This window comes from Bradyrhizobium pachyrhizi (assembly GCF_029714545.1).
Lineage (GTDB): Bacteria > Pseudomonadota > Alphaproteobacteria > Rhizobiales > Xanthobacteraceae > Bradyrhizobium > Bradyrhizobium pachyrhizi.
Window position 1 is genome coordinate 3,595,585 of record NZ_CP121667.1, and the last position, 57,421, is coordinate 3,653,005.

The 57,421-nt window shown below is 64.1% G+C and carries 52 protein-coding genes (2 of these 52 running past the window's edge); 33 read left to right on the forward strand and 19 right to left on the reverse strand.

Annotation, left to right across the window (positions count from 1 at the left end; all coding sequences use genetic code 11):
• Positions 1–870, forward strand: the 3' portion of a protein-coding gene (locus QA639_RS16435; RefSeq protein WP_283090589.1) for a glucan biosynthesis protein G. It extends 597 nt beyond the left edge of the window; only the last 870 of its 1,467 coding nucleotides appear in the window; its start codon lies off the left edge, out of view; its stop codon occupies positions 868–870.
• Positions 858–2,978, forward strand: a complete 2,121-nt coding sequence (gene mdoH / locus QA639_RS16440; protein ID WP_283090233.1) for a glucans biosynthesis glucosyltransferase MdoH — start codon at positions 858–860, stop codon at positions 2,976–2,978. Before QA639_RS16435 ends, mdoH begins: the two co-directional genes overlap by 13 nt.
• A 10-nt stretch (positions 2,979–2,988) precedes the next feature.
• Here the strand turns inward: mdoH and QA639_RS16445 are convergent, their stop codons facing one another.
• Together QA639_RS16445 and QA639_RS16450 are read right to left on the reverse strand one after the other, a co-directional pair.
• Positions 2,989–5,310, reverse strand: a complete 2,322-nt coding sequence (locus QA639_RS16445; RefSeq protein ID WP_283090234.1) for a sensor histidine kinase — start codon at positions 5,308–5,310, stop codon at positions 2,989–2,991.
• A 193-nt stretch (positions 5,311–5,503) separates the two neighbouring features.
• Positions 5,504–6,892, reverse strand: coding sequence for a cation-efflux pump (locus tag QA639_RS16450; protein WP_157347309.1), 1,389 nt, complete (start codon positions 6,890–6,892; stop codon positions 5,504–5,506).
• A 430-nt stretch (positions 6,893–7,322) separates the two neighbouring features.
• Here QA639_RS16450 and QA639_RS16455 point away from each other — a divergent pair, with 430 nt between their 5' ends.
• The 5 genes from QA639_RS16455 to QA639_RS16475 all read left to right on the forward strand — a co-directional run bounded on the left by QA639_RS16455 (position 7,323) and on the right by QA639_RS16475 (position 13,889).
• Complete coding sequence (locus tag QA639_RS16455; protein WP_283090235.1) at positions 7,323–8,741, forward strand: DUF1254 domain-containing protein; 1,419 nt, start codon at positions 7,323–7,325, stop codon at positions 8,739–8,741.
• A 287-nt stretch (positions 8,742–9,028) separates the two neighbouring features.
• On the forward strand, positions 9,029–9,625 hold the full coding sequence (locus QA639_RS16460; RefSeq protein WP_157345967.1) for a TetR/AcrR family transcriptional regulator: 597 nt from the start codon (positions 9,029–9,031) through the stop codon (positions 9,623–9,625).
• Positions 9,626–9,717: 92 nt separating this feature from the next.
• Positions 9,718–10,569 (forward strand): DMT family transporter, encoded by an 852-nt coding sequence (locus QA639_RS16465; protein WP_283090236.1) that lies wholly within the window; start codon positions 9,718–9,720, stop codon positions 10,567–10,569.
• Between the two features lie 439 nt (positions 10,570–11,008).
• Positions 11,009–13,030, forward strand: coding sequence for an alkyl/aryl-sulfatase (locus QA639_RS16470; RefSeq protein WP_428841178.1), 2,022 nt, complete (start codon positions 11,009–11,011; stop codon positions 13,028–13,030).
• 364 nt (positions 13,031–13,394) lie between these two features.
• Positions 13,395–13,889, forward strand: coding sequence for an RlpA-like double-psi beta-barrel domain-containing protein (locus QA639_RS16475; RefSeq protein ID WP_193395273.1), 495 nt, complete (start codon positions 13,395–13,397; stop codon positions 13,887–13,889).
• Between the two features lie 120 nt (positions 13,890–14,009).
• On the opposite strand, the gene QA639_RS16480 is transcribed toward QA639_RS16475, so the two are convergent.
• From QA639_RS16480 to QA639_RS16515, 8 genes are all read right to left on the reverse strand, one after another.
• Positions 14,010–14,978: a zinc-binding dehydrogenase gene (locus QA639_RS16480; RefSeq protein ID WP_028331536.1), complete on the reverse strand. Its 969-nt coding sequence runs from the start codon at positions 14,976–14,978 to the stop codon at positions 14,010–14,012.
• Between the two features lie 148 nt (positions 14,979–15,126).
• The gene (locus QA639_RS16485; RefSeq protein ID WP_028331535.1) at positions 15,127–16,122 is read right to left on the reverse strand and encodes an NAD(P)H-dependent flavin oxidoreductase; all 996 of its coding nucleotides are present in this window, start codon (positions 16,120–16,122) and stop codon (positions 15,127–15,129) included.
• 246 nt (positions 16,123–16,368) lie between these two features.
• Positions 16,369–16,803, reverse strand: coding sequence for a CBS domain-containing protein (locus tag QA639_RS16490; protein WP_028331534.1), 435 nt, complete (start codon positions 16,801–16,803; stop codon positions 16,369–16,371).
• A gap of 273 nt (positions 16,804–17,076) precedes the next feature.
• Entirely contained in the window at positions 17,077–18,393 is a 1,317-nt protein-coding gene (oxlT, locus tag QA639_RS16495) for an oxalate/formate MFS antiporter (RefSeq protein ID WP_028331533.1), read from the reverse strand.
• 237 nt (positions 18,394–18,630) lie between these two features.
• Positions 18,631–19,923 (reverse strand): oxalate/formate MFS antiporter, encoded by a 1,293-nt coding sequence (gene oxlT / locus QA639_RS16500; protein WP_028331532.1) that lies wholly within the window; start codon positions 19,921–19,923, stop codon positions 18,631–18,633.
• A gap of 258 nt (positions 19,924–20,181) precedes the next feature.
• Positions 20,182–20,319 (reverse strand): hypothetical protein, encoded by a 138-nt coding sequence (locus QA639_RS16505; RefSeq protein WP_167350443.1) that lies wholly within the window; start codon positions 20,317–20,319, stop codon positions 20,182–20,184.
• 188 nt (positions 20,320–20,507) lie between these two features.
• Positions 20,508–20,666, reverse strand: a complete 159-nt coding sequence (locus QA639_RS16510; RefSeq protein ID WP_283090238.1) for a hypothetical protein — start codon at positions 20,664–20,666, stop codon at positions 20,508–20,510.
• A gap of 52 nt (positions 20,667–20,718) precedes the next feature.
• The gene (locus tag QA639_RS16515) at positions 20,719–20,835 is read right to left on the reverse strand and encodes a hypothetical protein (RefSeq protein ID WP_283090239.1); all 117 of its coding nucleotides are present in this window, start codon (positions 20,833–20,835) and stop codon (positions 20,719–20,721) included.
• 477 nt (positions 20,836–21,312) lie between these two features.
• On the opposite strand from QA639_RS16515, the gene napE reads away from it, so the two are divergent.
• From napE to QA639_RS16545, 6 genes are all read left to right on the forward strand, one after another.
• Entirely contained in the window at positions 21,313–21,498 is a 186-nt protein-coding gene (gene napE / locus QA639_RS16520) for a periplasmic nitrate reductase, NapE protein (RefSeq protein WP_157345976.1), read from the forward strand.
• 44 nt (positions 21,499–21,542) lie between these two features.
• Positions 21,543–21,830, forward strand: a complete 288-nt coding sequence (locus QA639_RS16525) for a chaperone NapD (protein ID WP_152977868.1) — start codon at positions 21,543–21,545, stop codon at positions 21,828–21,830.
• An 18-nt stretch (positions 21,831–21,848) separates the two neighbouring features.
• Positions 21,849–24,362 carry a nitrate reductase catalytic subunit NapA gene (gene napA / locus QA639_RS16530; RefSeq protein WP_157345977.1) on the forward strand — a complete coding sequence of 838 codons (2,514 nt, stop codon included), beginning with the start codon at positions 21,849–21,851 and terminating at the stop codon, positions 24,360–24,362.
• On the forward strand, positions 24,359–24,829 hold the full coding sequence (locus QA639_RS16535) for a nitrate reductase cytochrome c-type subunit (RefSeq protein ID WP_050387020.1): 471 nt from the start codon (positions 24,359–24,361) through the stop codon (positions 24,827–24,829). Before napA ends, QA639_RS16535 begins: the two co-directional genes overlap by 4 nt.
• Positions 24,826–25,464: a NapC/NirT family cytochrome c gene (locus tag QA639_RS16540; protein WP_157345978.1), complete on the forward strand. Its 639-nt coding sequence runs from the start codon at positions 24,826–24,828 to the stop codon at positions 25,462–25,464. The genes QA639_RS16535 and QA639_RS16540 overlap by 4 nt, the downstream gene beginning before the upstream one ends.
• Positions 25,465–26,415: 951 nt before the next feature.
• Entirely contained in the window at positions 26,416–28,062 is a 1,647-nt protein-coding gene (locus QA639_RS16545) for an arylsulfatase (RefSeq protein ID WP_028331524.1), read from the forward strand.
• Positions 28,063–28,211: 149 nt separating this feature from the next.
• On the opposite strand, the gene frc is transcribed toward QA639_RS16545, so the two are convergent.
• The 3 genes from frc to QA639_RS16560 all read right to left on the reverse strand — a co-directional run bounded on the left by frc (position 28,212) and on the right by QA639_RS16560 (position 32,051).
• On the reverse strand, positions 28,212–29,489 hold the full coding sequence (frc, locus tag QA639_RS16550) for a formyl-CoA transferase (RefSeq protein WP_076833358.1): 1,278 nt from the start codon (positions 29,487–29,489) through the stop codon (positions 28,212–28,214).
• Between the two features lie 62 nt (positions 29,490–29,551).
• Positions 29,552–31,285, reverse strand: a complete 1,734-nt coding sequence (oxc, locus tag QA639_RS16555) for an oxalyl-CoA decarboxylase (RefSeq protein WP_283090240.1) — start codon at positions 31,283–31,285, stop codon at positions 29,552–29,554.
• 70 nt (positions 31,286–31,355) lie between these two features.
• Positions 31,356–32,051: a GntR family transcriptional regulator gene (locus tag QA639_RS16560; RefSeq protein ID WP_050387017.1), complete on the reverse strand. Its 696-nt coding sequence runs from the start codon at positions 32,049–32,051 to the stop codon at positions 31,356–31,358.
• A 217-nt stretch (positions 32,052–32,268) separates the two neighbouring features.
• Between QA639_RS16560 and QA639_RS16565 the strand changes: the two genes are divergently transcribed.
• From QA639_RS16565 to QA639_RS16590, 6 genes are all read left to right on the forward strand, one after another.
• Complete coding sequence (locus QA639_RS16565) at positions 32,269–34,398, forward strand: acetate--CoA ligase family protein (RefSeq protein WP_283090241.1); 2,130 nt, start codon at positions 32,269–32,271, stop codon at positions 34,396–34,398.
• Positions 34,399–34,618: 220 nt separating this feature from the next.
• Positions 34,619–35,416, forward strand: coding sequence for a sterol desaturase family protein (locus QA639_RS16570; protein WP_283090590.1), 798 nt, complete (start codon positions 34,619–34,621; stop codon positions 35,414–35,416).
• The gene (locus QA639_RS16575) at positions 35,403–35,780 is read left to right on the forward strand and encodes a hypothetical protein (RefSeq protein WP_283090242.1); all 378 of its coding nucleotides are present in this window, start codon (positions 35,403–35,405) and stop codon (positions 35,778–35,780) included. Before QA639_RS16570 ends, QA639_RS16575 begins: the two co-directional genes overlap by 14 nt.
• Positions 35,781–35,792: 12 nt before the next feature.
• Positions 35,793–35,990 (forward strand): hypothetical protein, encoded by a 198-nt coding sequence (locus tag QA639_RS16580; protein ID WP_024579640.1) that lies wholly within the window; start codon positions 35,793–35,795, stop codon positions 35,988–35,990.
• 40 nt (positions 35,991–36,030) lie between these two features.
• Positions 36,031–36,339, forward strand: a complete 309-nt coding sequence (locus tag QA639_RS16585) for a DUF6166 domain-containing protein (RefSeq protein ID WP_028331517.1) — start codon at positions 36,031–36,033, stop codon at positions 36,337–36,339.
• Between the two features lie 35 nt (positions 36,340–36,374).
• On the forward strand, positions 36,375–37,484 hold the full coding sequence (locus QA639_RS16590; protein WP_283090243.1) for a Zn-dependent alcohol dehydrogenase: 1,110 nt from the start codon (positions 36,375–36,377) through the stop codon (positions 37,482–37,484).
• A gap of 6 nt (positions 37,485–37,490) precedes the next feature.
• Here the strand turns inward: QA639_RS16590 and QA639_RS16595 are convergent, their stop codons facing one another.
• Both QA639_RS16595 and QA639_RS16600 read right to left on the reverse strand, forming a co-directional pair.
• On the reverse strand, positions 37,491–38,249 hold the full coding sequence (locus QA639_RS16595; RefSeq protein ID WP_157345981.1) for a GntR family transcriptional regulator: 759 nt from the start codon (positions 38,247–38,249) through the stop codon (positions 37,491–37,493).
• A 106-nt stretch (positions 38,250–38,355) separates the two neighbouring features.
• The gene (locus tag QA639_RS16600; RefSeq protein ID WP_050387012.1) at positions 38,356–39,765 is read right to left on the reverse strand and encodes an MFS transporter; all 1,410 of its coding nucleotides are present in this window, start codon (positions 39,763–39,765) and stop codon (positions 38,356–38,358) included.
• 364 nt (positions 39,766–40,129) lie between these two features.
• Here QA639_RS16600 and QA639_RS16605 point away from each other — a divergent pair, with 364 nt between their 5' ends.
• From QA639_RS16605 to QA639_RS16620, 4 genes are all read left to right on the forward strand, one after another.
• Positions 40,130–40,537, forward strand: a complete 408-nt coding sequence (locus QA639_RS16605) for a hypothetical protein (protein ID WP_028331513.1) — start codon at positions 40,130–40,132, stop codon at positions 40,535–40,537.
• A 148-nt stretch (positions 40,538–40,685) separates the two neighbouring features.
• Entirely contained in the window at positions 40,686–41,465 is a 780-nt protein-coding gene (locus QA639_RS16610; RefSeq protein WP_283090244.1) for an NYN domain-containing protein, read from the forward strand.
• 214 nt (positions 41,466–41,679) lie between these two features.
• Positions 41,680–42,069, forward strand: coding sequence for a DUF1236 domain-containing protein (locus QA639_RS16615; protein WP_283090245.1), 390 nt, complete (start codon positions 41,680–41,682; stop codon positions 42,067–42,069).
• A gap of 202 nt (positions 42,070–42,271) precedes the next feature.
• Positions 42,272–43,333, forward strand: a complete 1,062-nt coding sequence (locus QA639_RS16620; protein WP_283090246.1) for a ketopantoate reductase family protein — start codon at positions 42,272–42,274, stop codon at positions 43,331–43,333.
• Positions 43,334–43,490: 157 nt separating this feature from the next.
• On the opposite strand, the gene QA639_RS16625 is transcribed toward QA639_RS16620, so the two are convergent.
• Both QA639_RS16625 and QA639_RS16630 read right to left on the reverse strand, forming a co-directional pair.
• On the reverse strand, positions 43,491–44,093 hold the full coding sequence (locus tag QA639_RS16625; protein WP_028331510.1) for a thiamine pyrophosphate-dependent enzyme: 603 nt from the start codon (positions 44,091–44,093) through the stop codon (positions 43,491–43,493).
• A gap of 8 nt (positions 44,094–44,101) precedes the next feature.
• Positions 44,102–44,662, reverse strand: a complete 561-nt coding sequence (locus QA639_RS16630; RefSeq protein ID WP_028331509.1) for a thiamine pyrophosphate-binding protein — start codon at positions 44,660–44,662, stop codon at positions 44,102–44,104.
• A 181-nt stretch (positions 44,663–44,843) separates the two neighbouring features.
• Here QA639_RS16630 and QA639_RS16635 point away from each other — a divergent pair, with 181 nt between their 5' ends.
• The 4 genes from QA639_RS16635 to QA639_RS16650 all read left to right on the forward strand — a co-directional run bounded on the left by QA639_RS16635 (position 44,844) and on the right by QA639_RS16650 (position 48,644).
• Entirely contained in the window at positions 44,844–45,809 is a 966-nt protein-coding gene (locus QA639_RS16635) for a Bug family tripartite tricarboxylate transporter substrate binding protein (RefSeq protein ID WP_157345983.1), read from the forward strand.
• 3 nt (positions 45,810–45,812) lie between these two features.
• A complete protein-coding gene (locus QA639_RS16640; RefSeq protein WP_283090247.1) occupies positions 45,813–46,709 on the forward strand; it encodes an amidohydrolase family protein in 897 nt (298 codons plus the stop codon).
• Between the two features lie 15 nt (positions 46,710–46,724).
• A complete protein-coding gene (locus QA639_RS16645; RefSeq protein WP_157345985.1) occupies positions 46,725–47,774 on the forward strand; it encodes a hydroxyacid dehydrogenase in 1,050 nt (349 codons plus the stop codon).
• Between the two features lie 654 nt (positions 47,775–48,428).
• Positions 48,429–48,644 carry a hypothetical protein gene (locus QA639_RS16650; protein ID WP_028331505.1) on the forward strand — a complete coding sequence of 72 codons (216 nt, stop codon included), beginning with the start codon at positions 48,429–48,431 and terminating at the stop codon, positions 48,642–48,644.
• Between the two features lie 104 nt (positions 48,645–48,748).
• Here QA639_RS16650 and ilvD read toward each other — a convergent pair whose 3' ends face one another.
• The gene (gene ilvD / locus QA639_RS16655; RefSeq protein WP_157345986.1) at positions 48,749–50,593 is read right to left on the reverse strand and encodes a dihydroxy-acid dehydratase; all 1,845 of its coding nucleotides are present in this window, start codon (positions 50,591–50,593) and stop codon (positions 48,749–48,751) included.
• A gap of 219 nt (positions 50,594–50,812) precedes the next feature.
• Between ilvD and QA639_RS16660 the strand changes: the two genes are divergently transcribed.
• The 3 genes from QA639_RS16660 to QA639_RS16670 are packed head-to-tail and all read left to right on the forward strand — an operon-like array spanning position 50,813 to position 52,782.
• Positions 50,813–51,370, forward strand: a complete 558-nt coding sequence (locus QA639_RS16660) for a carboxymuconolactone decarboxylase family protein (RefSeq protein ID WP_050387003.1) — start codon at positions 50,813–50,815, stop codon at positions 51,368–51,370.
• Between the two features lie 4 nt (positions 51,371–51,374).
• On the forward strand, positions 51,375–52,238 hold the full coding sequence (locus tag QA639_RS16665; RefSeq protein ID WP_157345987.1) for an SDR family NAD(P)-dependent oxidoreductase: 864 nt from the start codon (positions 51,375–51,377) through the stop codon (positions 52,236–52,238).
• 16 nt (positions 52,239–52,254) lie between these two features.
• Positions 52,255–52,782, forward strand: coding sequence for a VOC family protein (locus QA639_RS16670; RefSeq protein ID WP_157345988.1), 528 nt, complete (start codon positions 52,255–52,257; stop codon positions 52,780–52,782).
• Between the two features lie 5 nt (positions 52,783–52,787).
• On the opposite strand, the gene QA639_RS16675 is transcribed toward QA639_RS16670, so the two are convergent.
• On the reverse strand, positions 52,788–53,780 hold the full coding sequence (locus QA639_RS16675; RefSeq protein ID WP_157345989.1) for a LysR family transcriptional regulator: 993 nt from the start codon (positions 53,778–53,780) through the stop codon (positions 52,788–52,790).
• Positions 53,781–53,871: 91 nt separating this feature from the next.
• Between QA639_RS16675 and QA639_RS16680 the strand changes: the two genes are divergently transcribed.
• From QA639_RS16680 to QA639_RS16690, 3 genes are all read left to right on the forward strand, one after another.
• Positions 53,872–54,897 carry an ABC transporter permease gene (locus QA639_RS16680; RefSeq protein WP_225163682.1) on the forward strand — a complete coding sequence of 342 codons (1,026 nt, stop codon included), beginning with the start codon at positions 53,872–53,874 and terminating at the stop codon, positions 54,895–54,897.
• Positions 54,898–54,967: 70 nt separating this feature from the next.
• Positions 54,968–55,993, forward strand: coding sequence for a sugar ABC transporter substrate-binding protein (locus tag QA639_RS16685; RefSeq protein WP_028331499.1), 1,026 nt, complete (start codon positions 54,968–54,970; stop codon positions 55,991–55,993).
• A 295-nt stretch (positions 55,994–56,288) separates the two neighbouring features.
• Positions 56,289–57,421 carry the 5' portion of an ABC transporter permease gene (locus tag QA639_RS16690; RefSeq protein ID WP_346283732.1) on the forward strand. Its footprint extends 1,000 nt past the window's final position, so only the first 1,133 of its 2,133 coding nucleotides appear in the window; the start codon lies at positions 56,289–56,291; its stop codon lies beyond the right edge, outside the window.

Genomic DNA, 57,421 nt, shown 5'->3' on the forward strand with positions numbered 1-57,421 from the left:
ATTCACGCCTTGCTCGACAGCAAGAGCTGCGCGGCAAGCTATCGCTTCACGATCAGACCCGGAGCGACCACGGTGTTCGATGTCGAGGCATCGCTCTATCCGCGCGCCGATCTCGAGCATGCCGGCCTTGCGCCGATGACGAGCATGTTCTTCTTCGGGCCCAACGATCGCAACGAGGTCGACGACTTCCGGCCGTCGGTGCACGATTCGGACGGGCTTGCGATCTACAACGGCAAGGGCGAGAGCCTGTGGCGCCCGCTGAGCAATCCGCGCGACCTCCAGATCAGCACGTTCCAGGACGTCAATCCGCATGGCTTCGGGCTGATGCAGCGTGAGAAGAATTTCTTCGCCTATCAGGACATCGAATCGCGCTTCGAGAAGCGTCCGAGCCTGTGGGTCGAGCCGATCGGCGACTGGGGCGAGGGCGCGGTCATTCTGATCGAGATCCCGACCAAGGAAGAGATCCACGACAACATCGCCGCATTCTGGCGGCCGAAGGCGCCGCCCAAGGCCAAGAGCGAGACCAATTTCACCTATCGCCTGCATTGGGGGCCGGATGCGCCGAAGCCGCACTCGCTCGCGCGCTTCACGCGCAGCGGCATCGGCGCGCATGGCGAGAACAGCAAGCTGTTCGTGCTCGACCTGTTCGGGGACAATCTGAAGGGGATCGATCCCGGCAGCGTCAAGGGCGTCGTGACGGCCGAGAAGTCCGAGATCACGAATGTCGTCACGCAGCCAAATCCGAATACCGGCGGATGGCGGCTCAGCTTCCAATGCGCCGTCAAGAAGGACCCGATCGAGCTGCGTGCGCATCTGGCGCAGGATGACAAGCCGCTCTCCGAGATCTGGGTCTATCGATGGGCGCCATAGTCACGTCGCCTCAGTCCGACGTCGCCGCGGCGGCCGAAGGCTTCCTGCCACAAGAGAGCCCGCTTGCGATGTCGGCGGCCGATCTCGGCCGGCCGCCGCATGCGGTGAGCACGCCGGTGTCGGTCGGTGCGGGCATGTTGATGCGCCGCGCGTTCGTCCTGATGTTGACCGTAGCGCTGACCGGTGCCGGCGCCTACGAGATGTACATGGTGGTCCAGGTCGGCGGCGTGACGATCATGGAGGGCATGGTGCTGGTGCTGTTCGTCGCGCTGCTCGCCTGGATCGCGTTTTCGTTCGCTTCGGCGCTCGCCGGCTTCTTCGTTCTGCTTCGGCGCAACGGCAATGCCTTGCCGATCCGCGACGATGGTCCCTTGCCGCAGCTCGCGAGCCGGACCGCGGTCCTGCTCCCGACCTACAACGAGAATCCGCATCAATTGATGGCGCGCCTGCGCGCCATCTACGAGTCCGTCGAGGCGACCGGGCAGGGCGACAGCTTCGACTGGTTCGTGCTCAGCGACACCCGCGATCCGGATATCTGGATCGCCGAGGAACGGGCGTTCCTCGAACTGTGCGAGGCCTGCGGCGCGCAACGGCTGTTCTACCGGCATCGCGCCGACAATACGGCGCGAAAGTCCGGAAATGTCGGCGAGTGGATCACGCGGTTCGGCGGCGCCTATCGGTTCATGATCGTGCTCGACGCCGACAGCCTGATGTCGGGCGACACCATGGTGCGGATGGCGCACGCCATGGAGACCAATCCGCAGGCGGCGCTGCTGCAGACGCTGCCGGTCATCGTCAACGCGCGCAGCCTGTTCAGCCGCCTGCAGCAGTTTGCCGGCCGGCTCTACGGACCGATGGTCGCCGCCGGCGTTGCGTGGTGGCACGGCTCCGAGGGCAATTATTGGGGGCACAACGCCATCATCAGGATCGAGGCATTTGCGCAGCAGGCGGGGCTGCCCGAACTCTCCGGACGCAAGCCGTTCGGCGGACATATCCTGAGCCACGACTTCGTCGAGGCGGCGCTGATGCGGCGCGCCGGCTGGGGCATCTACATGGCCCCGATGCTCGGCGGCAGTTTCGAGGAGGTCCCGCCGTCGCTCTTGGATTTTGCCGCGCGCGACCGCCGCTGGTGCCAGGGCAATCTGCAGCATCTCGCCGTGCTGAGGACGCGCCGGCTGCACTGGATCTCGCGGCTGCATTTCATGACCGGGATCGGCTCCTACATCACCGCGCCGCTCTGGCTGTCGTTCCTGCTGCTCGGAATCCTGATCTCGTTGCAGGCGCGCTTCATTCGGCCCGAATATTTTCCGAAGGGCTTTTCGCTGTTCCCGAACTGGCCGGCGCAGGACCCGGTGCTCGCCGCCTGGGTGTTTGGCCTCACCATGGCGCTGCTGATCGTGCCGAAGCTGCTCGGCTTCCTCCTGTTGCTGACACGGTCGGACGTGCGCCGGCAATTCGGCGGCGGTTTCCGGGCGCTGACGGGCGTGATCGCCGAGGTGCTGATCTCGGCGATGATCGCACCGGTCATGATGGTGTTCCAGTCGATTGCCGTCGTCGAGATCCTGCTCGGCCGGGATGCCGGCTGGCAGACGCAGCGGCGCGATGACGGCGCGGTCGAGCGGCGGGAGCTCTATCGGAAGTACGGCGTTCCCACCGCCTGCGGTGTTGCGATGGCGATAAGCGCCTGGGCGGTGTCGCTGCCGCTGCTGCTGTGGATGTCGCCGGTGATCGTCGGCCTGCTGTTTGCGATCCCGATCGGGGCCTGGACCGCCAGGCCGGCGATGCGCGCGCTGTTCGTGACGCCGGAGGAAGCGAAGCCGCCACGCGTGCTGGTCCGCGCCAATGAGCTGGCATCGTCGCCGGCACTCGCATCGGCCCCCGCGCTCGCGACGTTGCGGCAGGATTCCGGGCTGCTGCATCGCCATCTCTCGTCGCTGCCGCCGGCGCGGCGCGGCGGTCCGGGCGAGATCGATCTTCACCTCGCGGTGGCGCGTGCACGGATCGAGGCAAGCGACAGCTTCGACCAGGCAGTCCGGCATCTCACGCCTCGCGAGACGCTGGCCGTGCTCGGTGATTCCGCGCTGCTGGAAGGGGTGCTTGCGAAGTAGTGTGGGAGGCTCAGGCCGCTTCCGGCAGCTTCGTCTGCAGGGACCGCGGATCGCGCGGGAGCGTGACGCGCACGACGGTGCCGACGCCGAGCTTGGAGCGCAGCCGCATCGAGCCGCTGTGCAGGTTGGTGAGCGAGCGCGCGATCGCAAGTCCGAGGCCTGAGCCCTGGTAGCTCTTGGTGAGCTGGCTCTCGACCTGCTCGAACGGCTTGCCGAGCCGCCGCAGCGATTCCGGCGCGATGCCGATGCCGCTGTCGGCGATCAACAGCACGATCGAGTCATCCAGCATCTGACCGCGCACCAGCACACGACCGTGGTCGGGCGTGAACTTCACCGCATTGGAGAGCAGGTTGACGATGATCTGCTTGACCGCGCGGCGGTCGGCGACGACCGAGATCGTGCTTTCGATATCCGACTCCAGCGACAATCCCTTGTGCTCGGCGCGGCCGGAGACCACGCGCAGCGACTCCGCGAGGATGCCGGAGAGATCGAGCGGCTCCATGTCGAACTTCATGCGGCCGGCCTCGATCTTCGACATGTCGAGAATGTCGTTGATGACCTCGAGCAGGTATTTCCCCGACGTCAGGATGTCGTGGCAGTATTCCGCATATTTGTCCGAGCCGAGCGTGCCGAACAGGCCGCTGCCCATGATCTCGGAGAAGCCGATGATGGCATTGAGCGGGGTGCGCAGCTCATGGCTCATGTTGGCGAGGAACTTCGACTTGGCGGCGTTGGCGTCCTCGGCGCGGGTCTTCTCCTGCGAATATTTTTCGGCGAGGTCGGCAAGCTCGACGGCCTGCCGCTCCAGTTCGGATTGCGAGCGCTGCAGGTCGATCACGGTGGCGCGCAGGCGCAGGTCGTTGTCGACCAGCTTCTGCTCGTGCGCCTTGATGCGGGTGATGTCGGTGCCGACCGAGACGTAGCCGCCGTCCTTGGTGCGGCGCTCGCTGATGTGCAACCAGCTGCCGTCGTCGAGCTGGGCCTCGAAGGTGCGGGCGCCGGGCGCCGGCACGCCGCTCTCGTGCAGGCGGGTGCGCACTTCCGGCATGCTGCCGACCTCGATCACGGTCTCGTAGGAGGTACCGGGGCTGACGGCGGAATCGGGCAGCTTGTGCAGCCGCTGGAAGTGCGAGTTGCAGAGCACGAGACGATCGTCGGCATCCCAGAGCACGAAGGCCTCCGGAATGGTCTCGATCGCGTCGCGCAGCCTGAGATCGGCTTCCACCGACTTCTCGGCGAGGCTCTTCTGCTCAGTGATGTCGACCGCGATGCCGATCAGATGCAGGCCGCCGTCGGCCGCGGCGTGGCTGAGCTCGCAGCGCACCCGCAGCCAGATCCAGTGGCCGCCGACATGGCGCATGCGGAAGCTCTGGTCGATGTGATCGATCTTGCCCGCGATCAGCTGGTCGGCGATGTCGAACAGGTTGATGTCGTCCGAATTCACCAGCGCATTGACCTCGCCGAAGGTGAGGAGGTCGTTGCGGGTGTCGAGGCCGAGCAGCGTGAACATCGACTGCGACCAGAAGATCCTGCCGCGCGACAGGTCCCAGTCCCACAATCCGCAGCGGCCGCGGTTGAGCGCGGTGTCGATCCGGCCGCGCACGGCGTCGTTGATCAGGTCGCCCTCGCGGGCGCGGGTCGATTGCCAGTGGAAGGCGAAGCCGAGGATCAGCACCACGAAGCTCGTGGTCGCCGACAGCGTCACCGAGAGCGCCGCGTCCGATCCCCAGATCGGCTCGTTCATCTCCTGGATGACGACGACCTGGCCGGGCAGCGACTTGACGAGCTGCGAGATCGCCAGCGCGCCCGTGCCGCCGGGCAGCGTCATGTCGCTGACCGTGCCCTGCTGGCCGGGCGCGACCAGCAGCTGCGCGGTGGAGACGATGTCGAGGATGCGGTCGTTCTCGCCGGCGCCATCGACCGGCACGCGCGCCAGCACACGGTGATCGGCGCTGGTGATGATGACGTGGCGGCCATAGGCGATGCCCCAGGACGGGATCAGGTCCGGCAGCAGTTCCTGCATCCGCTCGATATTGGCGAGCCGGTCGCGCCGCACCGAGGTCAGGCGATCGAGACGTTCGGCTAGGATGTCGGACAGCGCGGCGAGGTCGCGCTTCATCGCGCCGCGCTTCTGCCGGTTCTGGTCGATCACCTGGACGAAGGCGCCGAGGCAGATCGTGATGAGGAAGGCGATGATGAGGGTAGGGACAGCGCGGCGCAGTGCAGGCTCGGCCGTCAGGAGCCTGTGATAGGCCGGTTTCGCGATCGACTGCGCCAATCCCTTGATCGAATCGGATTGGACGCACGCGTTCGCTGCATGCGCGCGCGCCATGCCTGAGACCCCCGCTCTAAGCTGATTTTTTACCCGGTTCGGATGCTCCCCACGATGCATCCGAATCATGATCATTTGAATCCAGATTTCCGGGACTGTCGAGAGTCAACGATTCGTTAATGCGAAAAAATTCTTGTCCCGGAGAGAATCATGCGGCGCAAAGTGAGTCCGAAACAGGAACGGCTCCGTAGAATTACGCGCGCGTCGGCTCTGCGTGACTGATCACACGCTTCACGGTGGGGAACGCACGACGCAGTTTGCGTTCGATCTCGTCGACGCTTTCGTGCACCTTGATCACACTCATCGAAGGCCGCGCGCGGCAATGGAAGTTGACGACCTCGCCGGCGTCGGTGTTGCGGACCCGCACATTGTGGATGTCATGGATCGCACCGCCATCGGCAAAGCCGGTCAGCGCCGCCTTGATGACTTCGACGCGGTCGGGCGCGGCGTCGGTTCCCCACGGCAGTTCCGGCTCGAGCGGCTCGATATGGGTGTCGACCTCGACGTCCTCGCCGAAATCCTCGCGGATCGCGCGCTCGAGCTCGTGGGCGATGTCGTGCGCCGCGTCGAGCGCCATGTCGCCGTCGACCTCGAGGTCGATGCCGACGATCAGCTTGCCGCCGATGTCGTGCACCGTGACGTGGTGGATGGCGAGGCCGGAATTGCGCGCGATCACCATGATGCGCTCGCGCACGCTCTCATTGTCGCGCGCCACCGGCACCGCGGTGAAGGTGAGGTCGGCGTCGCCGAACGTCTTGGTCACCGCCGCCTGTGCCCTGCGCTTGATGTCCTCGACGCGGTCGATCGGGTAGGTGCGCGGCACCTTGGCGATGGCGTCGATGAAATGCGTCGCGCCGACCATGCGGACGCGCAACCGGTCGACATCGACCACCCCCGGTACGGCCTTGATGACGGCGGTGGCCTTTTCCAGCGCGCCTTCGGGCGCGCGGTCGAGCAGGGTCTCGACCGTCTCCCGCGCCATGCGCAGGCCGAGCAGGGCGATCATCACCGCGACCGCGATCGCCGCCGCGGCATCGCCCCACCAGAAGCCGAAGCCGGCCAGCACCAGGCCGACAATGACGGCGGTCGAGCCCATCACGTCGGAGGCGAAATGCAGGGCGTCGGCGGCCAGCGCCTGGCTCTTGGTGTCGCGCGCGGCGCGGTGCAGCGCGCGGGCCCGCCACAGATTGACGCCGATATCGATGACCAGAACGACAAAGGGAATGGCCGAGATCGACGGCGGCGGCGTCCCTTCGCGCAGATGGCTATAGGCCTGCACCAGGATGCCGCCGGCCAGCACATAGAGCAAAGCGATGATGCCGAGCGCCGAGACGCTCTCGAACTTGCCGTGGCCGTAATGATGCTCGGCGTCGGCCGGCTGGTCCGACACCCGCACCACCGCCCAGGTGATGATGGTGGCGACCAGGTCGATCGACGAGTGCAGCGCCTCGGAGATCAGCGCCAGCGATCCGATCGCGATACCGACGACGAACTTCGCCACCGCCATGCTGCCGCTGGCGAGGATCGAGATCGCTGCGACCGATGTCTTGGTGGAGGGTGCGCTGGTGTTCGAAGAACTCATGAGCGGCGGTTTAGCAGGCCAACGGTGAACATCAAGTGTCGTTCGCCACGTGTAATCGCCACTCAGTTGCAATTGCAGCTTTGTGTTAATCACATCGTCGTCCTGGCGAAAGCCAGGACCCATAACCACAGGGGTTGCGTTGTTGATATGAGCTGTAGCAACTGCATCGCGTCATGACTTGCATTCGGGTAACGGGTCCCCAGAGTTCACAAACGAAGTGCAACACTTCCTTGAGGAGGTGTTGCCATGGGGCGGAGTTGCAATCAGCTCTCTCTGGACGACCGATGCGCGTTGAAGCGCCGGGGATGCCAGCCTTTGGTGACCCAGAATGGAATACATCTGCGGGTTGCGGACTGGCGCAATCTGCATAAGACGCGCTTTGAGTAGTTGGTTATTGTGTTCCGCAAAAGTCCGGTCGAGGGAGCAAAGTATGAAAGCAGCAGCCGCCGTCGTCCAATTCGCTTGTGCGTCTCTCTCCTCCCTGTGCAGCTTGGTGCTGACCACACCGGCAGGCGCACAGGCTGTCTCTAATGATCAAGCCTACGAGATCGCACGCGATGCGTATGTCTACGCGTATCCACTTGTACTCGAGTATGTGACGACGATACAGGCGGCGAACTATGCCGAGCCAACCGGCATTCCGGCGCAAGCTCCATTCAATCAATTTGGTCACGCCAAGGCCTTCCCGGCGGCGGACTTCAAAGCAGTCGTGCGGCCGAACGTCGATACGTTATATTCCGTCGCCAGCCTTGACCTTGGTCGCGAGCCAATCGTCCTTTCGGTCCCTGCGACGGATCGTTATTTCATGTTGCCGATGCTGAGCTTGTGGACCGATGTGTTCGCTGCTCCGGGAACGCGCACGACCGGTCGCAACACAGCGCGCAATTTTCTCGTCGTTGGCCCTCGCTGGCAGGGCAGCGCCCCGCGCGGTCTAGAGATAATCCGCAGCCCGACCCGTTATGTTGCCATTGCGGGACGTACGCAGACCAACGGTCCGTCGGACTACGACAATGTTCATAAGATACAACTGAGTTATAAACTGACGCCACTCTCCGCGTGGGGAAAAGGAAATTACATTCCACCCAAAGGCAAAGTGGATCCAAAGATCGACATGAAAACGCCGTCACCGGAGCAAGTCGAGAAGATGGACGCTGCCACGTTTTTCGGCCGCTTTGCCGAAATCCTAAAGGACAATCCGCCGAACCCTCTGGATTATCCAATGATCCATCGTTTGGAGCGGGTTGGTTTTAAGGTCGGTCAAAATTTCAACCTGAGCGCATCGGCGCCCGCAATCAAACAAGCTTTCGAGCGAGCAACGTCCGACGGTAAGGCGTCCGTCGCCAAGCTTGGCAAACAGGCGGCTGGCATGGGCAGCAAGGGGTGGGCGTACAACATACGCAGCGCAGACTTCGGCGTCGACTACCCATACCGCGCCTCCGTCGCATCCTATGGTCTTGGCATGAACTTGCCGCAAGATGCCGTCTATCCGTCCACCACTACCGACGCCGATGGTCGGCCGCTCGACGGCAATTCGAACTACGTCCTGCATTTCGAAAAGGGCAAGTTCCCTCCGGTCGAAGGCTTCTGGTCACTGACGGCTTATGATGGTGAGGGCTATTTCATTCCTAATTCGCTAAACCGTCAGGCCATTGGCGATCGTAGCAATCTTGTCTCCAACGCGGACGGGTCGCTCGACCTTTACGTCCAATCCACGTCGCCCGGTACAGATAAGGAAGCGAACTGGTTGCCGGTCGCCAAAGCACCCTTCACGTTGATGCTGCGCCTCTATGCGCCAAAGAGCGAAGTCCTGGACCGCACCTGGACGCCGCCTATTGCACGCGCGCCGTAGGAAGCCCACTGAGCAGCTATGACCGTTCGTCAGCCCTCGGTCGCATTCGGGCCGGCATGTTCTTGGTCAGCCAATGCCGTCGAGGCCTTTGAGACTCGTCATCTCTCCGCGCGGCGCTATCAATGGCTATCGCTTCCGTCTTCGCTCTTCGAGCTATCGCGGACAGGTCATTCAGCCGCGTCCCGCGGACTGCCCGCCGACTGCACTCGATCAGAAGTGACCCGAAGCGGTACTTGCCATTTAAAGATCGATTGGTCTATATATCTGCCATGAGACACCAGACCGCCATGCAGTCGCCCCGCGGGCGCCCGCGAAGCTTCGACGTGGACGCCGCCATCGAACGCGCGATGAATGTGTTCTGGTCGCGCGGCTATCACGCCACGGCGCTGCCGGACCTGCTGCGTGCGACGAAGCTGTCGCGCGGCAGTCTTTACGCCGCGTTCGGCGACAAGCACTCGCTGTTCCTGCGCGCGCTCGATCGCTACATCGCCGATGCCGTGACGCGGATGGATGACGAACTCGATCCCCGCAGAGATCCGGTCGACGGCCTGCGAGCCTACCTTGCCGGCTACGTTGAACGCGCGTGCGGTGCCAATGGCCGGCGCGGCTGCCTGTTGGTGGCGACGGCGATGGAGCTGGCTGGCCAGGATGCCGAGGTTGGTCGTCGCTTCGCGAGCTTCTTCAAAACCATGGAGGCAAGGGTGGCGGACGCATTTTCCCGTGCGGAGACCGTGGGCAGATTGGCCGATGGCGTCGAGCCTTCGAGTGCCGCCCGAATTCTGATCTGTTTCCTTTGGGGGCTGCGCGTGGTCGCCAAGACGGCTCCGGCGCGTACCACGTCGCAAGCCACCGCTGACGCGCTCCTCGCTCGCTTCATCAAATAAGCAACTGTTGGAATGACCCTTGATGTCCACTTTACGTCCGCGGGATCAGCGTGCCGATATATGGACCGATCGGTCTTGAAAGGAAAGATGCCATGTCTGCCATCCAGATCATCTGCGCGGTGGCCGTTCCCTTGCTCTGGGGTTATCAGTTCGTGGTCATCAAGGTGGGCGTCACCGAGTTTCCGCCGCTGTTCTTCCTCGGACTGCGCTTCCTGGCCATCGCGCTGCTGCTTGTTCCGTTCGTCAGAAGGCCGACACGCCAACAACTCGGCCCTGTCGCAGCTATTTCGGTTTTCCTCGGCGGACTGAACTTCGGGCTGTTCTATGTCGGCCTCGGGCTCGGCTCGGGAAGCATGTCGGCCGTCGCCTATCAACTCGCCCCGCCGTTCACCGTGCTGCTCGCCTGGCCGCTGCTCGCGGAGCGGCCGTCGCTCATCACATCCGCCGGCGTGGTGCTGGCGTTCGTCGGCGTGGTGGTGCTGGCAGCCGGGCCAGAGCTGTCGGCAAACGTGCTTCCGCTGCTGCTTGTGGTCGGGGCAGCCTTCGCATTCGCGGTGTCCACCGTCCTGACGAAACGCTACGGCCCCTTCGATCCCCTGATGCTGATGGGATGGTCATCGCTGCTCACGGTGCCGCAGGTGATGTTGATGTCGCTGCTGCTGGAATATGGACAGCTGGCGAGCCTCGGCACTGCGGATCAACGTGGCTGGCTGGCGCTCGCCTACACCGTCTTCATCGGCGGCATTGTCGGGTTCGGCCTGTGGTTCTGGCTGATCGGGCGCTGCTCGATGGGCCGTGTCGCCCCCTTCGGTCTGCTGCTTCCGGTGTTCGCCTTGATCTCGAGCGTGCTGTTCCTTGGCGACAGCGTGACCCCGAAACTGGTTGTCGGCGGACTGCTCGCGATCTCCGGCGTTGCCATCACACAGGTCAGACCGGGTGTGTAGGCGGACCAGCCGTAGCGCTCGCAGGGACGGAATTCGGCCGTGGCCGATGGCTCCGCTTCCGCAACAGGGAACCGCCTTCGGGTGGTCTTCCATTCGCGTAAAATGCGAACAGTTCGCCATCGCCAGGACGCGATCACTGTGCGGCAAAACAGCGCTCTTGCGACATGACCGGTGCGCCGCGCCTCACCGTCAAACCCGTCGGTCGTGGCGCGCACGCCTGCTCATGCGCGTGAATTCGCGCCAGAGGTTTTCTGGCGGCTCGGCCTGCCGTGTTGGTATGCAGTTTGTGCCGGAGAGCGCACAGCCATTCGGACAGATGCTGCCGGACAGGTTTCGACGCAGCAACTACGGGAGGAACGATTCCCCCGGGAGATGTTTGGCAACGATGCTCTCGGTGCTCAGGGAGTGGACCAGTATCCAATGTAAAGGGAGAGGCCACATGAGGAGCGTTTTCGCGAAGGCGTCAATCCTCGGGGTTGTCAGCGCGGGGTTGATCGGTACGGCCGCGGCACAGACTCAAGATTTGCGCAAGGGCGCGGCCGATGCGACCAAGCAGGCCAATTCGGTCTTGCTGAAACAGCTGCCGTTTAGCGACACCTCTGATTTCGACGCGGCGAACAAAGGCTTCATGGCCGCGCTGCCTTCCGAGGCAATCAAGGGAAGCGCGGGTAACGCCATCTGGAACCCGCAGCAATACGGCTTCATCAGCGACGCGACCGCCCCCGATACGGTCAACCCAAGCCTGTGGCGACAATCCCGGCTGATCAACATCTCCGGCTTGTTCGAGGTGACCGACGGCATCTATCAGGTTCGCAACCAGGACCTGTCGAACATGACGATCATCGAGGGCAGCGAGGGCATTACAATCGTTGATCCCCTCGTGTCGGCAGAGACGGCAAAGGTGGCGCTCGACCTGTACCGCTCGAAGCGCGGAAACAAACCCGTCAAGGCCGTGATCTACACCCACAGCCACGTCGACCACTATGGTGGTGTGCGGGGCGTCACCAGCGAGGACGACGTCCAGTCCGGCAAGGTCAAGATCTATGCGCCGGATGGATTCCTGGAGGCCGCGGTCGCCGAGAACGTCATGGCCGGCACCGCGATGAGCCGGCGCGCCAGCTACATGTACGGCAACCTGCTCAAGGCGGATCCGAAAGGTCAGGTCGGCGCGGGTCTCGGCACCACGACCTCGGCAGGCACGGTGACGCTCATCGCGCCGACCAACATCATCAAGGAAACCGGACAGAAAGAGAAGATCGACGGCTTGACGTACGAGTTCCTCATGGCGCCCGGTTCGGAAGCGCCTTCGGAGATGATGTGGTTCATCGAGGAAAAGAAGGCGATGGAATCCGCCGAGGACGCGACCCACACGCTGCACAATACGTATTCGCTTCGCGGCGCCAAAATTCGCGAGCCGCTTCCCTGGTCGAAGTACCTCAACCAGGCGCTGGTGATGTGGGGCGACAAGGTCGATGTGGTGTTTGCGCAGCACCACTGGCCGACATGGGGCAATGACAAGGTGGTCTCGCTTCTGGAGAGCCAGCGCGACCTTTACCGCTTCATCAACGACCAGACCTTGCGCATGGTCAACCACGGCATGACGATGCGCGAGATCGCCGACGGATTCAAAATGCCTGACAGCCTCGCCAATGTCTGGGCAAACCGCGGTTACTACGGCTCGATCTATCACGACGTGGCCGCCACCTATGTTCTTTATCTTGGCTGGTTCGACGGCAACCCGGCGACCCTGCACGAACTGCCGCCGGTCGAGGCGAGCAAGAAGTACGTCGAGTTCATGGGCGGCAGCGACGAGGTTCTGAAGAAGGCCAAGGCTTCCTACGACAAGGGTGAATATCGCTGGGTGGCTCAAGCCGTCCACCACGTCGTGTTCGCCGATCCCGACAATCAGGCCGCCAAGAATCTCGAAGCCGACGCGCTCGAGCAACTCGGCTATCAAGCCGAGTCCGGGCCGTGGCGCAACTTTTACCTGACCGGCGCCCAGGAACTGCGCAACGGTGTCGCGAAGCTGCCGACGCCGAACACCGCGAGCCCCGATACGGTGCGCGCGATGTCCGCGGATTTGTTCTTCGACTATCTCGGAGTTCGCCTCAACGCCGAGAAGGCCGGCAACGCGCATGCGAAGCTCAACTTCGAGTTCGGCAAGGACGGCAACTACTTCGTCGAGCTGAAGAACGGAGTGCTGAACCACACGGCGAACATGAAGTCCAACAATGCCGATGCGACGGTCGCGTTGTCGCGCGATACGCTGAACAGCATCATCCTGCAGCAGACCAGGTTTGATGATGCCGTTTCGTCCGGCGCGGTGAAGGTGAGCGGAGACCAGACCAAGCTGCGCGATCTCGTGTCGTATCTCGACACGTTCGACTTCTGGTTCAATATAGTGACGCCGAACCAGACGGCTCAATCCGCCACGACGGGGCGAGGGGGAACGTCGCGATAATCATACGATAATCATACGGCCAAGCGGCGCGGAGCACTTGCTTCGCGCCGCTTCGCTATGCCCACCTTCGCCGAAGATCTCGCGGATCTGCTCGATCGAGCGGGTGCGGAAGATGACGCCGACACTCTTCACGCGCTGTCGAAGACAGCTCCATTCAGTCATTTTGCTGACGCAATCTCTGTTTTAGTCGAGCGAGAAACTGAAAACACGGTATGAGGGCCGCCCAGGTTCTCATAATGGTTCCGCCGCCGGAACTGGCACGAATCCGCAAAGAATTGGCACGAGTTAACGCCATCGCGTTCGCTCGGCGATGTTTTGCGCGGCATCGGGAACCGGACGATCGAAGAAAATCAATCAAGGAGTTATGATGCTGTTCGGCTCGAGCGCCGCAATCTGCGGCGCCCTGGTTGCGCTCGCCATTTCTGGCACCGCTGCGCGAAGTGAAAACGCTGCGGTTCACTCAAGTGCCGTCGTCAACGCCGCGTGTGGGGATGCAATCGTTGGCGCGGCATCCATGTACAATCCGTTCAAGCCCGGCAGGGAGGAGGGCGGTCCAAGCACAGCCTCCGGCGAGCGCTATGATCTCTCGGTCTGGGCGGCTGCCATCAAGACGAGTCTGCGCCGGAAGTTTGGTGGGGTCCAATTTGGCGCGCGGCCGAAATATGCCCTCGTCGAGGCGGTAGGCAAGAAGGTCATCGTCAAGATAAATGACGTGGGGCCACTAAGGCCCGGCCGCATCATCGACCTCAACGAGCGGACGATGCGCTATTTCGATCCAAGCCTGGAGCTCGGAGTCATCAGTGGCGTCAAGGTCAGCCCGCTTGCGGGGGACTATTGGATTCCCGGACCGGTCGGCTGAACACCGTACGCGAAAAGAGCCAGGGCAGAGCACGTGGCAAGCGCGGATGAGAAGGCACACTTGCGCTTCGCTCGTCCGCCGTTCGCTCGCAATGACGATGACGCTTGCCGAAGTCTGCTGCTACAGCGTCACCACGATCTTGCCGAGGTGCTTGTTGGCTTCCATGTGTTCGAACGCCTTGCCGATATCGGCGAATTTGTAGACCTGGTCGATCGGCAGCTGCAGCTTGCGTGCCTCGACCGCGGGCCAGATGTCCTTGCGCACCTCGTCGAAGATCGCGCGGATCTCCTCGATCGAGCGGGTGCGGAAGGTGACGCCGATATACTGGATGCGGCGCGCCGCATGCAGGTCGAAGTTGAAGTCGCCGTGGGTGCCGCCGAGCCGGCCGACATTGACGATGCGGCCCTTGACCTTGGTCGCCTTGAGGTTCTGGTTGGCGACCGGTCCGGAGATTTGGTCGACGATCAGGTCGACGCCTTCGCCTGAGGTCGCCTGCAGCACCTGATCGACCCAGCCGGGATCCTTCGAGTCCACCGCGAGATCGGCGCCGAACTCCTTCAGCCGGCCGCGGCGCATCGCGTCGGTCGATGAGCCCACCACGAGCTTGGCGCCCTTCAGCTTGGCGATCTGCATCGCCATCAGGCCGACGCCGGAGCTTGCGCCCTGGATCAACACGGTCTGGCCCGGCTGCAGCGCGCCATTGGTGACGACGGCGTTGTGCATGGTGGCGAGCGCGACGGGCAGGGTTGCGGCCTCGTCGAAATTCATGTTGGAGGGCGCGCGGAACAGCCGGCCGTGATCGGCCAGCGTGTATTCGGCGAATGCCGCGCCGCCGGAGCCCATGATCTTGTCGCCGATCTTGACGCCCTTGGCATCGGGGCCGAGCTCGGCGACCTCGCCGGCCCATTCCATGCCGAGCACGGTGCCGACGCCGCCGGCCGCGCCGTGGACATGGCCCTTGGTCATGCCGAGATCGGCGCGGTTCAGCCCGCAGGCATGAACCTTGACCAGCACCTGGGTGCCCTTCGGCACGGGCTTGGCGACGTCGGTAATTTCAGGGCCGTTAGGGCCGTAGACATAGGCTTTCATGGGGGCATTCCCTTCGGTCTGAATCCTCATGGTGAGGAGCGCGCCTTCGCGCGTCTCGAACCATGAGGCCCGACTGTGGCCTCATCCTTCGAGACGCTTGCTTCGCAAGCTCCTCAGGATGAGGAGATAGAGCCGCGCGATAAAACGCTTATTCAGCGGCCTGACGCTTGGCACCAGCTGTCATGCGCTCCAGCCGCTCGCGGATGATCGCTTCCGCTTCGTGGACGATGCGCGACACCAGCTCGGCGCAGGACGGAATGTCGTGGATCAGGCCCTGCACCTGGCCGGCCGACCAGATGCCTTCGTCGGCATCGCCTGACGCGTAGACCATCTTGCCGCGCGCGCCGGCGACCAGCTCGCGCACATCCTCGAACTTGGCGCCTTCCTTCTCCATCTGCACGACCTTGGTCGAGATCGCGTTCTTGGCGACGCGCGAGGTGTTGCGCATGGTGCGGAAGATCAGCTCGGTCTCGCGCTCGTCATTGGCGACGATGCGTTCCTTCACGAGCTGATGGATCGGGCTCTCCTTGGTGCACATGAAGCGCGTGCCCATGTTGATGCCTTCGGCGCCCAGCGCCAGCGCTGCGACCAGGCCGCGCGCATCGCCGAAGCCGCCGGAGGCGATCATCGGGATCTTCACCTTGTCGGCGGCGGCGGGGATCAGGATCAGGCCGGGTGTGTCGTCCTCGCCGGGATGGCCGGCGCATTCAAAGCCGTCGATCGAGATCGCGTCGGCGCCCATCCGCTCGGCGGACAGCGCGTGGCGAACGCTGGTGCACTTGTGCAGCACCTTGATGCCGTGCTTCTTGAACTCGTCGACATGCTCCTGCGGCTTGTTGCCGGCGGTCTCGACGATCTTGATGCCGCTCTCGATGATGGCCTGGCGATATTCGGCGTAGGGCGGCGGCTTGATCGCGGGCAGGATGGTCAGGTTGACGCCGAACGGCTTGTCGGTCAGCTCGCGGCAGCGCGCGATTTCCTTGCGCAGATCGTCCGGCGTCGGCTGCGTCAGCGCGGTGATCATGCCGAGCGCGCCGGCATTGGCGACGGCGGCAACCAGCTCGGCGCGCCCGACCCATTGCATGCCGCCCTGCACGATCGGGTGGTCGACGCCGAACATTTCGGTGAAACGTGTCTTGATCATTCTGCCCTCGTTTCCATCAGGATTTTCCGCGGCGCGGACGGCGGCGCACGGTGTTGTTATGGATGTCGGGCGGAAGGATGCAGTCCTGTCCGGCAATTGTCTACCGGCGACCTGCGGCGCGCCCATGCGGAAATGACGGGCCGCGGCGGTCAGGCGAGGGCGGGACAGAAATCTTTCGTCATCTGTTCAGGCGCTCGTGATCGAACACGCAGCGCCCGGCTCAGAGCAAGGCAAAGCAGGCGTTTGTTACGCCGGCACGGCGTCTTTCTTCGACGCGGCGGTCTCCTCGTCGAACGCGGCGGCGATATCGCGCATGCTGACGACGCCGATCAGGCTGTAGTTGTCGATGACGGGCACGTGGCGAATGTGGTGCTTGGTCATGAGATGACGAATGTGCTCGAGCGTGTCGCTCGATGTGCAGGAGACCAGCTGCTGCACTGAGACGAATTGCGACACCTTCATGCTCGCGCCGGCCGCACCGTGCTCGGCGATCGCGCGGACCACGTCGCGCTCGGTGAACATGCCGACGGCGGTGTTGCCCTCGGTACGAACGACATCCTTGACCACGAGCGCGCTGATATTGCTGGCGCGCATCAGTTGCGCGGCAATCGCGACGGTCTCGTTCATGCGCACCGTGGCGACGCGGGGGGTCTTCTTGCGCAGGATATCTCCGACTTGCATGGCAACCTCCTTGGTTATCGTTGACTGGAGTCTGGTATACAAAATGCCAATTGTCAACGCGACTGTCACGGAATCTACCATCAGGAAACAGCTTAAATAGGCAGGTTTACTGACATTTTCGACGATTGTGAGCGACCGTGGGCGGCGCAGGCGATCCGCCGCACCAGGCGCGGTGGTATCTTGCATCCCTGTCTTTGGCAAAAAGAAAAGAGGCGCACCGAAATGCGCCTCTGTCCGTTCAGCAGGAAAATTGAGAGTTCAGGCCGTCCTGATTCAAGCCGTTTTGGCGCTCGTCGCGGTCTCTTCCGCGGCGGCGGCCTCGTTGCCGTTGATGAAGGCGCGGCGCATCGGCTTGATCACGAACAGCGCCATCAGCGCTGCGGTGGCGTTGAGCGCGACCGCGATCACGAACACCGCCTGCCAGCCATAGCTGGCGGCAACGATGCTTGCGGCAGGCACCAGGAGCGCTGCGGTGCCCTTCGCGGTGTAGAGCATGCCGTTGTTGGTGGTCGCGAACTTCGAGCCGAAGGTGTCGCCGCAGGTCGCCGGGAACAGCGAGTAGATCTCGCCGAACACGCCAAAATAGACCGCGGTCGCCAGCACGAACACCACCGGGTTGTGACCCCAGGTGGATAGCGTGAGCAGCATCAGCGCGCCGGTACCGAACGCGATGAACATGGTGTGCTCGCGGCCGATGTTGTCGGAGACCCAGCCGAAGAACGGCCGTCCGAAACCGTCGAAGATGCGGTCGAGCGAGATCGCGAAGGTCAGCGCGGCCATCTGGAAGCCGGCGAGCGTGACCGGCGTGTTCGCGATCTTGTAGTCGTGCGCGATCGGTGCGATCTGCGCCGCCGCCATCAGGCCGCCGGCGGCAACCATCACGAACACCAGATACATCACCCAGAAGATCGGGCTGCGCAGCACCTGCGGCGGCGTGAAGTCGACCTTGGTCTGCGGCAGATTGAGCTGCTTCTTCTTCGGCGGGATCGAGACCGCGGGCGGCTGGATGAAGAAGGCGAGCAGGAAGACAATCAATCCCTGTCCGATGCCGAAATCGAAGAACGCAGTCTGATAGCCGCTCGCGGCGATCATCTTTGCAATCGGCACCACCGTGAGCGCGGCTCCGGCGCCGAAGCCGGCCGCGGTTGCGCCGGCGGCGAGGCCGCGGCGATCGGGAAACCACTTCAGCGCGTTGCCGACGCAGGTGCCGTACACCGCGCCGGCGCCGATGCCGCCGAACACCGCGGCGGTGTAGAGCAAGGCGAGCGAGTCGGCATAGGAGTTCAACACCCAGGCGAGCGCGATCATGATGCCGCCGAACATGATGACCAGCCGCGGGCCGTATTTGTCGACGAACCAGGCCTCGACCGGCACCAGCCAGGTCTCGGTCACCACGAAGATCGTGAAGGCGAACTGGATTGCCGCGCGGCCCCAGTGGTGCGCGCCGTCGATCGGGTCGACGAACAGCGTCCAGCCATATTGCAGGTTCGCGATCATCGCCATGCAGACGATGCCCATGACGAGCTGCAGCCAGCGGAAGCCGCTGGACGAAGGTTGAGCTTGTGTAACGGCAGTATTGCTGGAAACCATCAAGTCCTCCCGAGCGCGCTGGTCTTGTGACCGAGTGTCGCAATTATTGTGGCGTATCGTCGCAAGCGCTCGGCGGAAGTTGGTATACTATATTCCAGAAAGCAAGCCCTTCATTCTGTTGCAATGCAGCAAATCTGACATCCGACGCGCCGGTCCCGACGGCGTCTCGCGGCCGGCAAAATGAAAGCGCCCGGCTTTTGGCCGGGCGCTTCGCAGGCTGTAGTGGAGGGCGGTTGCCTAAGCCGTAGCCGATTTCGCGACCACGACTTTTCGCCAGGGCTTGAGGAGGGCGATCGCGAGCAACGAGGCGAGGATGTTGGCGCCTGCCGCGATGATGAACACCTTGTCCCAGTTGCCCGATGATTGCTGCATGTAGTTGGCGATCGGCACCAAGAGCGCCGCGGTGCCTTTCGCGGTGTAGAGCAGGCCCGCATTCGTGGTGGCGAACTTGGCGCCGAACGTATCAGTGCAGGTCGAGGGGAACAGCGAGTAGATCTCGCCCCAGGCAAAGAACACGAAGCCCGAGAGCAGCACGAACCAAACCGGGTCGTGTCCCCAGAGGTAGAGCATCCAGATGCCGATCCCTTCCATGCCGAAGGCGATGAACATCGTGTTCTCGCGGCCGATCATGTCGGAGATCCAGCCGAAGAACGGACGCGTCAGGCCGTTGAGGACGCGGTCGATGGTTGCCGCGAAGGTCACCGCCGTCATCGTCACCGCCATCAGCGTGACCGGCACGCTGTCGACCTTCCAGTCGACCGCGATCGGCTTCAGGTTCGCCGTCACCATCAGGCCGCCCGCGCCGACGATCACGAACATGAAGTACATCAGCCAGAAGATCGGCTGCCGCAGCACTTCGGTCGGCTGATAGTTGCGCCGGGTCTGGATGATGTTGGCGTTCGCCACGACGGCCGGCACCTGTCCGGCCTTCGGCGCCAGCAGGAAGAAGGAGAGCAGCACGATGATGATGCCCTGGCCGAGACCGAAATACAGGAAGGTGGTCTGGAAGCCGGAGTCCTTGATCATCGCCTGGATCGGCGCGACCGTGAGTGCCGAGCCTGCGCCGAAGCCGGCAGCGGTGATGCCCGCGGCAAGTCCGCGCTTGTCCGGAAACCATTTCAGCGCATTGCCGACGCAGGTGCCGTAGACGCCGCCGGCGCCGATGCCGGCGATGATCATGCCAAGATAGTAGCCGTTCAGTGTCGTCGCCTGCGCGTTGATCGCCCAACCGAGTGCGCAGAGGATGCCGCCGACCAGCACGACGATGCGCGGACCGTATTTGTCGACGAACCAGCCTTCGACCGGCACCAGCCAGGTCTCGAACAGCACGAACAGCGTGAAGGCCCATTGGATCGATGCGCGATCCCATCCGAATTTCTTCTGGATGTCGGGGACGAAGAACGTCCACCCGTATTGATAGTTTGCGATCATCACCATCGCGGCGACGCCGATCGCGAGTTGCGTCCAGCGATAGGTGTCGCTGACACGCGCGGCCGCAGGGGCCGCAGTTGCCTGAACCATGTCCGACATAGATCCTCCCAGTGCGCCCCTTGTCGTTGCTTATGAGCGCGCGACAGCCATCTTGGTATCCGATATGCCAAGGTTCAAGCTGTCGCAGGGGCAGCGCGCGCTTATGCCGCACAGGACTCAGCCCGGGCACCCCGGGAGACTAGTTCAGCGCGCAAGGAAATGGCCCCGAAAATCGGGGCCATTGGTCGAAGGTTCAATGTCAGGTCGCATCTTGCGACGAAAGCTGCATCCGGCGGAGAGCGCCGGAAATCCCTCGGCTTAGAGGCCGAAGCGCGGCAGGTCGCCGTTCCGATTCGAGATCTCCGCGCTCTTCATCAGCAGGCGGTCGATCGAGGCCAGCAGGCGGCCGAACAGGGTGGAGGAGGGCGCGAGCGTCAGTACAGTGGTCTTGGACATTGGTGTCCCCTTTCATTGGAGGCCAGCAATGGGCCGGCTCATCATCTGCAGCCAAACTATGTATACCAGATGCCAGATACAACGGATTTGTTTGCATAGCAGCATACGCGACTGTGCAATGCAGCAAAATCGGCTGATTGGCATCCCGGATCGGAGTGGGGAGGGCGCAGGCCGGCGGGGCCGCCGGGTCAGAATTTCCAGCTAAAACTGGCCTTTACCGAGTGATCCTGGACCCGATCGGCGAGCTGGCCGACATAGGCGATGCCGATGCTGGCTTGCGGCGTAACCCGCAGGTCGAGCCCGCCCACGATCAGCGCTGCGTTCCGCGCCAGCGGCACGCCAGCCACGGTGAATCCGGTTCCCGGGCTCTGGAACGCGAGCGCCGCCGAAGGCGTACTCTCAAGCCACCGAGGCACGCGGCGTTAACAGCATGCCGCTGGTGAGGGCGAAGCTGGTGGCGATGCGGGCGCCGAGCGAGGAGTAGCCGACATCCTGGTTGCTGCCGGCGCCGACCAACGCGGCGGCGCCGATTCCGCCGGTCTCGGCAAAACTGTCGGTGCCCAGGCGGGGCCGGCGAACGGCTCGTGCGCGATGGGAGCGATAGCCCGTAGCCGATCTCGGCGAACACCTGCCCGTGGTCGCGTCGTAGCGGGCGCGTGCCGTATCGAAGAAGCCGGGGAAGACGATCGAGCGGTTGGTGCGCCGCGATCGTCATCGCCCACACCACGCCGCCCTTCGCCGACCTACCGCCGCTGTGGAAGCTCGGCCTCGAAGGTTGAGCGCGGGCGGCGGTGCCGAGGGCGGTGAGCGGGCCGACGCGCCATCGATTGCGGAGCATCATCGTGCTGCCGGCCCGGATATGTCCGCTGCGCGAGGCCATTGTGCAGTTTGTTGATCTGAATCAACGTCGGGCGCCGCGCCGCCCTCTAGATTGACGTCCAAGGCAGCGGCCCGGATGCCGTCCCCCCAACGTCCCAAGTGAGAGACACGATCATGGCGGTCGCAGACGGCGACGCAGATGTACGGCGTCGCCGAACGCGAATGGAAATCTTCGCCTTCCTGTTCCTGACCGCCATCCTGATGCCGGGGCTCGCGGTCGCGACGGTCGGGTCATACGGCCTCGCGGTCTGGATCTACCAAATGGTGGCCGGCCCTCCCGGTCCGCCCCCGCCGCATTGACAGGGAGAGACATCGTTGTGCGCAAGACCGCGATCAATCGCCGTATGCTGATTACCGGCCGCGCTTTGACAGCGGAGCGCGTCGTGGCGCCACCCGGGGGCGAGATCGCCAGCATCCTGGTGCAGGCCCGGCCCGAGCGCCTTGATGCGGTCGAAGCCGATATCCTCGCCGTTTCCGGCTGCGAGATTTTCGGCCGCGACCCCAGAGGCAAGCTCGTCGTGGTGGTCGATGCACCCGATGCCGGTGCGCTCGGCGCGACGTTGAACACGATCGCTCTGTTACCGCACGTCCATTCCGCCTCGCTGGTGTTTCACGCCATCGACGTCTGCTGAAGTGCCGGGAGGCCAGCCATGACCGAAACCAAGCTCGACCGCCGCCAGATGCTGAAGCTGGAGGCCGCCGCGATCGCCGCAGCGGCCGGTGGAATGCCGGTTGCGTCGGTCGCGGCAAACCTCGTCACCGAACGCGATGCCAGCGAACTCGACTGGAACAAGGCTCCCTGCCGCTTCTGCGGCACCGGTTGCAGCGTCATGGTGGCAACCAAGGACAATCGCGTCGTTGCTACCCATGGCGATATCAAGGCCGAGGTCAATCGCGGCCTCAACTGCGTGAAGGGCTACTTCCTCTCCAAGATCATGTACGGCCACGATCGCCTGACGCAGCCGATGCTGCGCAAGACCAACGGCAAGTACGACAAGAACGGAGACTTCACCCCGGTCTCGTGGGACGAGGCGTTCGACATCATGGCCGAGAAGTTCAAGGCGGCGCTCAAGCAGCGCGGGCCGAGCGGCATCGGCATGTTCGGCTCCGGCCAATGGACGATCTGGGAGGGCTATGCGGCGTCAAAGCTGTTCAAGGCCGGCTTCCGCTCCAACAACATCGATCCTAACGCGCGCCACTGCATGGCCTCCGCGGTGGTCGGCATGATGCGCACCTTCGGCATCGACGAGCCGGCCGGCTGCTACGACGACATCGAGGCCACCGACGCCTTCGTACTGTGGGGCTCCAACATGGCGGAGATGCACCCGATCCTGTGGACGCGGGTGACCGACCGCCGGCTATCGGCGGCGCATGTGCGGGTCGCCGTGCTCTCGACCTTCGAACATCGCTCATTCGACCTCGCGGACATCGGGATCGTGTTCACGCCGCACTCCGATCTCTACATCCTCAATGCGATCGCCAATCACATCATCAAGACTGGGCGTGTGAACAGGGATTTCGTCACGGCGCATACCGTGTTCAAGCGCGGCCAGACCGACATCGGTTACGGCCTGAGGCCCGATCATCCGCTGCAGAAGAAGGCGACGGGCGCGGCCAAGGCAAACGACGCCACCGATATGAGCTACGACGACTACGTCAAATTCCTCGCCGACTACACGCTGGAAAAGGCGGCGAAGATGTCGGGCGTTCCGCTCAATCGCCTGGAGGCGCTGGCCGAGCTCTACGCCGACCCGAAGACCAAGGTCGTCAGCTTCTGGACCATGGGTTTCAACCAGCACACCCGCGGCGTCTGGTGCAACAATCTGGTCTACAATCTTCACCTTCTGACCGGGAAGATCGCGGAGCCCGGCAACAGCCCGTTTTCGCTGACCGGCCAGCCCTCGGCCTGCGGCACCGCACGCGAGGTGGGGACCTTCTCGCACCGCCTCCCGGCAGACATGGTCGTCACCAACAAGGCGCATCGCGACAAGGCGGAGGAGATCTGGAAGCTGCCGGAAGGCACGATTCCGGACAAGCCGGGCTATCACGCGGTGTTGCAAAGCCGGATGCTGAAGGACGGTCTGCTCAACGCCTACTGGGTGCAGGTCAACAACAATTTGCAGGCCGGTCCCAACATCAACGAGGAAACCTATCCCGGTTTCCGCAACCCCGACAATTTCATTGTCGTTTCGGAAGTCTATCCGACCGTCACCGCGCTTGGCGCCGACCTCATCTTGCCGACCGCGATGTGGGTGGAAAAGGAAGGCGCCTACGGCAATGCCGAGCGGCGCACCCAGTTCTGGCACCAACTCGTCACCGCGCCGGGCGAGTCGCGTTCTGACCTTTGGCAATTGATGGAATTTTCCAAGCGTTTCAAGATCGAGGAGGTCTGGCCGGAAGAGTTGCTGGCGAAGAAGCCGGAGTATCGTGGCAAGACGCTGTTCGACGTGCTGTATCGCAACGGCCAGGTCGACAAGTTTCCGGTCTCCGACATCGCGTCGGGCTACGCCAACGACGAATCCAAGGCGCTCGGCTTCTATGTCCAGAAAGGGCTATTTGAGGAGTACGCCAGCTTCGGCCGCGGCCACGGCCACGATCTCGCGCCGTTCGATGCCTATCACGGCGAGCGCGGGCTGCGCTGGCCGGTCGTGAACGGCAAGGAGACGAAGTGGCGCTTCCGCGAGGGCTCGGATCCGTATGTCGGGCAGGGCAGAGGCGTGCAGTTCTACGGTTTTGCCGATGGCAAGGCGCGCATCTTTGCGCTTCCCTACGAACCGCCGGCGGAATCGCCCGATAGCGAATACCCCTTGTGGCTCTCCACCGGCCGGGTGCTGGAGCATTGGCACTCCGGCACCATGACCCGCCGCGTGCCCGAACTCTATCGCGCGTTTCCCGAGGCGGTCTGCTTCATGCATCCGGATGATGCGCAGGAGGCCAAGCTGCGACGCGGCGACGAGGTCAAGGTCATCTCTCGCCGCGGGTTTATCCGGGCGCGGCTGGAGACCCGCGGCCGCGACCGACCGCCGCGAGGTTTGGTGTTCGTTCCGTGGTTCGACGAGTCGAAGCTGATCAACAAGGTGACGCTCGACGCCACTGATCCGCTTTCGCTGCAGACCGACTTCAAGAAATGCGCCGTGCGCATCGAGAAGGTGCTGCCGTCATGATCAGGAATCTGCGCGTCGTTCTGCTCGTCCTGGCGATAGGGGCCGGCACCGGCACATTGGCGGCGCAATCGCTCAATTCCGGGCTGCGCGGGCCGACGCCGCTCGATAGTGAAGGCCCGGCTCCGCCGATGATGCCGACGCGCAACACGTCCGAGCGTGAGGTCAGAAACTATCCCGAGCAACCGCCGGTAATTCCGCATTCGATCGACGGCTACCAGATCGATCTGAACAGCAACAAATGCCTGTCCTGTCACGCGCGTGCGCGCACCGGCGAGTCGCAGGCGCCGATGGTCTCGATTACTCATTTCATGGATCGCGACGGCCAGTTCCTTGCGTCGATCTCGCCGCGCCGTTTTTTCTGCACTGAATGTCACGTACCGCAAAGCGTGAGCAATCCGCCCGTCAGCAACGACTTCGTCGACATCGACACCATGTTGAGCCGCGCGGCTCCGGGCGGCCGTCGATGAAGGCGGCCGACCCGCAAACCCCAAAGGAGGGGCTCTTCCGACGCGCATGGGCCTTCGCGCGCGAACTGTGGGACGTGCTGGTGCGGCCGAGCACGGTGTTCGGGCTCGGCGTATTGGTGATCGCGGGCTTCGCCGCTGGCGTTGTTTTCTGGGGCGGCTTCAATACCGCACTCGAGCTGACCAACACCGAAAAATTCTGCACCGGCTGCCATGAGATGCGCGAAAATCTGTTTACAGAGCTGAAGTCGACCATCCATTTCACCAATCGCTCCGGCGTCCGCGCCACCTGCCCGGATTGTCACGTTCCGCACAACTGGACCGACAAGATTGCGCGCAAGATGCAGGCCTCCAAGGAGGTGTGGGGCCACCTGTTCGGCGTCATCGACACCCGCGACAAGTTTGTCGACAAGCGGCTCGAACTCGCGCTGCATGAGTGGGCGCGTTTCAAGGCCAACGATTCACTCGAGTGCCGCAACTGTCACAGCGCGGAATCGATGGATATCACCAAACAGTCGCCGCGCGCGTCGGTGGCGCACCAGCGCTTCCTGTTTTCCGGCGAGAAGACCTGCATCGATTGCCACAAGGGCATTGCACATCACTTGCCCGACATGCGCGGCGTTGCAGGCTGGCAATGAGCACCGGCTCTTGCCGGGCCTCGATCAACGCCCGTGTCGGGAGAGAAGCACACGACCAGCCGACGCAAGCAAAAAATGGCGGCGGTTTCCCGTTGGCCATCAACGACGTTGAAACGTCGGAACTCACGTGCTTGTTTCTCCGATCAGAAGGGGAGCTTCTCATGTTCGCGAAAGCTGTCGCCGTTACAGGTGCCCTGATGCTGGGCGTTTTTGCCGTAACTACCGATGCCTCTGCACAAGGTGTCGGCAGTCATTATCGTTATGGAGTAGCCCCCTCCGGCAACCTTGCGGTTCGGGGAGCACCAACGACCGGCGGAGCAAGAGCTCATCCGGCGACCGGCCCGCAGTATTTTAATGCCAGCCCGCCGCCCTCCAGCACCCTGAACAACGGGTCGAGCCTTGGTCTAGGTGGTCCTTATACTGGGACCAGGGTCATCAATCGTTAGATGAGACACCTGCTTGCCGGGTCACCGGACCGAGCGCCAGCGGACCGCGCAAGTCGCCTCTCTCCGCATCGACTTGACCTCGGACAAGGCAAGTCGAACGAGGGGATCGCGGGCATCCTCGGCGTCGGGTTCGACGCGGTGTAGGCGCACGTCGAGGCGATCAACAGCAAGATCGATCCCGACGGCCACCGCGCCGCGATCGTCATCGCACACACCACGCCGCCCTTCGCCGACCTGCCGCCGCTGTGGAAGCTGGGGCTGGAAGGGTCAGCGGGCTGACATGTCAGGTCGCTCGCGGCCGATAGCGGCTCGCGCTGACGATGTCGCCACTGATCCAGGATCGGACGCTGATATCGCTGCCAAATCGCATGATGTTCGCCGTTGAGTTGAGGCGCGACGTCCGCCCGGGTTGTACGGCACGAACTGCACATCCGTACTTTTGCTCGTTGCCCTAAGCTGGTCTCACTGCCTTCCCGCAACTCGCGTGTGAAATCGGAGCAAGATAATGAGCACTGAGGACAAACCGTCGCCGAAAGCCGTATCCGTAGGCGACCTTGATCGCCGACGTTTGCTGTTGGGGACGTCAACATTGGTCGCGGCGGCCGCGCTCACGTCGGAAGCACTCGGCCAAGCCCAGCAGGCGTCGCCCGCCAGCCCGGCCTCCGGAGCTGCAAGAAAGCCCAACATTCTCTTCATCATGGGGGACGACATCGGTTGGTTCAATGTGAGCGCCTACAATATGGGTGTCATGGGCTATCGCACGCCAAATATCGATCGCATTGGTCGGGAGGGAGCGACCTTCACAGATTGGTACGGGCAGCAGAGTTGCACTGCGGGACGCGCCGCCTTCATCACCGGCCAGACGCCGATCCGGACCGGCCTTACCAAGGTAGGACTGCCTGGTGCCGAACTCGGACTTGGGCCACTCGATCCGAGCGTCGCCGATGTGCTCAAGACGTATGGTTACGCCACCGGGCAATTCGGCAAGAACCATCTTGGTGACCGCGACGAACATCTGCCGACCGCGCACGGCTTCGACGAGTTCTTCGGCAACCTCTATCACCTCAACGCCGAAGAGGAGCCGGAGAACCCGGACTATCCAAAAGATCCCGAGTTCCGCAAGAAATTCGGTCCACGGGGTGTGTTGAAGTCAACGGCCGACGGCAAGATCGAAAACACCGGCCCGTTAAATTCCAAACGCATGGAAACGATCGACGAGGAATTCCTCGCGGCTGCCAAGGATTTCATTAACCGACAACATCGGGCCAACAAACCGTGGTTTTGCTATTTCAATTCAACGCGAATGCACATCTTCACGCACCTGAAGGCAGCGTCGCAGGGCAAGACGGGACTCGGCGTCTATCCCGATGGCATGGTGGAGCATGACGGCATGGTCGGCGAGTTGTTGAAGCTCGTGGACGATCTCGGTGTCGCCGACAACACCATCGTGGTCTATACAACGGACAACGGGGCTGAAGTCTTCACGTGGCCCGACGGCGGCACAACGCCATTCAGAGGCGAGAAAGCCACCAACTGGGAAGGCGGCTTCCGCGTCCCTTGCCTGATCAAGTGGCCCGGCGTCATCAAGCCTGGAACGATCGTCAATGATCTCTGCGCCCACGAGGATTTCATTCCGACCTTCGCGGCCGCCAACGGCGATACCGATCTCGTCGAACGGACGAAGAAGGGGACGGCTCTCAACGGCAAGCAATTCAAGGTTCACCTCGACGGATTCAATCTGCTTCCCTTCCTGAAGGGCGACGCCAAGGAATCGCCGCGCAAGGAGTTCCTCTATTGGAGCGACGATGGCGATCTGATGGCTCTGCGGGTGGGGCACTGGAAGGCGACGTTCATGGAGCAACACACCGAAGTAAGTCCACAAGCTCCTCTCGGCGTCTGGCAGGGTCAGTTCACAAAGCTGCGTGCGCCCATGTTGTACAATCTGCGCGCCGACCCCTTCGAGCGGGGCCCGACAAGCATGCTGTATGGCGACTGGCACGCCCACCGGGCGTTCCTGCTAGTGCCCGCGCAAGCGATCGTCGCCAGGTACGTCGAGAGCTTCAAAGAATTTCCACCGCGTGCCAAAGCGGCGAGCTTCACCGTTGGCGATGTGATGGAGAAGCTCACGACAGCGGGACCGGCAAAGAATTGAGGTTCTGAGGACCTGCCGGGACGGCAGTGCCGTCCCAATCTGGCTATGAGCGCCACGTAGCAAACCCGGACAGGACGACTCAAGGTCTGCTCCAAACAAAAATGGCCGCGGTTGCCCGCGGCCATTCGTGTCTTGGTTGAGTGCAGCCCTTACTCGGCCGCCTGCTTGCGCGGCGGGTCGAGGGCGCCGGAGTCGTGGATCTCGGCGACCTGGTGATCGCTGAAGCCGAGCACCTCGCGCAGGATTTCGTCGGTGTGCTCGCCGAGCAGCGGCGAGCGCTGAACGTCGCTCGGCGAATCCGACAGCTTGATCGGGTTGCCGACCGAGACGTACTTGCCACGGGTCGGGTGGTCGACCTCGACCACGGTGCCGGTCGCGCGCAGCGACTGGTCTTCCGCGATCTCCTTCATCGACAGGATCGGACCGCAGGGGATGTCGTCCTTGTTGAGGATCTCCATCGCCTCGAACTTGGTCTTGGTCATCGTCCACTGCTCGATGCGGGCGAAGATCTCGTTGAGGCGCGGCAGGCGGGCCGGCGGCTTGGCGTAGTTCGGATCGGTCTTCCAGGTCGGCTCGCCGATCACGTCGCAGATCTTCTCCCAGACCGGGGCCTGGGTGATGAAGTAGATGTAGGCGTTCGGGTCGGTTTCCCAGCCCTTGCACTTCAGGATGCGGCCGGGCTGGCCGCCGCCGGAATCGTTGCCGGCGCGCGGCACGGCATCGCCGAACGGAATGCCTTCGCCGAACTGGCTGTATTCCTTCAGCGGACCGTGGGCGAGGCGCTGCTGGTCGCGCAGCTTGACGCGGGCGAGGTTGAGCACGCCGTCCTGCATCGCGGCGGTGACGCGCTGGCCCTTGCCGGAGTGGGTGCGCTGGTAGAGCGCGGTGACGATGCCGAGCGCGAGATGCAACCCGGTGCCGCTGTCGCCGATCTGCGCGCCGGTGACCAGCGGCAGGCCGTCGCGGAAGCCGGTGGTCGAGGCGGCGCCGCCGGTGCACTGCGCGACGTTCTCGTAGACCTTGCAGTCTTCATACGGGCCCGGGCCGAAGCCCTTGATCGAGGCGACGATCATCTTCGGGTTGATGGCCTGGATCTTCTCCCAGGGGAAGCCCATGCGATCGAGCACGCCGGGGCCGAAGTTTTCGACCAGCACGTCGCACTGCTTGATCAGCGCGGTCAACACTTCCTTGCCCTTCGGGTTCTTGGTGTCGAGCGTGATCGAGCGCTTATTGTGATTCAGCATGGTGAAATACAGGCTGTCCACGTTCGGGATGTCCTGCAGCTGGCCGCGCGTGATGTCGCCGACGCCGGGACGCTCGACCTTGATCACGTCGGCGCCGAACCAGGCCAGCAATTGCGTGCAGGTCGGACCCGACTGGACGTGGGTGAAATCGAGAATGCGAACGCCCTTCAGCGCCTTGGTCATAATGTTTGCTCCGTACTTATATGCCCCTGCACCCGCAGGGAGTGATGGGTTAGGGGGACCTGTTACTTCTTCTTCTGCAGAACGCTCTGCGGATTGAGGTTGCCGATGCGGCCGCTCTCCGAGCCCGCCGCCGGATCGATCACCGCGTTGATCAGCGTCGGCTTGCCGGAATCCAGCGCCGCATTGACCGCGCGCTTCAACTCGTCCGGCGAGGTGGCGTTGACCCCGACGCCGCCGAAGGCTTCCATCATCTTGTCGTAGCGCGAGCCCTTGACGAACACGGTGGTCGCCGGATCGTCGCCGGCGCCGTTGACGTCGGTGCCGCGATAGATGCCGTCATTGTTGAAGATCACGACGCAGATCGGCAACCTGTAGCGGCAGATGGTCTCGACCTCCATGCCCGAAAACCCGAATGCGCTGTCGCCCTCGACCGCGAGCACGGGCAGGCCGGTCTCGACCGCAGCGGCGATCGAATAGCCCATGCCGATGCCCATCACGCCCCAGGTGCCGACGTCGAGCCGCTTGCGCGGCTTGTGCATGTCGACGACGCCGCGGGCGAGGTCGAGCGTGTTGGCACCCTCGTTGACGAAGATGGTGTCCGGACGTTCCGCGATGATCGCGCGCAGCGCGCCGAGCGCACCGTGATAGTCCATCGGCGAAGCGTTGCTCATCAGCTTCGGCGCCATCTTGGCGACGTTGTCGTCGCGCTTCTTGCTGATGGTCGAGAGCCAGTCGGACGGCGCCGCGGTCCAGTTCGCGCCCATGGCGTCGAGGAAAGCCGACACGCAGGAGCCGATATCGCCGACCACGGGGGCGACGATCTCGACGTTGGAATCCATTTCCTTCGGCTCGATATCGACCTGGATGAACTTCTTCGGGGCTTCACCCCAGGTCTTGCCCTTGCCATGCGAGAGCAGCCAGTTGAGGCGGGCGCCGATCAGCATCACGACGTCGGCTTCCTTCAGCACCGTCGAGCGCGCCGCACCCGCGCATTGCGGATGCAGATCGGGCAGCAGGCCCTTGGCCATGCTCATCGGCAGGAACGGCACACCGCTCTTCTCGACGAAATTCTTGATCGCCTCGTCGGCCTGCGCGTAGGCCGCGCCCTTGCCGAGGATGATGAGCGGGCGCTTTGCGCTCTTCAGGACGTCCAGCGCGCGCTTGACCGAAGACGGGGAGGGGATCTGCTCGGGCGCGGCGTCGATCACCTTGACCAGCGACTTCTGACCGGCGTCGGCGTTCATCACCTGCGAGAACAGCTTTGCGGGCAGGTCGAGATAGACGCCGCCCGGACGGCCCGACACCGCGGCGCGGATCGCGCGCGCGAGGCCGATGCCGATGTCCTGGGCGTGCAGCACGCGGAACGCGGCCTTGCACAGCGGCTTGGCGATCGCGAGCTGGTCCATCTCTTCATAGTCGCCCTGCTGCAGGTCGACGATCTCGCGCTCGGACGAGCCCGAGACCAGGATCATCGGGAAGCAATTGGTGGTGGCGTGGGCGAGCGCGGTGAGGCCGTTGAGGAAGCCGGGCGCCGACACCGTGAGGCAGACGCCGGGCCGCTTGGTCAGGAAGCCGGCGATCGAAGCCGCATAGCCGGCATTCTGCTCGTGGCGGAACGAGAGCACGCGAATGCCCGCCGCCTGGGCCATGCGGCCCAGGTCCGTGATCGGGATACCCGGCACACCATAGATGGTGTCGATGCCGTTGAGCTTGAGCGCATCGATGACGAGATGGAAGCCATCGGTCAGTTCTTGCTCGGTGCCCGGTGCCTCGGACTTCGTAGCGGTATTCAGCATCGGCATCGTCTCCCTGGTCGTTCTTGTTCGGACGATCTGATTGTCGTCTGAAGCGTGTGAACTTGAGTGGTTAAGTGAAAAGTTCCTGGCCGTGCGCCTCGACATAGGCGGCAAGCCCAAGCGTGTGGTCGCGTGCGCGCTTCTCGGCAAGCTCGGTGTCGCGCGCTTCCAGCGCCTCGATGATCCCGAGATGCTCGGGCAGCGAGGTCGCGGTGCGGTCCTTGCGGCCGATCGTGAGCTGGCGATAGCCGCGCACATGCAGCAGCAGGTCATTGGTGAGGTCGACCAGAACAGGCGATTCCGACAGCGAGATCAGCGCCTGGTGGAAGGCGATGTTGGCCTTGGAATATTCCTCGACGTGATCCTGCGGCAGGCGATCGTCGCTGAAGTCCTTGAAGAAGTCGCGCAGCGCCGAAATGTCCTTCTTGCGCGCGGTGGTCGTGATCAGGCGCGCCGCCATGCTCTCCAGCGCCGCCCAGGCGCGGATCATGTCGACGATCTCCGCCTTGGTGCGGCGGACCACGACGATGCCGCGGCGCGGCACGGTCTTCACGAATCCGTCCTGCTCGAGCATCGCGATCGCTTCGCGGATCGGCGTGCGGCTGACGCCGAGGCGCTCGGACAGTGCGCGCTCGTCGAGCATCACCGGCTCCGGCGTCGCGTAGATGTCCATCTTCAGGATCGCTTCCTTCAAGGCTTCATAGGCCTTGTTCTTGAAGCTCGTCTCCGGCGCGATCCGGACGATGGCGATATCTGTGTCAGCCATGGTGGGCGACGCCTTGGTCTGTTTCGGTTCTGGCACGACTCGTCTCCTCCTCTTGGAGACGTCTTCTTAGCAGAAGAAATTACCTTAGATTTTTGGCATGCCAAATACCAGAATGTCAAGCTGCCTATATTTTTCGATCTTTTTGGACCTCGACCGACCTTGACAATTGCGTTTTTGGCATACCAAATGCCACGAAATCTGTCCCAGGAGGAAGCCAATGTCAAATTCGAAGGATGCGGTCCGCAAAATTCTCGATGCGGTCAAGGCCGACAAGCGCACGACCCTCACCGCGCCCGAAGGCAAGGTGGTGTGCGACGCCTACGGCATTCCGGTGCCGAAAGAGGGCGTCGCCAAGTCGGCGGCCGAGGCCGCCCGCATCGCCTCCGACATGGGCTTCCCGGTCGTGATGAAGATCGTCTCGCCCGACATCCTCCACAAGACCGAGGCCGGCGGCGTGGTGGTCGGCGTCAAGAGCGCCGCCGAGGCCGAGAAGAGCTACGAGACGATTCTCGCCAACGCCAGGAAGTACAAGGCCGACGCCAAGATCGAGGGCATCCAGGTCCAGCAGATGCTGGGCGGCGGCACCGAGGTGATCGTCGGTTCGATCACCGACGGCTCGTTCGGCAAGCTGGTCGCCTTCGGTCTCGGCGGCGTGCTGGTCGAAATCCTCAAGGACATCACCTTCCGCCTCGCGCCCGCGACCAAGGACGATGCGCTGTCGATGCTCGACGGCATCCAGGCGCATGAGATGCTGAAGGGTGTGCGCGGCGGCGAGGCGGTCAATCGCGAGGCGCTCGCCGACGTCATCGTCAAGGTGTCGCAGCTGGTCAGCGATTTCCCCGAGATCGTCGAGCTCGACCTCAACCCGGTGTTCGCCACCAGCAAGAACGCGATCGCCGCCGACGTCCGCATCGTCGTCGACTTCAACTACAAGCCGCGCCCGGCGCCGCGTCCGACCGAAGAGATCGTCGCCGCGATGAACCGAATCATGCAGCCGAAGGGCGTTGCGGTGATCGGCGCCTCCGCCGAGGATGGCAAGATCGGCAACTCCGTGATGAAGAACCTCATCAACGGCGGCTACAAGGGCGAGATCTATCCGATCCACCCCAAGGCCGACGAAATCCTCGGCTACAAGGCCTACAAGAGTGTCAAGGACGTGCCCGGCGTGATCGACACGGCGGTGTTCGCGATCCCGGCGAAATTCGTCGCCGGCGCGCTCGCCGAATGCGGCGAGAAGAAAATCCCCGGCGCGGTGCTGATTCCCTCGGGCTTTGCCGAGGCCGGCGCGCCGGAATTGCAGGCCGAGATCGTCGAGGTCGGCAAGAAGTACAATATCCGCCTGATGGGGCCGAACATCTACGGCTTCTACTATACCCCGGCCAATCTCTGCGCCACGTTCTGCACTGCCTATGACGTCAAGGGCCACGCCGCGCTGTCGTCGCAGTCGGGCGGCATCGGCATGGCGATCATCGGCTTCTCGCGCTCGGCCAAGATGGGCGTGTCGGCGATCGTCGGCCTCGGCAACAAGTCCGACATCGACGAGGACGATCTGCTCGCCTTCTTCGAGCAGGACCCCAACACCAACCTGATCGCGCAGCACTGCGAGGATCTGAAGGACGGCCGCGCCTTCGCGGAGGCCGCCAAGCGCGTCTCCAAGAAGAAGCCGGTGGTCGTGCTCAAGGCCGGCCGCACCTCGGCCGGTGCGAAGGCGGCCTCGTCGCACACCGGCGCGCTCGCCGGCAACGACAAGATCTACGAGGACGTGTTCAAGCAGTCCGGCGTGATCCGCGCCCGCAGCCTGCGGCAGCTGCTCGAATTCGCCCGCGGCGTGCCGGTGCTGCCGACGCCGAAGGGCGAGAATGTGCTGATCATCACTGGCGCCGGCGGCTCCGGCGTGCTGCTCTCCGACTCCGTGGTCGACAACGGCCTGTCGCTGATGCAGATGCCGCCGGATCTCGATGCGGCGTTCCGCAAGTTCATCCCGCCGTTCGGCGCGGCTGGAAATCCTGTGGATATCACCGGCGGCGAGCCGCCGATCACCTATGTCAACACCGTCAAGCTTGGCCTGTCGGATGAGCGCATCCACGCGCTGATCCTCGGCTACTGGCACACCATCGTGACGCCGCCGATGGTGTTCGCGCGCAACATGGTCGAGGTGAAGAAGGAGATGGAGGCCAAGGGCTTCGTCAAGCCGATCGTCGCCTCGCTTGCCGGCGACGTCGAGGTCGAGGAAGCCGCCGAATATCTCTACCAGCACGGCATCCCGGCCTACGCCTATTCGACCGAACTCCCGGTCGAGGTGCTCGGTGCCAAGTACAAGTGGGCCCGCGGCGCGGGCCTGCTCTGATCTTCTGAATCTGTCGAATACTACAGGCCGCCCCGGACACCGCCCGGGGCGGTTTTTCGTTATTGGCCGTTCTCGAGACCACCCAGGCTTTCCCTGATCGGTCCTGAGCGGGTTCCGCGCAGCATCTCCTTTTCCGGACCCGCGCGCGGCTGACGAAGCTTGCCTTCCGTATCTGATGTGGTACTGATATGTCAGATGAAGAATGACGGAGGGACCCGCGATGGAGTTGGCTGCAACAGGGATGACCGACCGCCAGCGCAAATATCGCGCGACCTACCGCGAGCGCGTGGTGGGCTGGTACAATGGCTGGCTGCATGTCGTGCTGATCTACACGATCGGCTTCACGGCGCTGTACGTCTATCTGGCCAATGTGCATGACGTGAAATGGTGGGAATACCTCACCATTCCCATGGTCTTCCTGATCGCAAACTTCTTCGAATGGGCGGTGCACCGCTTCGTCATGCACCGGCCCTCGAATGTGCCCCTGCTGCGCGCGATCTACAGCCGCCACACGCTGATGCACCATCAGTTCTTCACCGAGGAGGAGATGCGCTTCGCCGATCATCACGACTGGCGCGTCACCTTCTTCCCGCCCTATGCGCTCGTGGTGTTCACCCTGATGTCGATCCCGCCGGCGATCATCGCGGGCCTTGTGATCTCGGCCAACACCGGCTGGCTGCTGATCACCACGACGACCTCGATGTACCTGATCTACGAGTTCATGCACTTCTGCTGTCACGTCGAGGAAAATGCCTTCGTGCGCAACATGCCCTTCGTCAACACCATCCGCCGGCATCATACCGCCCATCACAACCAGTCGATCATGATGGAGCGGAACATGAACCTGACCTTCCCGGTGATGGACTATGTGTTCGGCACCTCCGATCTCAATCGCGGCCTGCTCGGCCACATCTTCAACGGCTACAGCACGCGCTATGTGAAGACCGACATGCGCCGGACGGCACGGACGCCGCGGGTCGTGGCGAAGGAGCAATCGGTGCCGCATGCCGCAGCTTGAACCCAATCTCGCCGGCCTCGCCTGGTTCGGCCTGCTGTGGAGCGTGTGCTGCATCGGCTTCCTGCAGCTGGCCGGGATGTACCCGCTGCGCGGGCGCGCCGTTCTGCCGGTGACGATGACGACCATAGTTTGGGTGATGCTGTTCGCCGGCACGCTGGCATTCGCGCTGGCCGAATTGCGCTGGACCACAATCGTCGTCGTCGGCGGCGTGCTGTTCTTGTTCTTGCCCGGGTTGTTTCAGGCGCTGCCGGAATGGTGGCGTGACGGACGCGCGGGATTGCGGCTGTCCTGTTGCGCCATGATCGTAGCCCTTGCGCTGCTGGTCCGCGTGGCGGCACCGTCGTTTCACAACTGGATGACCTGAAGGGAGGTCTCGATGCCAAGCCACATCAAGCTCATGCTGTCGCTGGCGTGCCTCGCCACGGCAGCCTGCGGGTATTTTTTCATGGTCTATCTGGGACAGCAGGGACCGAGCTATGCGGTCGCCTTCCTCGGCGTGTTCGCAACCGTCGCGATGTGGATCTTCCCCGAGGTTGTCAAGAAGGACCTCAAGATGCGTCCGCCAGGATCCTGACCGAGCTCCTGATATGATGCTGCAGCACAGGGAGGATCCGATGGCGAGCTATACCGGGGACCGCACCATCGACGGCATTTCGGTGCTGGTCGATGGCAAGCCGCTGTCACCGCATTACGACCAGCTTCGTCTCACCGAACACGGTTTTGAATGGAGCTACGAGGGGCCGGAGCCGGCACAACTGGCCTTCGCGCTGCTCTATGACCATCTGCACGATGCCGCTGTTGCGAAAGCGTTGCACGAGAGCTTCATGCGGCGCGTCGTCGCCAATTTCGACAATGAATGGGAGCTCTCCTCGGCCGATCTCGACGAGGCGGTCGCGGCGCTGCGCTCCGGACAGACGGCCTGAGCCCGTGCTGATGCCCCCGGCAGAGAATTCTTGAGATGACCCTGACCTGTCGCGCGGCGGTGCTGCATCAGGGCGGAACGCCGCTTTCCGTCGAGCGCGTATCGCTTGCGCCGCCCATGCCGACCGACGTCGTGGTGAAGGTGCGTGCCGCGGGGCTCTGTCACACCGATCTCGAAGTCATCGACGGATCGTTGCGCTATCCGTTGCCGATGATCCTCGGGCACGAGGCGGCAGGCGTGGTCGAGGAAATCGGCAGTGCGGTGCGCGACATCAGCGTCGGCGATCACGTCATCCTGTCCTGGAATCCGCATTGCGGGCACTGCTTTCACTGCGACCGCGCGCAGCCGATCCTGTGTGAGACCTATCTCGCGCGGGGCGCGGAAGGCGTACATTTCGACGGCGCGTCGAAGGCGCGGCTCGCGGACGACCGCAACCTGGCGCACCTGATGTTCCTCGGCGCGTTCTCGGAATATGTCGTGCTGCCGGCGCAGCAGGCGATCGTCGTGCCGAACGACATCCCGTTCGACCGCGCGTGCCTGATCGGCTGCGGCGTCATGACCGGCGTCGGCGCCGCGCTGAACGTCGCCGCCATCGGTCACGGCGATACCGTGATGGTCACCGGCTGCGGCGCGGTCGGGCTGGCAGCGGTGCAGGGCGCCCGGCTTGCCGGCGCCGGTGCTGTTATCGCGGTCGACCTCGACGATGCAAAGCTTGGCCTCGCGCGGCAGCTCGGCGCCACGCACGTCGTCAACGCGGCCCGCGAGGATCCGGTCCAGTTCGCAAAGCAGACGACGTGCGGCCGGGGAGCCGACGTCATCCTCGAGGCGGCGGGCCATCCCAACGCGTTCCGGCAGACCGCGGAGGCGGTGCGGCCGGGCGGTGAGGTGATCTGGCTCGGCAAGATCGACGTCACGCAGGACGTGAGTTTTCGCTGGGGCGCGTTGATGGGCGAGAAGCGATTTCGCCGCTCGAGCTATGGCGGCGCGCGGCCCCGGCGCGACTTTCCCTTGCTGGCGCAGGCCTATCTCGACGGCCGGCTCAAGCTCGACGAACTGATCACCGGCCGTTGCAGCCTCGACGGCATCAATGACGGTTTCGAGGCGCTGCGGCGCGGACGGTCGATCCGCACGGTCGTTGAGTTCTGATCGCTCTCACAGCGTCGAACGTGCAAAACTCTCGATGTAGTCGATCAGGCTGTCGGACGCCGCGCCCGCGGCGTCGACGCGGCGCTCGGCGACGGCTTCGGCGACGTCGGCATGCAGCCGCGCCGCCAGCGGCAGATCGGCCGCTTCCTTGTAATGCTGGTACCAGAACCGGCGCGACAGGCCATGCATCAGGCCCATGGCGCGGGAGGCGAACTCGTTGCGCGACGCCGCAGAGATCAGTGTGTTGAACTGGTGATCCAGCCGCATGAACAGCAGGTCGTCGGATTTCTCCGCCGCGCGCCGCATGCCGGCGGCGATCTCGGAGAACTGCGTGCGCTGCTCGCTGGTGGCGCGCTCGGCGGCGCCGCGCGCCATCAGCCGTTCCAGCTCGCGCCGCACTTCCAGCAGGCGCAGCTGGGCCCTGAGGTCGATCTCGGACACCAGCACACCGCGGCGGGCCAGGATGTTGACGAGGCCGTCGCGCGACAGGCGCTGCAAGGCTTCGCGGATCGGGGTTCGGCCGATGTTGAGCCGCTTGGCGAGCACGAGCTCGGAGAGCGCGGTGCCCGGCGGCAGTTGCAGCGTCACGATCAGCTCTTCCAGCTCGGCATAGGCGCGATCGGTGAGCGTGACGTCGCTTTGCGGAAGAGGGGCCGGCGCGGAACCGCGCGGCTTGTCGCCGGCGGCGGAGGATTGCCGTGCCGGCCGGCGGCTCCCTGCTGTGCGCGCGCGCACCGTGCTGGATCGTTTGCTCGAATTTACCATCAGGATCGTGAGTGCTGCTGTACAGCAGATATCTCACACGCTCGATGGCAATGACAAGGCCGGTCGATCGGCGCCGCGTCGAATCGGACGGCGCGCCGCGCGCCCATCAGTGCGAAATGCTTTCCAGCGTCCGGCCGCGGGTTTCCTCGCCGAGCAACAGCACCGCAAGCGCCGCCACCACGAATGCGCCGGCGCCGAGCGCAAACACGCCGCCTTGTCCGGCCGCCGGCAGGATCACGCCGATCACATAGGGGCCGATCAGCGAACCGATTCGGCCGACCGCGGAAGCAAAGCCCGTTCCGGTCGCACGGACATGGGTCGGGTACAGTTCAGGCGTATAGGCGTAGAGCGCCGACCACATGCCGAACAGGAAGAACTGCATGCAGAGGCCGGCAATGATGAGCTGGGTCTGGTCCGCCGCCGAGCCGTAGAAATGGCAGGCGATCGCGCCACAGAGCAGGTTCATCACCAGCGTCGCCTTGCGGCCCCAGGATTCGACGAGCCACGCCGAGACCAGGAAGCCGGGGATCCCCGCGAGCGAGATCAGGATGGTGTAGAACACCGATTTGGTGATCGGGAAGCCCTTGGCCTGCAGCAGCGCGCCGAGCCACGTGGTCAGGCCGTAGAAGCCGAGCAGGGCGAAGAACCACAGGGTCCACAACATCGTGGTCCGCTTGGCGTAGATGCCCGAAAACAGCGTTCTCAGGCCCGTCACTTCGGAGACGGGGGCAGCCGCCTGGCGCAGCACCGGCGGCAGGTCCTTGCCGCCGAGACGGTCGCGGACCCTGCTTTCGATATTGCGCACGGTCGCTTCGGCCCGCTCGGAATAGCCGTGCGAGGCGAGCCAGCGCGGCGATTCCGGGACGTAGCGGCGCACGACCAGCACGAACACGGCCGGGATCGCCTGCAGGATGAAAACCCAGCGCCAGTCGGCGACCTGCAGCACGAAGTAGGTCAGCAGGCCCGACGCGATGAAGCCGAGCGGCCAGAATCCTTCGAGGAACGCGATGTAGCGGCCGCGGTTGCGCGCCGGCATGATCTCCGAGACCATCGACTGCGCGACCGGAAACTCCATGCCCATTCCGAAGCCGAGCAGCAGGCGGGATGCGCCGAGCGCGGTCGCCGTGGTGGACAGACCGCAGCACAGGCTGCCCAGTCCCCAGAAGATCATGCTGACCTGGAAGACGCGGGCACGGCCGAAGCGGTCGGCGAGCAGGCCGGCGGAGGCGGCGCCCGCGAACATGCCGAGGAAGCTCATGCTGGACAGCAGCCCGGCTTCCGCTGTCGACAGGCCGAAGGTCTGGCGGATCGAGCCGAGCACGAAGGTGAGCGCGGCCAGGTCCATGCTGTCGAAAAACCACGCGGTCGCGATGATTCCGAAGATCCAGCGCTGATAGGAGGTCAGCGGCAGGCGTTCGAGCCGCGCCGCGATATCGGCGACCTGCTGCGCCTGCGCGGTTCGCGCAACGGCCGGAGCCCGGCTTCCGGCTGCCGCGGTGACGTCGGAAATGGTCATTGCTGCCTCCCCAAGTAGAGATTGATGGGCTCTTGTCGGCCCCTTTTAATAAAATGTCACACGGATAGCAGTGATATGTCAATTGCTGATCACGCACGAATTGACGGCGCGGGCGGGGCTGCGGCACCGGACGGGCCCGCGGACACATCGGCGCGTAGCCCGGACCTTCCGTGATCCGGCCGACCATCTTGCCGCGTCGGGCATCCTGCGAAGCGGCATCAAGAGCCGGTTAACGGCATCCGAGAAATCGGGGGCTAACGGATAATCCGGCTTTAATGGGGAGCCGACTAAACGTCACGTGGTTGCAAGGTGCCGGATGCCTGGAGGTATCCGATGTTGCGTCGGGCGGAGGCGTTTTCCCCATATGTCAGTTCAGGCCGATCTGGATTTTGCGAGCGACGATCGCGCGAGGGCGCAGATCGGCGCGGCGGTGAGCTATCTGCTCAGGGACGCGACCGGCGTTGCGCGTGAGCATGCCGTCGAGACAATTGTCGAGATGGTGCGCGACATCGCAAGCCGGCCGCTCACTGTCGAAGCGGCATCGATTCAGCCGCTGATGAGCGGCGTCACCTATCGGGATTTTGTGATCGACGCCTACCGGCGCGATGTCGATCGCTGGCGCGCGACTATCCGCCGTTCGAACGGCAAGAAGATCCGGATCGCTTCGCCGCCGTCGGTGCGCGACGAGGCGACGACCACAGCGGACGCGATCACCGCCGAGAAGGCCATCGAGTTCGCCAGGCGGGCGATCGACTTGGGCGAGGTGATCTGACCTCGCCGCCTCAAGGCTGGCATCGCCGCGACGTCTTGGCGATGCCGCCTATGCTTGGGACGCGCGATGTGCTCCGATACGACGGCCGCGCCGGTTCCGCGGCTGTCTGCGGAATTGTCCATTCGTCCTGTCCCAGCCGAGAAATGCCATGCCTTCCGAACTCCGTTCGCCTCGTCTGGCCGTCCTGATCGACGCCGACAACGCATCTGCAAAGATCGCCGATGGGCTGTTCGAGGAGATCGCCAAGATCGGCGAGGCCAGTGTGCGCCGCATCTACGGCGACTTCTCCAATCCCAGGTCCAAGGGCTGGGCCGACATCCTGTCGAAGCACGCCATTATTCCACAACAGCAATTCGCCTATACGACCGGGAAGAATGCATCCGACATCACCTTGGTGATCGACGCCATGGACCTGCTGCACAGCGGCCGGTTCGACGGCTTCTGCCTGGTGTCGTCGGACAGCGATTTCACCCGGCTTGCCGCCCGCATCCGCGAGCACGGCATCGACGTGTTCGGGTTCGGCGAGCAGAAGACGCCGGAGAGTTTTCGGCAGGCCTGCCGCCGGTTCGTCTACACCGAGAATCTGCGCGGCGGCGCGCCGAGCAATCAGGATGCCGCCGTGCGGGCCCAGCCGTTGCAGCCGCCCGAGGCCGCCACGCCGATCATCAAGAAGGTCATCAGCCAGATGGCGAGCGAGGACGGCTGGGTCACGCTTGGCGAGGTCGGACGGCAGCTGGCCAATTTCGCGTCGGATTTCGATCAGAGGACCTACGGCTTCCGCACCCTCGGCGAGCTGGTGCGCAGGACCAACGCGTTCGAGATCGAGTCCAAGGGCGGGACGATGCGAATCCGCATCAAGCCAGCGGCTGCACCGGCGCCAAGACGGCGAGCTCCAAGACGGCGAGCCGATCAAAGGCTGCCGGAATGAACGGCGCGCCGCGCGGTCTGTTCTGCGCGATTTCTGAATCTGAACCCAGGATGAATGCTGCTTCGGACATTGTCCGGAGCGGCATTTTCGTTCGTGCCGGAATCAAGCGAATTGCGCGCGGAACTGGAGTTGCGCGAGTTGCAGCGTTGGAACCGGAACGTTCTCGTCGCTTGCGATGTTGAGGGGGCATCGATCAATTCGGAGGAGGAGAATCATGAACAAGCGTTTTGCTGTGTCCCTTGTCGCTGCTGCGACGCTGCTCGCATCCGGTTCGGCCTTCGCGCAGTCCACGACTGCGGCGGGCGCCGCGAACGGTGCGCGGGCCGGCGGCGAAATCGCGGGGCCTGTCGGCGAGATCGTCGGCGGCACGGTGGGTGCCGCGGTCGGCGCCGGCCTCGAGATCCCGAATGCGGTAATCACCTCGATCCCGCGCAACGAGCCGTCGGTGGTGGTGCGTGAACGCGTCGTGGTCGGCGAGCCGCTGCCCGACACCGTCGTGCTGCGTCCGGTGCCGCGCTACACCGAGTATCGCTACGCGGTCGTCAATGATCGCCGCGTGATCGTGGAGCCGCGCACCCGCCGGATCGTCAAGATCATCGACTGATCGCGTCGAGACTTCTGACTACGAACATCCTCGCGGGCCCATCGTCCGCGGGGATTTTCGCGGGTCCCATGATTACCGGCATGGCACCGCCCAGCTTTTTTCATGAAAGGACCGGTTGGCCTGACGCCGCGATCCCCTAGACTGGTCCGCAACGGATGGACGCAGCCAGCGTTCGTCTCAATCAAGAGCAGGGGATGGAAGCATGGGTCGGAAGATCGCGATCGTCGGCGCGGGTGCTGTCGGCGGCTACGCCGGTGCGCATATGGTGCAGGCGGGGGAGGACGTCACCTTCATCGACCCCTGGCCCGCGCATGTCGAGCACATGCGCAAGCACGGCCTGCGCGTCACGCATGCGATGGACGTCGCGGAATTCTCGGTGCCGGTGCGCGCACTCGATGTCACCGACGCGCAGCAATTGGCAAAGGAAAAACCGGTCGATATCGCCTTCGTCTGCATGAAGTCCTACGACACCGCCTGGGCCACCATGCTGATCCGGCAATATCTGGCGGCGGACGGTTATGTGGTGTCGCTGCAGAACTGCATGAACGAGGAAACCATCGCCGGCATCGTCGGCTGGGGCAAGACGCTCGGCTGCATCGCGAGCAGCATCACCGTCAATCTGCCGGAGCCGGGCCATATCCACCGCGGAGCCGGCAAGGGCGGCGCAGCGCACACCGTGTTTCGCGCCGGCGAGGTGCACGGCCGCATCACGGCGCGGGCGGAGGAAGTCTGCCGCCTGGTCGGTTATTCCGACAGCGCCAAGGTCACCTCCAATTTCTGGGGCGAGCGCTGGTCCAAGCTCGTCGCCAACGTGATGGGCAACGGGCTCTCGGCCTGTACTGGTCTGGCGGGTGGCGAGGTGCTGCAAAGCGAGCCGCTGCGCCGCTTCTCGACGCGGCTCGGCAGCGAGGCGATCCGCGTCGGCCAGGCGCAGGGCTATCAGCTGGAAGAGATCCTGCACCTGCCGCCGGAGACCATCGCCCGCGCCGGCGAGGGGGATGAGGCCGCAGCGCGCGTTTGCGACGAGCAGCGCTTCAAGGATGCCAAGCGCACTTCATCCGCACAGCGTCCCTCGATGGGCCAGGACATGCAAAAGGGCCGCCGCACCGAGATCGAATTCCTCAACGGCCTCGTGGTCCGCGAAGGCGGGAAGCTTGGCATCGCGTGTAACGCCAATGCCGCGCTGACCGACATCGTCAAGCGCGTCGAACGCGGCGAGCTCGCGCCGGATCCGCGGCACATCACCGAGTTGAGGTTGAATTGAGCGGCCACAGCCGTCATTTGCGAGCGCAGCGAAGCAATCCATCTCTCCGCATGTGTGGAATGATGGATTGCTTCGCCGCTTCAGCGCAAAATTGCTCTGCAATTTTGTCGCGAGCATCTCGCGGTGACGGATGCGTAGGTTGCAGGCGCCTTCTTATCTAGAGCAGCTGCCGTACCCCCATCCCGTTCATGAACCGCTCGCGGATCTGCACGGGATCGCGCCGCGTCGTCCCGGTGCCGGGCTTGTCGTCGATGCGCACGCCGATCAGGGTCGGGCCGGGGGCCTGTTTCGACTGTTCGATCAGCCGCTCGAAATCGTCCTCGTCGGCGGCCCAGGAGCTGTTCGCGATCCCGCTGGCGAGAGCGATCGCGACGAGGTCGGTATGGCCGGCGGCCGGCGTCGGCTGCGCGCCCGTGATCTGATAGATGCCGTTGTCCATCACCACCATGGTGAGATTCTTCGGCGCCAGCGTCGCGATGGTCGAGAGGCAGCCGAGCTGCATCAACAGCGAGCCGTCGCCTTCGAGCGCGAACACGCGGCGGTTCGGCTGCGCCAGCGCGACGCCGAGCGCGATCGGGAAGGCGAGGCCCATGCTGCCCAGCATGTAAAAATTCTGCGGGCGATGGCCGGCGGCCCACAGGTCGAAATTGGTGTTGCCGATGCCGCCGATCACGGCTTCGTCCTTCAGGCCGGCGACGAGGCGCTGGGTGAGCTCGAAGCGGTTCATCACCTTGGTGTTGCGCGTGTGGGTGCTGGTCATGGCTGATCTCACTTGTCGAAGGTCTTGCCGCCGGTCAACAGCGGCGAGAGGATCAGCGCCACCGGCGCCTGGGTGGTGACGGCCTGCTTGATCGAGCGGTCGGCGATGAATTCGAGCTCGTCGAGCCGGGTGATGGTGTGATGTTCCATCGCCAGCGAATCCAGCACCGGGCGCATGGTGCGGCAGACCAGCGCCTGACCGTAGTTGAACTCGCCGAGCGTGCCGCGCTCGGAGACGAACATGATCAGCGGGATCTGGTAGGGCACCGCAAGCGAGGCCAGCACATTGGCCAGCGTGGCAAAGCCCGAGGTTTGCATCAGCACCGCGCCGCGCATTCCCGCCATCCAGGCACCGGAGACGATGCCCACCGCTTCTTCCTCGCGCGCGGTCGGAAACGTGTTGAAATAGGGATCGGCGTGCAGATCCTTGATCAGCGTGGTCAGCACCCGATCGGGCACATAGGGCACGAGCTTGATCTCGTTCCGCTTCAGCGTCTGCAGCACGATGCCGTGCCAGCTGGTCGCCGACTGGCCTTTATCTTTGGACGAGGCTTGTTCCGCGGCCGCCATCCTGTTCTCCCTGCTCGCGCGACGCTGATGGCCGCTTGCCGCACGAAACTTGACGCGGTGCCTGCGATTGTCAACATGTCGCGGCCGCAACGCGATCTGCGGAATTCGGCCATCGCGGCGCCGAGCCAACGTGCGATACAGGCGTAACGAAAAAGGGACGGTCTAGGGACGGGAGGCGTCGATGGCCGGATGGGTCTGGCGGACCGCCATTGCAGCGGCGGCCATGGTTGTGGCCGGCCTTGCGTCCGCGCAGCCGTTCCCGGCCAAGGCGGTTCACATTCTCGTTCCATATCCGCCCGGCGGCGGCGTCGATGTGCTGACGCGGACGCTCGCCGAAGCGGTGTCGAAGAACTGGACGCAATCGATCGTGGTCGAGAACCGGCCGGGCGCCGGCGGGGTGATCGCCTCGCAGGCGATCGCGACCTCCGCGCCCGATGGTTACAATCTGATCATGGTGGCGAGCGGCCACGCCACCAATCCGTTCCTTTATCCAAAGCTGCCCTACGACACGTTCAGGGATTTCTCGCCGATCTCGCTCTTGGCGTCGTCGCCGAACGTGCTGCTGGTGCGCGCGGATTCGCCGTTCAAATCGGTCGCCGACGTCATCGCCGCGGCGAAGGCAAAGCCCGGCAGCCTGTCCTTCGCCCATGCCGGCAACGGCACCTCGACCCATCTGGCCGGCGAGCTGCTCAAGAGCCTCGCCAGGATTGATCTCGACGCGATTCCCTACAAGGGCGGTGCGCCCGCGATCAACGATCTGCTCGGCGGGCAAATTCCGCTGTCGTTCAACAACGGACCGGAATCGGTCGGGCAGCTGCAGGCCGGCACGGTTCGCGCGCTCGCGGTGACGACGGGCTCGCGTGCGCCGTTCCTGCCTGACGTGCCCAGCATGTCGGAGACCGTGCCGGGCTACGACACCGAGGTGTGGTGGGGGCTGCTCGGACCCGGCAACATGCCGGCCGACCTCGTCGCCAAGATCTCGCATGATTTCGTCGCGGCGGTGAACACCGATGCCGTGAAGGAGCGTCTCGGCAAGCTCGGTGCGATCCCGATCGGCTCCACGCCGGACAAGTTCGCCGCCAAGATCAAGGCCGACTACGACAAATGGGGGCCGATCATCAAGGCCGCCGGCATGAAGGCGGAATAGAACATGGCTGCGTCAGAGATTCCCGCCTGCCTGCCGCCGCGTCCGGTGACGCCGCCCAGAGACAAGCTACCGCCGAAGGCCTGCGATACGCATGCGCATGTATTTGGTCCGGCCGATCGCTTCCCCTATGCCGGCGATCGCAGCTACACGCCGCCGGACGCGCCGCTCGCGACCTATCTCGGCATGCTCGACGTGCTCGGTTTTGCCCGCGGCGTGCTGGTGCAGGGTAGCGCGCACGGCCACGACAATTCGGCGATGCTGGACGCGTTGCAGCGCGAGCCCGCGCGGCTGCGCGGCGTCGCGGTGGCCGATGCCGATGTGGCGGCAGGCACGCTGCGGCAATGGCGTGTGCTCGGCGTCCGCGGCCTGCGCTTCAACCATTTCTTCCGCGGCGGACAGCTGCACTATCGCGGCGGCATTCCCTTGAGCGTTGCCGAGACGCACGCGGGCGTGATGGCCGAGCTCGGCTGGCATCTGCAACTCTGGATCGACGTGAAGGATTTGCCTGACACTATCCCGACGCTGAAGGCGCTTGGGTTGCCGGTCGTGGTCGATCACATGGGCCGCACCGATGCTGCCGCCGGCATCAACACCGCGGGCTTTCAGAGCCTTTTGCGTGCGGTGGACGAAGGCTGGTGCTGGGCCAAACTGTCGGGCGCGCATCGCCTGAGCCAGCGGGCGCCCGATTATCCGGATGCGCGGCCGTTCCACGAGGCACTGGTCGCAGCCAATCCTGAACGGCTGGTGTGGGGCGGCGACTGGCCGCATCCGCGGGTCGAGGGCGAAATGCCCGACGCCGGCCATCTGCTGACGCTGTTCCAGGAATGGACGCCGGATGCGGCGGCCCGGCACCGCATCCTCGTCGGCAATCCCGCACGACTCTATGGCTTCCCAAACTGAAAGCTGCTCGAAGACATGACCGTCAACAACAAGCGCGTGTTCTACGTCAAATACCTCGCCCATGAGATCTACGTCGATATCCTGAAGAAGCGGCCGGACGTCCGGCTCGATCGTCTGGAGAACGAGACGCCGGAGGCGACGTTCGCGCCCGTCCTCGCCGACGCGCATGCCTATCAGATCGGTGCGGCCCGCGATGAGCTGGCGCCGCATTTCCATGCCCATGCCGAGTTGTTGAAGCGCGCGCCGAATCTTCTGATCGTGTCGTCGAATGGCGCCGGCTTCGATCCCGTCGATGTCGATGCCTGCACCGCGGCGGGCGTGCTTGTCGTCAACCAGTCCGGCGGCAACGCCAATTCGGTCGCCGAACACGCGCTCGGCATGATGCTGACGCTGTCGAAGCGGATCATCCAGTCCGACCGCAGGCTGCGGCGCGAGGCCAACGTCAACCGCAACGATCTGATCGGCAACGAGCTCAAGGAGAAGACCGTCGGCATCGTCGGTCTCGGCAATGTCGGCCGCCGCATCGCCGAGCTATGCAAGGGCCTCCTGCACATGAAGGTGATCGCCTACGATCCCTATCTCACGGCGGATGAGATGGCGAAACGGGGCGGGGAGAAGGTCGAGCTCGACGATCTCCTGCGCCGCGCGGACTTTGTTTCGATCTCGTGTCCGCTGGACAAGAACAGCCGCGGCATGATCGGCGCGCGCCAGTTCGCGCTGATGCAGCCGCACGCCTATTTCGTCACCACCGCGCGCGGCTTCATCCACGACGAGAAGGCGCTGGAGGAAGCGCTGCGTGACAAACGCATCGCCGGCGCCGGGCTAGACGTCTGGGACAAGGAGCCGCCGCCGCCGGATCATCCGCTGCTGCAGTTCGACAATGTGCTGGCGAGCCCGCACACCGCCGGCGTCACCCGCGAGGCGCGCATCAACATGGGCCGGATCGCGGCCGAGCAGATCCTCGACGCCCTCGACGGCAAGCGCCCGCCGCGCATCATCAATCCCGAGGTCTGGCCGGTCTACGCAAGACGGTTCGAGAAGGCGTTCGGGTTCATGCCGGGGTAGGGTCAGGCCTGCCCTTGCGGGGGCCGCGGCTGCGCGCGGCCAAAAATATCGAAAACAACCCCATGCAAAGGAGCTGGCGGCTGCCGGCGTTCGAGCAGGCAACTTGACGCGTCGGGCAACTCAGGGGTACATTTCCAATATTCAGAAATCGTGCAGGCGCCGGCCTTGCGGGAGAGATATACCGCGGGGCTGAGGGAACTGTTCCGCGGGTGCGTCCCTCACGCAAGCGGCCAGCCGTGCGAGCGTTGTTGCGCGGGCAAAAACACCGGAGAAAATCTCCTTCGTTGCAGCCTCGATCGAGGCAATAAACCCACTGCCGAACGACCGCCTCGCAACACGTCCGTTGTTATTTTCCCTGAGATATCGACGGCTTAGCCCGAAATCGCCATTTTCCGTGTGTGCCCGACCATTCCGGGCACGGAAGGAAGATTTTCATGCGACAGGTCCAGTCATTGCTCCGCAACGCGCCCGCCAAAATCGGCCGCCGTCTTGCACAGATCGTCGCGATCGCTGCCGCCAGCCTGCCGCAGGCCGGCGCGTAGTCTTCCCCGCTGCGAACAGTCGCACACGTACCAGCCGAATTAACTCACCACCCTTTCGTGTTAGTGCTAGCGTGGTACCCCCGGGCTCTGCCGGTGCAGCAGGGAGGGTTCCATGTCACGCTTCGTCGTTCATTTCATGAAAGACGTGCTCGGCGGCAATGGCCGCGAGCGCGAGGTTTGCCAGGGTGCGCTTGAGATCGACGCCTCGAGCGAGGGCCAGGCCACCGAGATGGCCAAGGTCAAGTTTTGCCAGGAACAATCGCTGTGCGACTGGTCACTGCATGCCGACCGCATCCGGATCGAGGCGGCCGACTTGCACGTGAGCTGACGTCGGCGCCTCGTCACCACCGCGGGTAAGCCGAGCCGAATCGGCATCGGAAGTTCACCTCTCCCGTGGGAGAGGTGAAGCGGCTGTGGCCGAACGGTTGCCGATCACTCCGGCAGAATGCGAACCGCACCCTTGGCCGCGCTGCTGGCGAACGCCGCATAGGCCTTCAGCGCGGTCGAGACGGCGCGCCTGCGCGGCGCCGCCGGCTTCCAGGCCGCATTGCCCTTGGCTTCCATCGCTGCGCGACGGCGCTTCAACTCGGCATCGTCGACCGCGAGGTTGACCTTGCGGTTCGGGATATCGAACTCGATGATATCGCCTTCCTCGACGAGGCCGATCAGGCCGCCTTCGGCGGCTTCCGGCGAGACGTGGCCGATCGACAGGCCCGACGATCCACCGGAGAAGCGGCCGTCGGTGATCAGCGCGCAGGCCTTTCCGAGGCCTTTCGACTTCAGATAGCTGGTCGGGTACAGCATCTCCTGCATGCCGGGGCCGCCGCGCGGACCCTCATAGCGGATCAGCACCACGTCGCCGGCCTTCACCTTGTTGCCAAGGATGGCTTCGACCGATGCGTCCTGGCTCTCGAAGATGCGGGCCGGGCCGGAGAACTTCAGAATGCTCTCGTCGACGCCGGCGGTCTTCACGATGCAGCCGTCCTCGGCAAGGTTGCCGAACAGCACGGCGAGGCCGCCGTCCCTGGAATAGGCGTGCGCGGCGTCGCGGATGCAGCCCTTGGCGCGGTCGAGATCGACCTCGTCGAAGCGGCGGTCCTGGCTGAAGGCTTCCTGGGTCGGCACGCCCCCCGGCGCGGCGCAATAGAAGTTGCGTACCTTGTCGCTCGTGGTCCGCACCACGTCCCAGCGGTTCAGCGCATCGTCCAGCGTTGCGGCATGCACGGTCGGCCCGTCGGTCGTGAGCAGCTTGGCGCGGTCGAGCTCGCCCAGGATCGCCATGATGCCGCCGGCGTGATGCACGTCCTCCATGTGGACGTCCTGCACCGAGGGCGCGACCTTGCAGAGCACCGGCACCTTGCGCGACAGGCGGTCGATATCGGTCATCGTGAACGGCACTTCGCCCTCGCGCGCGGCGGCGAGCAGATGCAGCACGGTATTGGTCGAGCCGCCCATCGCGATATCGAGCGTCATCGCGTTCTCGAACGACTTGAAGTTCGCGATGTTGCGCGGCAGCACCTTGGCGTCGTCCTGCTCGTAGTAGCGGCGGGCGAGGTCGACGATCAGGTGGCCGGCTTCGACGAACAGGCTCTTGCGATCGGCGTGGGTCGCCAGCACCGAGCCGTTGCCGGGCAGCGCGAGGCCGAGCGCCTCGGTCAGGCAGTTCATCGAGTTCGCGGTGAACATGCCGGAGCAGGAGCCGCAGGTCGGGCAGGCCGAACGCTCGATCACCTCGACCTCCTCGTCCGACACGTTGGAGTCGGCGGCCGCGACCATCGCGTCGATCAGATCGACCGCGCGCTTCTTGCCCTTGAGCACGATCTTGCCGGACTCCATCGGTCCGCCCGAGACGAACACGGTCGGGATGTTGAGCCGCAGCGTCGCCATCAGCATGCCGGGCGTGATCTTGTCGCAGTTGGAGATGCAGACCATCGCGTCGGCGCAATGCGCGTTGACCATGTATTCGACGCTGTCGGCGATCAGCTCGCGCGAGGGCAGGCTGTACAGCATGCCGTCATGGCCCATCGCGATGCCGTCATCGACCGCAATGGTGTTGAACTCCTTGGCGACGCCGCCGGCCTTCTCGATCTCGCGGGCCACGAGCTGGCCGAGATTCTGCAGATGGACGTGGCCGGGCACGAACTGGGTGAAGGAGTTGACCACCGCGATGATCGGCTTGCCGAAATCCTCGTTCTTCATGCCGGTGGCGCGCCAGAGGCCGCGTGCACCCGCCATGTTGCGGCCGTGGGTGGTGGTGCGGGAGCGATAGGCGGGCATCGTAAATCCTTCTCAAATCCTTGGGCCAAGGCGATTTTTTAAGGGAGTTGGCGCTCCTTATGCCTGCCCGTGGATGCGGATTCAAGCGCGGAACCGCATGGCTGAACCCCGCAATTCGGGCAATGTCGAGCGGGTCGGCTTGATCTCGGCCGGCCCGGTGCATTAGCTGGTCGCGCCGACGGCAAGAATAACGAACAAGCAAAAAAGGGAGAGACACGCGTGGCAAGGCTGCCCCTGATTGATCCGGACACGACGGGCGGCGATATCCGCGCCGCGTTCGACCGCATGCCGGTCAAGCTCAACATCTTCCGCATGCTGGCCCATGCCGAGGCCAATGCGATTCCGCTGATGCGGCTCGGCAATTCGATCCTGCACAAACAGAAGCTCTCCGCGGTCAATCGCGAGCTCCTGATCCTGCAGGCCGCGCAGCTCGAGGGCGGCGCCTATGAATGGCGCCAGCACGTGCCGATTGCGCTCGGCGTCGGCGTCACCCAGGCGCAGATCGATGCCGTCGAGCGCGGCGATTACGACGATGCTGCACTCAACGCAGCCGAGCGCGCGCTGCTTCGCTTCGGCCGCGAGGTGGTCGAGAAGGTCCGCGTCGGCGATGCGGCCTTTGCCGCGGTGCGCGAGCATTTCAGCGATCAGGAGATCGTCGAGGCGATCGTCGCGCTCGGCTTCTACATGATGATGGCGCGGCTGACGGAGGCGACCGAGACCGATCTCGATCCGGCCGCCGGCATGGCGGTCTATGAGGGTGGCAAGAAGCGGGGCTGATGGGATGTCGGAGATTTCGCAAGAGGCCAAGCAAGACACGAAGCCGGAGCGCTATGTCCGTCCGCTGAGCGCGGAATCCTCGGGCGCCGCGCCGGGCAGGGAACGCCTCAACGGCCGCCGCATCCTCGTGGTCGGCGGCGGCCAGCGCGTGTTCGATGCCGCGACCGATCCGATCGGCAACGGCCGCGCCATGAGCCTGCTGTTCGCACGCGAGGGCGCGCATGTCGCGGTCGCCGACCTCAACCGCGCCTCGGCCGAGGACACGGTTGCGCGCATCGCTGCTGATGGCGGCCGCGCCTTCGCGATCGCCGCCGATGTCACCAAGGAGGCCGACGTCATCAGGATGATTGATGAAGCTCATCGCACGATGGGCGGGCTCGACGGCATGGTGCTGAACATCGGCACCTTCGGCAAGACCGGGCTCGACAATGTCAGCGCGGAGGAATGGAACAAAATCTACGACGTCAATGTGCGCGGCCCGATGCTGTGCTGCCGCGCGGCCTTGCCGAAATTCGAAGACGGCGGCTCGATCGTGTTCATCTCCTCGATCGCGGCGCTGAAGGCGGGATCGCAGATGGCGGTCTATGATTCCTCCAAGGCCGCGCTCGGCGGCCTGATGCGGAACATCGCACATGCGGGCGCGCGGCGCGGCATCCGCGCCAATCTGGTCTATCCCGGGCTGGTCGACACTCCGAACGGCCGCGAGGCCGGCGCGGGCCGTCCGTCGCGCGGCAAGGGGCATATCCCGTTCGGCCGTCAGGCGACGGCCTGGGAGATCGCCTATGCCGTGCTGTTCTTCATGTCGGATGAAAGCGTCTATGTCACCGCGCAGACGCTCGCGGTCGACAGCGGGCTCAGCGGTTTGTGAGCGGCGGGGAGGGCGCATGAGTGCATTGTTCGGCAAGGTCTGTCAGAACGGTTACGTCGTTCGCGACATCGACGCGGCGCTGAAGTTCTGGACCGAGACACTGCGGGTCGGGCCATTCTTCCTGATCCCCTCGGTCAAGGTCGATTGGTTCCGCTATCGCGGCGTGGACTCCGCCGTCGAGATGTCGATCGCGCTGGCCAATTCCGGCGATCTGCAGATCGAGCTGATCCAACAGCGCAACGACGCGCCGTCGATGTATCTGGATTTTCTGGCGCGCCACGGCGAGGGCCTGCAGCACATGTCGTACTGGAGCACGGACTACCAGTCGCTCTACGACCGCGCCGTCGCGGCAGGCTTCACGGTCGGTCATGAAGGCCAGATCGGCGGCCCCAAGGGACGCTTCGCCTATTTCGACACCGCCGGCCATGCCGGCACCGTGATCGAGATCTCAGACGTCTCGGGATCGAAGGGGCGGTTCTTCGAGAAGATCAGGACCGTGGCCGCGACTTGGGACGGCTCGGACCCGATCCGCGTGGTGGGCTGACGCGGCTATTCGGCGGCGAGGCTGGCCGGCGCCGGATATCCCACGCGGGGTCGCATCTTCGCGCGCCCGTTCCTGCGGCCGAACTGGCTGCCGGCCAGCAGCGCCGCGGCGCCGCGCAACTGCTCGCGCAGCCATTGATTGGTGGTGTCGTCCTCGGCGGTGGCGTGCCAGTAGAGATAATTGACGTGCGGACTGATCGGGAACGGGCAGGGGAAGCACTGCAGCAGCCCGGGATCTTCCAGCACGGAGGCGGCGCTCTCCGAGGCGGTCAGCAGCATGTTGCTGCGGCTCACGACGTGGCAGGCGGTTGCGAAATTCTGACAGGTCAGACGAACAGTGCGGGTCAGGCCGAGGCGCTGGAGCTGAAAATCCTCGAACGACAGGCCGCTGCGCCGCGACGTCACGCAGACATGCTCCATGCGCAAATAAGCCTTCTTGTCGAGCCGGGTGCCGAGCTCGGGGTGGCCGCGCCGCGCGAACACCGCGATATGCTCGGTCAGGATCTGCTCGCGCCGCACCTCCGCCGACAGCGGCAACAGCGTATCGATCGCGACGTCGAGGGTGCCGGCGGCAAGCTCGCGCTCAAGATTGTTGCGCTCGCTGCGCACGGTGGCGATCTCGACCAGCGGCGCCACCGTGCTGATGCGGTTGATCAGCGCGCTCAGCATCGGCGCCTCCAGATTGTTGCGCAGCCCGATCACGAACCGCTTCGGCGTCTGCGCCGGATCGAACCGGTGGGTGTGGGTCAGCGTCGTCTCGAGGCCGTTGAGCGCCTGGCGCACCGTGGTGATGATCTGCCGCGCCAGCGGGGTCGGCGTCATCACGTGGTTGCGGCGCACGAACAGCGGATCGTTGAACATCGCGCGCAGCCGGCTCAGCGCGTGGCTGACCGCGGGCTGGGTCAAATTGAGGCGGAAGCAGGCGCGGCTGACGCCGCCCTCGGAATAGATCGCGTCGAACACGACGAACAGGTTCAGATCGACGTCGCGTACATGCATGGAAATGATCAATCCGTATCCGTCGAATGCATTTGACGAATACTAATCGGCACTCTTAAAGTCTCAAGCAAAATAATACCTGGAGGAAACGATGAGCGTGCAATCGCCATCGCGCGGCGTTGCTGTCCCTGCGGCATCATCTCGCCTGGGCGCAATGTTTGCAAAGCCGAGCCAGGAGCAGATCGTGCTCCTGATCACCATCGCGCTCCTGATTGTGTTCGGCCTGACGCTGAACGGCTTCGCCACCGTCTCCAATCTCCTGAATTTGTTGCGGAGTATTTCTATCCTCGGCGTGCTCGGCCTCGGCATGGGACTGATCGTGATCAGCCGCGGCATCGACCTCTCCGAGGTCGCGATCATGGCGGGTTCCTGGGCGATCGCGCTGATCTACATGCAGAACGGCATGCCTGTTTTCACGGCAGTGCTGCTGGCGCTGGCGGTCGCGGTGTTGATCGGCGTCGTCAACGGCGTGATGGTCGCCTTCGTCGAGGCGCCGGCGCTGTTCGTGACGCTGGCTGCCGGCTTCGTGATCTATGGCCTCGCCTTCTGGATCGCGCCGGCCTGGGTGGTCTATGCGCCGAAGGATGCGCCGGGCTTGATGTATCTCGGCGCCGGGCGGCTGTTTGGCATCCCGGTTCCGATCCTGGTGTTCGCGGCCTGTGCAATCGCGATGCATTTGTTCCTGTCGCGCACCTCGATCGGCCGCTTCATCTATTCGCAGGGCGACAATCCGGAGGCCGCGCGGCTGACCGGCGTCGCGCTGCGGCCGCTGATCGTGCTCGAGCACGTGCTGGTTGCGCTGCTCGCCTGGATTGCGGGCCTGGTCTGGGTCGGCACCACGGGCAGCATGCAGATGGCGATCACCCAGGGCACCATGATCTTCGATGTCGTGCTCGTCGTCGTGATCGGCGGCATCAGCCTGATCGGCGGCCGCGGCAGCGTGTTCAGCGTCGTGGTCGGCTGCATCCTGATCGGCACGCTGCTCAACGCCTTCACCATCATGGACGTCAACAGCGAGGTGCAGAACATCATCAAGGGCGTGGTGCTGCTGGCCGCCATCGTGCTCGACAACTGGCTGCATCCCCGCGACGAGGAGACCGCGCGGCAAGGCGACTGAAACAGGGCGACTGAGCCGGCCGCCGCGCCAAATGAATCAATCAAAAGAAATTGCTTTGTGGAGGGAGACGATGAAGACGACGACAAAATTCTGGACGATCCTGCTGGCTGGCGTGACGCTGGCCGCGATGCCGTTTGCGGCATCGGCGCAGGAGGAAGGCACCAAGACCGCCCGCGAGCTGCGTGCCGTCTACGACAAGGCGCTGCAGGGCAAGACGATCGCCTATCTGCCGATCGCGCTCGGCGTGCCGCTGTCCGACGAATGGGGCCGGGTGGTGCAGGAAGAGGCCGAGTGGCGCGGCATGAAATATGTCGTGCGCGATCCCAACAACAATCCGTCGGCGATGCAGCAGGCCTTGACCGCGCTGGTCGATCAGAAGCCCGACGTGCTGATCGTGCAGAATCCGAGCGTCACGCTGTTGATGAAGGATCTGAAGCGCGCCGAAAGCCAGGGCACGCATGTGATCCAGATCAACATGTCCTCGAACTACAAGTCCGGCGCCTTTGTCGGCGCCGACTGGCGCGAGATCGGCAGGATGCTGGCGAACGAAGCCGTCAAGGCTTGCGGCACCGGCTCCGGCAAGTCGGGCAAGGTCCAGATTGTGCAGGGCGAACTGACCGCGGCCGCCAGTGTCGATCAGGTCGGCGGCATCATGGAGGTCTTGAACAAGGATCCGAACATCAAGGTGGTCTCGAACCAGGCCGCGAACTGGGACGCCAACACCGCGCTCAACGTCACCGCGACGGTGATCCAGCAGCATCCCGACCTCTGCGCCTCGATCGGGTTCTGGGGCATCATGGAATCGGGCGCCGCGCAGGCGATCCGCAATGCCGGCAAGATCGACGATGTGAAGGTGTTCGCCTCGGGTGAAGGCTCGCAGCTGGATTGCGATCAGGTCAATTCGGGCAATTTCTACAAGTTCCTGAGCTACAAGGCGACCGAGCAGGGCCACGACCTGATGTTCGCCGCCGAAACCCTGCTGGTATCAGGCGAGAAGCCGGGCAGCCGCAATCTCGTCTATTACACGCGTCCGATCTGGCTCGATAAGTCGAACGCCTCGGGCGCCAACTGCTTCGCGCTACCCAAGAAAAATTAACAAGGCGCGGACAGCCGGCGCGGGGGGCATTCCCGCGCCGGCTGTATCAAAGAGCACGCTCCGGCATGGTGGAGCCGGTTTTTCTCCGACCGACGCGCAGCGTTCAAGGAGAGCGTGTTCATCAAGGGACGAGGTCGCGATGCGATGGCCGATCGCGTCATGACCATGAGCATGATCCGGGACGTGCAGGCCGGCTCTTCGCAAGATCACGCTCGATCACGAGCATGATCCGGAAAAGTGGAAGCGGGTGTTCCGCAAGATCGTGCTCAATCAAAGGGGTGTTTTGGCGATGTCGATGGCCGTTGATTCCTTTGCCGCGTCGGTGCGGCGGTTCTCACCCCGGCTCCTGCTGTCGGAGCTGTTGCTGAAACAGTGGTTCGAGCCGGTGGTTCCCTTCACCGTGATGGTCGGGCTGTGGGCCTATTTCGCGCTCACCATTCCCGACTACGCCTCGGTGCAGAACTCGGTGTCGCTGCTGCGGCTGTTCGCCGAATTCGGCTTCGTCGCGCTCGCGATGGGCTTCTGCCTCGTCACCGGCGGCATCGACCTGTCGGTCGGCGCGATCTTCGCGCTGTGCAATTTCGCGGCGCTGTACTTCCTTTTGGTGCGCGAATGGCCGGTCGGCCTCGCGGTGCCGGCGACGCTTCTGGTCGGCGCGCTGCTCGGCAGCATCAACGGCTTCCTGATCGGCTTCCTGAAGACGCGGCCGTTCCTGACCACGCTGGTGACGCTGATCATCCTGCGCGCCTCGGTCAACCTGCTCAACACCAGCTACGCCCAGGTGTTCGCCACCAACTCGGTCGAGAGCGACGCCTGGGATTTCATCGGCGGCGGCAGCGTGCTCGGCATTCCCGTCAATGCGGCGACGCTGTTCGTGGTGCTGTTGATCTGCCACATCTTCCTGTCGCGCTCGCGCTATGGCTGGCATCTCACCGCGATCGGCGCCAGCCGCAAGGCGGCGCGCCACGCCGGCATCCGCGTCCGCGTGATGCTGTTCATGACCTATGTGCTGTCGGGAACGCTGTGCGCGGCGAGCGGCATTTTCTACGCCGCGCGGCAAGCCTCGACGGATTCCACCACCGGTGTGGGGTGGGAATTCCAGGCGCTCACCGCCGTCGTGCTCGGCGGCGTGTCGCTGGCCGGCGGCAAGGGCACGGTGTGGCGGGCGATGATCGGCGCGCTGATCATCTTCCTTTTGATCAACGGCCTCGTGCGGATGGGCATCCCGGGCTACGTCACCTCGGCGGTGACGGGCATGATCCTGCTCGCCGCCGTCGGCATCGACGTCAAATGGTCGAAGAACCGCGGCAAGGCGATCCAGAAGATCTATGTCAATCCGGCCTTCGTGCCGCTCGCCTCGGCGCCGGCGGTGCAGCCCGGCGCGACCTCGCCCTACGCGCAGAACGACCGGCTGATCAATGCGCAGGC

Coding starts and splice junctions, on each gene's coding strand:
- napE (WP_157345976.1), top strand. CDS start 21,313: ATGGCGGTCGCAGACGGCGACGCAGATGTACGGCGTCGCCGAACGCGA.
- QA639_RS16570 (WP_283090590.1), top strand. CDS start 34,619: ATGGAGTTGGCTGCAACAGGGATGACCGACCGCCAGCGCAAATATCGC.
- frc (WP_076833358.1), bottom strand. CDS start 29,489: ATGACCAAGGCGCTGAAGGGCGTTCGCATTCTCGATTTCACCCACGTC.
- QA639_RS16445 (WP_283090234.1), bottom strand. CDS start 5,310: ATGGCGCGCGCGCATGCAGCGAACGCGTGCGTCCAATCCGATTCGATC.
- QA639_RS16455 (WP_283090235.1), top strand. CDS start 7,323: ATGAAAGCAGCAGCCGCCGTCGTCCAATTCGCTTGTGCGTCTCTCTCC.
- QA639_RS16535 (WP_050387020.1), top strand. CDS start 24,359: ATGATCAGGAATCTGCGCGTCGTTCTGCTCGTCCTGGCGATAGGGGCC.
- oxlT (WP_028331533.1), bottom strand. CDS start 18,393: ATGGTTTCCAGCAATACTGCCGTTACACAAGCTCAACCTTCGTCCAGC.
- QA639_RS16635 (WP_157345983.1), top strand. CDS start 44,844: ATGGCCGGATGGGTCTGGCGGACCGCCATTGCAGCGGCGGCCATGGTT.
- oxc (WP_283090240.1), bottom strand. CDS start 31,285: ATGCTGAATACCGCTACGAAGTCCGAGGCACCGGGCACCGAGCAAGAA.
- QA639_RS16460 (WP_157345967.1), top strand. CDS start 9,029: ATGCAGTCGCCCCGCGGGCGCCCGCGAAGCTTCGACGTGGACGCCGCC.
- QA639_RS16650 (WP_028331505.1), top strand. CDS start 48,429: ATGTCACGCTTCGTCGTTCATTTCATGAAAGACGTGCTCGGCGGCAAT.
- QA639_RS16630 (WP_028331509.1), bottom strand. CDS start 44,662: ATGGCGGCCGCGGAACAAGCCTCGTCCAAAGATAAAGGCCAGTCGGCG.
- QA639_RS16575 (WP_283090242.1), top strand. CDS start 35,403: ATGCCGCAGCTTGAACCCAATCTCGCCGGCCTCGCCTGGTTCGGCCTG.
- QA639_RS16645 (WP_157345985.1), top strand. CDS start 46,725: ATGACCGTCAACAACAAGCGCGTGTTCTACGTCAAATACCTCGCCCAT.
- QA639_RS16450 (WP_157347309.1), bottom strand. CDS start 6,892: ATGAGTTCTTCGAACACCAGCGCACCCTCCACCAAGACATCGGTCGCA.
- QA639_RS16585 (WP_028331517.1), top strand. CDS start 36,031: ATGGCGAGCTATACCGGGGACCGCACCATCGACGGCATTTCGGTGCTG.
- QA639_RS16620 (WP_283090246.1), top strand. CDS start 42,272: ATGGGTCGGAAGATCGCGATCGTCGGCGCGGGTGCTGTCGGCGGCTAC.
- QA639_RS16525 (WP_152977868.1), top strand. CDS start 21,543: ATGCTGATTACCGGCCGCGCTTTGACAGCGGAGCGCGTCGTGGCGCCA.
- QA639_RS16565 (WP_283090241.1), top strand. CDS start 32,269: ATGTCAAATTCGAAGGATGCGGTCCGCAAAATTCTCGATGCGGTCAAG.
- QA639_RS16505 (WP_167350443.1), bottom strand. CDS start 20,319: ATGTCCAAGACCACTGTACTGACGCTCGCGCCCTCCTCCACCCTGTTC.
- QA639_RS16605 (WP_028331513.1), top strand. CDS start 40,130: ATGTCAGTTCAGGCCGATCTGGATTTTGCGAGCGACGATCGCGCGAGG.
- QA639_RS16465 (WP_283090236.1), top strand. CDS start 9,718: ATGTCTGCCATCCAGATCATCTGCGCGGTGGCCGTTCCCTTGCTCTGG.
- QA639_RS16590 (WP_283090243.1), top strand. CDS start 36,375: ATGACCCTGACCTGTCGCGCGGCGGTGCTGCATCAGGGCGGAACGCCG.
- QA639_RS16475 (WP_193395273.1), top strand. CDS start 13,395: ATGATGCTGTTCGGCTCGAGCGCCGCAATCTGCGGCGCCCTGGTTGCG.
- QA639_RS16545 (WP_028331524.1), top strand. CDS start 26,416: ATGAGCACTGAGGACAAACCGTCGCCGAAAGCCGTATCCGTAGGCGAC.
- mdoH (WP_283090233.1), top strand. CDS start 858: ATGGGCGCCATAGTCACGTCGCCTCAGTCCGACGTCGCCGCGGCGGCC.
- QA639_RS16540 (WP_157345978.1), top strand. CDS start 24,826: ATGAAGGCGGCCGACCCGCAAACCCCAAAGGAGGGGCTCTTCCGACGC.
- QA639_RS16625 (WP_028331510.1), bottom strand. CDS start 44,093: ATGACCAGCACCCACACGCGCAACACCAAGGTGATGAACCGCTTCGAG.
- QA639_RS16580 (WP_024579640.1), top strand. CDS start 35,793: ATGCCAAGCCACATCAAGCTCATGCTGTCGCTGGCGTGCCTCGCCACG.
- QA639_RS16600 (WP_050387012.1), bottom strand. CDS start 39,765: ATGACCATTTCCGACGTCACCGCGGCAGCCGGAAGCCGGGCTCCGGCC.
- QA639_RS16560 (WP_050387017.1), bottom strand. CDS start 32,051: ATGGCTGACACAGATATCGCCATCGTCCGGATCGCGCCGGAGACGAGC.
- QA639_RS16670 (WP_157345988.1), top strand. CDS start 52,255: ATGAGTGCATTGTTCGGCAAGGTCTGTCAGAACGGTTACGTCGTTCGC.
- QA639_RS16480 (WP_028331536.1), bottom strand. CDS start 14,978: ATGAAAGCCTATGTCTACGGCCCTAACGGCCCTGAAATTACCGACGTC.
- napA (WP_157345977.1), top strand. CDS start 21,849: ATGACCGAAACCAAGCTCGACCGCCGCCAGATGCTGAAGCTGGAGGCC.
- QA639_RS16680 (WP_225163682.1), top strand. CDS start 53,872: ATGAGCGTGCAATCGCCATCGCGCGGCGTTGCTGTCCCTGCGGCATCA.
- ilvD (WP_157345986.1), bottom strand. CDS start 50,593: ATGCCCGCCTATCGCTCCCGCACCACCACCCACGGCCGCAACATGGCG.
- QA639_RS16615 (WP_283090245.1), top strand. CDS start 41,680: ATGAACAAGCGTTTTGCTGTGTCCCTTGTCGCTGCTGCGACGCTGCTC.
- QA639_RS16595 (WP_157345981.1), bottom strand. CDS start 38,249: ATGGTAAATTCGAGCAAACGATCCAGCACGGTGCGCGCGCGCACAGCA.
- QA639_RS16485 (WP_028331535.1), bottom strand. CDS start 16,122: ATGATCAAGACACGTTTCACCGAAATGTTCGGCGTCGACCACCCGATC.
- QA639_RS16675 (WP_157345989.1), bottom strand. CDS start 53,780: ATGCATGTACGCGACGTCGATCTGAACCTGTTCGTCGTGTTCGACGCG.
- oxlT (WP_028331532.1), bottom strand. CDS start 19,923: ATGTCGGACATGGTTCAGGCAACTGCGGCCCCTGCGGCCGCGCGTGTC.
- QA639_RS16665 (WP_157345987.1), top strand. CDS start 51,375: ATGTCGGAGATTTCGCAAGAGGCCAAGCAAGACACGAAGCCGGAGCGC.
- QA639_RS16470 (WP_428841178.1), top strand. CDS start 11,009: ATGAGGAGCGTTTTCGCGAAGGCGTCAATCCTCGGGGTTGTCAGCGCG.
- QA639_RS16610 (WP_283090244.1), top strand. CDS start 40,686: ATGCCTTCCGAACTCCGTTCGCCTCGTCTGGCCGTCCTGATCGACGCC.
- QA639_RS16490 (WP_028331534.1), bottom strand. CDS start 16,803: ATGCAAGTCGGAGATATCCTGCGCAAGAAGACCCCCCGCGTCGCCACG.
- QA639_RS16640 (WP_283090247.1), top strand. CDS start 45,813: ATGGCTGCGTCAGAGATTCCCGCCTGCCTGCCGCCGCGTCCGGTGACG.
- QA639_RS16685 (WP_028331499.1), top strand. CDS start 54,968: ATGAAGACGACGACAAAATTCTGGACGATCCTGCTGGCTGGCGTGACG.